The organism is Streptomyces milbemycinicus (genome assembly GCF_002154605.1).
Classification (GTDB): Bacteria; Actinomycetota; Actinomycetes; order Streptomycetales; family Streptomycetaceae; genus Streptomyces; species Streptomyces milbemycinicus.
Genome location: NZ_MUNE01000100.1, coordinates 1 through 54,595, shown reverse-complemented (window position 1 = coordinate 54,595; position 54,595 = coordinate 1). Strand labels below are relative to the sequence as shown.

Below are 54,595 nucleotides of genomic sequence, written 5' to 3'. Positions count from 1 at the left end.
CTCGCCGGCGAGGAAGAGGTGGCGCAGGCCGGTCAGGTCGTAGCCGGCGGTGAGCGTTCCCTGCGGGTCCTCCTTGCGGATGGCCCGGAATGCGGTAGGTGCCGTGAACATGGTCTTGACCCCGTACTCGGCGGCAACACGCCAGAACTGGCCCGCGTCCGGGGTACCCACCGGCTTGCCTTCGTACAGGACTGTCGTGGCGCCGACCAGCAACGGCGCGTAGACGATGTACGAGTGCCCCACGACCCAGCCGACATCGGAGCCGGTGAACATCGTCTCGCCCGGGCCCACGTCGTAGACGGCTCCCATCGACCAGTGGAGGGCGACCGCGTAGCCGCCGCAGTCACGCACAACTCCCTTGGGTTTTCCGGTCGTTCCGGAGGTGTAGAGGATGTAGAGGGGATCCGTGGCGGGGACGGGAACGCAGTCGGTCGGCGGTGCGGCGGCGACCAGGTCGCCCCAGTCGAGATCGTCCGGCCCCAACTCGGCCAGGTTCTGCGGGCGTTGCAGGATCACACTCTTTTCCGGCCTGTGAGCCGCGAGTTCGATCGCCCGGTCGAGCAGGGGCTTGTACGCGAGAACACGCTTGCCCTCGATGCCGCACGAGGCGGAGACGACCACCTTGGGAGCCGCGTCGTCGATGCGGAGGGCGAGTTCGCGCGGGGCGAACCCGCCGAAGACGACCGAGTGCACCGCGCCGATACGTGCGCACGCCAGCATCGCGATCACGGCCTCTGGGACCATCGGCATGTAGATGACCACACGATCGCCGTGCCCCACGCCGAGCTGCGCGAGTGCTCCGGCGAAGGCCGCCACCTCGTTCCTCAGCTGCGCGTAGGTGTAGGTGCGCCTGGTGCCGGTCACGGGTGAGTCATAGATGAGCGCGCGCTGTTCGCCGCGGCCGGCTTCGACATGCCGGTCGACCGCGTTGAAACAGACGTTGAGCCGCCCGTCGGGAAACCAGCGGTAGAAGGGTGCGCCCGAGGAGTCCAGGGCGCGTTGCGGGGTGACATCCCAGTCGATGCCCTCGGCCGCCTTCAGCCAGAAGCTCTCCGAGTCTTCGGTACTGGCGCGGAAGACATCCTCGTACGTTCCCATCGCGCACTCCTTTGTGGCATCGAGGGGCAGGCGTGTGGCGGGGTGCAGAACGGTGCCGGACACAAGTACCGCATGTAGGCCGACATGGTCGAGCAGGATGCCGGAGACCAGCGGCCTGGTCACCGGCATCGCGGTGGTGCAGCAGGCCCCGCCTTCAGATTTTGGTTCCGCTCACGCGCCGAGATGCCGACGGAGCCACTGGCCCATCTGCTGGATGGCCTGGTCGACCTCGGGTACGCGTCCCGCGCCCAGGACGAACGAATGCTGTCCTTCGGGCAGAGGGTGTACCTGGGAGGTGACGTTGAAGTCCGCGAGTCGGAGGCCGAGCTGGGCGCCGTCGTCGGCGAGGGTCTCGTACTCGCCGTAGTGGACGATCGTGGGCGGCAGGCCGGTCAGATCGGCGTTCACGAGGCTGATCTGCGGGTCGGCGAAGTCCACTCCGGGCTCCTGCAGCCAGGCTCCTCGGAACAGCTCGAGCGTGTTCCTGCTGAGCATCTTGTCGTTCTCTTCGTTCTTGTCGACCGCGGCGTTCTGCAGGGTGAGGTCGGTCCACGGGGAGACGCTGGCGATCGCGCCTGGGGTCGCCTCGCCCTTGGCGAGCAGGCGCAGCGGCAGCATCACGGCAAGGGTGCCGCCGATCGAGTGGCCCGTGCTGCCGATGTTCCGCGGCTCGTAGCCCTGGGAGAGCAGCCATCGGTAGGCGGTCTCGGCATCGTCGAGCTGTGCAGGGTGGGGGTGTTCGGGTGCCAGGCGGAAGTTGACGACGAGGGAGCGGGCGCCGGCCGCCTTGGCAATATGGCCGGCGGCCTTGCGGTCCGAGTGCATGGAGGCGGTGACCGACCCGCCGAAGTGGAAGTGGAGGAGTGCACGGTCGGGGTGGGCGTCTTCGGGGATGCACCAGAGGGCGGGGACGCCGTCTGTGTCGACTTCGGCGTAGGTGACACCTTCCGGTTCGGCCGAGGCCCGGTGGTTCGTCTCGACGATGTCGCGGATGACGGCCAGGTCGAGGCCTGGTGTCGACGACCTCGCGCTCACGCTCTCGAGGAACTGCGCGAACTGCTGTGCCTCTGGGCTTGCTCCCATGGTGGCGCTCCTTCACGGGTCGGTGCCGGTCCGCTTCTTGTGTACGGCCGGGTGGATGTGCTGGTCATGACGCTACTCGCTGAGTATATGAAAGTAAACTCAGGTTAGGTTGGAATCACTTCATGGATGCGTGGAGGCGGATTCTTCTTTGGCGGTTCGCTGTTCGACCACGTCAGCCCGGACATGCGGATCTACCGCGAGGAGATCTTCGGCCCGGTGCTCGCCATGGTTCGGGCGCAGTCGTTCACCGAGGCCTTGCAGTTGGTCAACGACCACGAGTTCGGCGGGATCGGGTTCCTTCCGGATGCCTGGGCCAGTTTCTTTCTGTCGAGGCTGCCCGGTGCGATCGGCATGCACCCGGGACTGGCCGGGCCCCGCTTGACGCGGCCGACGCCCTGTATGCGGGACTGGCCACGCACTTCGTCCCCGCGGACAGGCTCGACGCGGTCGGGGATGCCCTTGCCGACAACCCCGGCGACCCCGTGGACGTCGCCCTCAACCCCTGGAGGGCGTCCGTGCGGCTCTGGTCGACAAGGACCGCAGCCCCACCTGGCAACGTGCGTCGCGCGGCGGACGAACGCTGCTGGCCTGAGCATTTCCGCCATGCGCAGGACATCGCCGTCCCCCGGTACTCATGCCTGAGCGAAGACTCTCTTCAACGGATGGTCATCGCGGATCAGGTGCGAGAGGAAGCTGACCGGAGCGAGGCGGACCCTGCCGAACTCGGCGCGTTATTCGATCAACCATGACGTATAGGGCCGTTCGTGCAGGAGGGGCACACGACCACGAGATACGTGGGAGCGTCGAGCTCCGCAGACTGCCGCGGCAGACGTTGGGCGGGGACCGGGAGGACGCTGAGCGCCCTCATGCGTACCGCGGCGAATCCTCGGGAGCCATGCGGGCGGCGTTGCCGCCCATGACAGCCGGCACGCCGTCGGTGTAAGCCTGTCTGGTTGCGTCCGTGCAGCGTCCGATCTCGTCGAGCATGGCCGCGGAAGAGCGACCGTCGCTTGGTGCCGCTGGTCGGCGACCACGGAGGCGGCGAGATCGTCCTCGGACTCTAAGCGGGAGTAGCGGGCGCCGTTGGTCAGCGCCGTGTCACGTCATGAGCGTCGAGCCCTGCGAGCTGTCGATACTGTCTCGCCCGACGCGGCGAGGGTGGTCTCGCCACTGACCGTCTCGTCGCCGGCTTGCGCTCTCCCGGCCGGCCGCGCGGCGAAATCCCCGTCTGTCCACAGTCCGTCCGTCCGATTGTGTGCCCGTGTCGTCGTCGTGCCACGGGGGTAGCTTGCCTGCACGACCTGCGCGGGCAGGGGCGGTACCGGTGCATTGTGGCACGGGAGGACGGACACTGGGCTCACCTCAGGGGCAACTTCGATCTGGGCGGGCCCACGCAGGGGTGGTGGCTCGGCGGCTGTGATCAACCCCGACGCGCAACGGATGTAGGGCCTTGACCATGGCTCAGGTTGACGTTGAGCCGCGTGGCGCGCTGTGCCGCGAGCGTATGACGTCACGGATGGCACCGAGATGCCTACAGCAGCGACCCTCCGTGAAAGTGGTCGCCATAGGATCGCCGACGGCGTCGTCGCCTCCTTCGGTGACCGCGCCGGGCGGAAGGCCTGCGGCCGGCCTGATCTCAGTCGCTGTCGGGCACCATCGAGACCACGACCTTGCCGGCCTTGGTGCGCCCCTGCTCGACGTACGCCATCGCCTCGAGGGTCTGGTCGAACGGGAACGTCCTGTCGATGACCGGGCGGAGCTTCCCGCTGTCGTAGAGGGCGCTCAGCTTGCGCAGCTGGGAGCCGTTGGCCTGCATGAAGAAGAACTGGTAGCGCACGCTCAGCGTCTTGGCCTGCTTGCGGATCTTGCGGCTGAGCGTGTTCATGACGGTACCCATGAACGAGGGGGCGCCGATCTGCTTGGCGAACCCGGCGTCCGGCGGGCCGACGACACCGACGGCCAGGCCGCCGGGCTTCAGCACCGTCAGAGACTTCTCGAGGTTCGCCCCGCCCAGGGAGTCCAGCACCAGGTCGTAGCCGGACAACACCTTCGAGAAGTCTTCCTTGGTGTAGTCGACGACGACATCGGCGCCCAGGCTCCTGACCAACTTCTCGGTGTCGGTGTCCGTCGTCGTCGCTACCGTGGCGCCGAGGTGCTTGGCGAGCTGGATGACCGTCGACCCGAGGCCACCGGCACCGGCGTGGATGAGCACCTTCTGACCCGGCTTCACGCGGGCACGGTCGACGAGGATCTGCCAGGCGGCCAAGGCCACCAGCGGCACCGCGGCTGCCTCTTGGAGGTTGAGCGAGGCCGGCTTGGGCGCGACATCGTCCTGGTCGATCGAGATGAACTCCGCGAAGCCTCCGATCCGCAGGTCCCGCGGACGGGCGTAGACCTCGTCGCCGACTTTGAAGCCGTATACCGCGGAGCCGACCCGCGTCACGACGCCGGCCACGTCGTGGCCGAGTGCAAACGGAAGCTTGTACTTCAGGAGCTGCTTGAATTCCCCGTTGCGGACCATTTTGTCCAGCGGGTTGATGCTGGCCGCGCTCACTCTGACCAGGACGTCGCGGTCCCCGACGGTGGGCTCAGGTACCTCTGCGGCGCGCGCGCCGTCCTTGCCGTACTTCTCGACGACGAAGGCCTTCATGTCAGCCGCCCTTCTGTGTGATCTTCTCGGTGGTTTTCTTGGTGGTCGATGTGGTTGTTCAGGCAGTTCTTCTACTCAGGTGCCGAGGTGCTGGCGGAGCCACTGGCTCATTTGCTGGATGGCCGGGTCAGCCTCGGGTATGCGTCCCGCGCCCAGGGTGAAGGAATGCTCTCCTTCGAGCGGCGGGTGGACCTGGGGGCGACGTTGACGTCCGCGAGGCCCGCTTCGCGTGTGCGGCCGGGTCGATGTACGGTCATGACGTTACTGGCTGAGTATGGAAAAGTAAACTCAGATAAGGTTAGAATCACCCACATGGATGCGTGGACCGAAGCACTTCAGGACGCCGGCATGGACCCCCGTCTCGACCGGGACGTGTCGAACTGCTCGATCGCGCGGACCCTTGAGGTCGTGGGTGAGAAGTGGACGATCCTGATCCTCCGCGAGGTCTGGTACGGCTCGTCCCGCTTCAGTGACTTCGAACGCGTCCTCGGCTGTCCTCGCAACCTTCTCGCGACACGGCTCCGGATGCTCGTGGAGGAAGGGATCCTGGCCACCGAGACCTACAAGGAGCCTGGCTCGCGGAGTCGGCCGAAGTACGTGATCACCCCCAAGGGTATGGATCTGGTCCCAGCCGTGATGGGGCTCCTGCAGTGGGGCGACCGATACCGCGCCGACCCGGAGGGGCCCGCTGTACTGGCGCGACACCGCGCATGCGGCGCGCACGTCGACGTCCAGGTGCGCTGCGAACGAGGCCACTCCGTGCAGGCGGAAGACATCGAGAGTGTCCCCGGCCCTGCATTTCGTATGAAGCCCGCCGAGTGAGCTGAGCGCGGTTGCGTCAGGCGATCGGCGCGAAATCCTCACCGGCCGCACGCGAAGGCGGCGCCCCTCCCGGCCGGGAGGGGCGCCGCCTTCGCGGCAAGAAGTACTACGTGGTTTCAGCCTTCCGGGGGGCCTCACTCTGTCTGGCTCGGGCCTGGTGGAGGCGGACCCTGGCGCGCTTGCCGCAGCGGGACATGGAGCACCAGCGGCGGTTGTGGGCGGGGGAGCGGTCCAGGAAGCGCAGGGCGCGCGTGTCCGCGCCGCAGATGCGTGCGCGCCGGGTCTCGGCGGACAGGAGCAGATCGACGGCGTCCTGGGCGACGAGTGCCGACGCGGCCGTGGGGTCGGCGGCGAGGCTCGTGGTGCCGGCGGGCTCCGGGCGTCCGTCCGTGACGGCGATTTGCAGGGCCGTCCGGGGGCCTCCGCTGCCGATCGGTTGAGCAGCTTGACGTCGGCGGATGAGGCAGCCGACCGTCGGCGACCGCGAGCACGGCCCGGTCGACCGCCTCGCGCAGCCGTCGGCCCGACGCCAGGACGGCGGCATCGGCGGGGTCCGGGGCGCCCGGCGTGAGCAGACCGGCCTCCTGAAGCCAGAGGATCAGTTCGCCCGAATTCCGGAGCGTCTCCTCAGGCGTGGTCCGCCACCGGCTGCGGAGGGTGTTGATGAGGTCCAGGCAGGCCCGCCCGCCGTCCCACATCCACATATCGTCCGTTGCCACGCCTCCGTTCTGCACGCTAGCTTAACCCTCTAAGAGGGTTAGTCCGTGCCAAGGAGGCGCATCCATGGGACGGCCACCAGTAACCACCGGAGTGACGCAGGTGGACGGGGTCCGCCTGCACTACGTCCGAGCGGGATCCGGCCCTCTGCTCGTTCTGCTCCACGGCTGGCCGCAGACCTCCGACTGCTGGCGGCCGGTGCTGGCGGATCTCGCCGCCGACCACACCGTTGTGGCACCCGACCTGTGTGGCTACGGCCTGAGCGATAAGCCCGCGACCGGTTACGACAAGCGGCGGATGGCCGCCGACATGGCTGGCCTCGTCGAGGCACTCGGCTTCGAAAAGGCCGTGGTTGTGGGTCACGACCGCGGCGCCCGCGTGGCGCACCGCTGGGCGCTGGACCGCCCTGAGCAGGTGGAGCGGCTGGCTGTGCTCGACGTGGTGCCCACCCGGGAGATGTTCCGCCGCATGGACGCCTCACTCGCTTCCGGGTACTGGCGCTGGCTGTTCCAGATGCAACCCGATCTGCCCGAGCGTCTCGTGGGGCATGGCTTTGTTCACGAGTCGTGACGTCAGTTGTTCACGAGTTTGGGAGGCACCCCGATCCACCGTCGGGTGATGTTCGCGAGTTTTGACAGCACCGGGCTACTTGCCAGGGCAGCATCGAGATGCTCCTGGTGAAAGGCCCTGGTCATGCCGCAGATGTCGAAGGTCACCGCCAGCTGACCTTTCCAGTCGTTCCGCATGCCCCGCTTGGAGACGGGCTACCGCGATGACCAGGGAACACGCTTCTGCTGGCCGACCGGGCGGACATCGACAAGATCGAAGCCACCCTCGTGGCGCACGAGATGTCGGACCTGGCCCAGGCCGGAGTCACGGACGAACCCGACCCACCCTTGCGTCGTCGCGTGTCGAAGAAGCCACCCGACGACGTCCATCGTCACCCCGAAGTCGTCCTCGTGGACGCACGCCCGGACGGTCAGGGCCCACGGTTCGCTGCCGTCCAGGTTCGGCCTGTCCATGGCACGGACCAGCAGGGAGACATCGGCCCCGTCGAACGAGTGGCTCGCCGAGCCACCGTCGAAGGCCTGCCAGGGACCGCCCCATGACTCCCAGTCGGTCGACTTCAACTCTGTCGGCATGTCCGCCTGCCCCAGGAGCCACCTCAGTTCCAAAAGCACCGGCTCGGGCAGGTCCGGCGGCAGGTCCACCGCCAGGAACAGGTCGTAGTAGTCACTCACACCAGGGACCCTAGCCCCAGCCGCTGACAGCACTCTGCGGGCCTGTCAGACCTCGACGGAGCCCAGTGCTGTCAAAACTCGTGAACATCAGTCGGCGGCTTGACCACCAAGCGCTGCCCAAACTCATCGACAAACGCTGTCCTAAGAAGTGAACGAAGCCACGTGGGGCACGACATCCGTGGGTATCTTGAGTACTTCTTCGAGCGCTGGACCTACAACCGCCACGGGCTGACACCCGAAGCGGTCGACGGCTATGTCCGTGCGTTCTCCCGCCCGGGTGCCATGCGCGCAAGCTTCGACGACTACCGGGCCATGGAGCAGGACATCGCGCTCGACGACATCGACGCCGCCGAAGGCCGCCGCCTCACCATGCCGGTGCTGGCAGTGTGGGGTTCCGCAGGACTCCCGGCCCGCCTGCTCACGCTGGAGATCTGGCGTGCCTACGCGGACGATGTCACCGGTGCCGAGATCCCGGAATGCGGCCACTTCATCCCGGAGGAGCAGCCGGAGGCGCTGCTGGTGCATCTACGGGCCTTCTTGGCCGGCGGGACGAACCAATGGCCCCGACACGGTGACGGAATCGGCGCCCCTCCGGTCATGCGAGCGCTGGCGGACCAGTCGAGCCGTCCGACGGGCCTCGACCACGGTGTGATGTCACCGTATGGCTAATGAGCCTGGAAGGCAGGACAGGCCGAGGGGGCGGGCCCAACCACACCGGCCTGGGCCGCCCCTCGGAACGGGCCTCAGGTCGCGACCGGGACGCCGGCCGGAGCATCCCCCGCGGCAAGGCCGGCAGCCGGGCTATCGGCCTTGCGCTGCCGGGGCATCAGCAACGCCAGGGCCGCCGCCAGGGCGACCGCACCGGCCCCGACCCAGAGCGCCGGGACCAGCCCGTCCACGAACAGCGAGGCGGACCCGTAGCCGCCCTGGGCGGAGAAGACCGCTGCCAGCGACGCGACGCCGATGGCGCCGCCGACCTCGCGGATCGCGTTGTTGGCGCCGGAGGCGATGCCCTGCTCCTCCGGGCGGACCGTGCTCATGACGAGGTTCGCGCTGGGGGCGAAGAACATGCCCATGCCGGTTCCGCAGACGATCAGCGCCGGCAGCAGAGAGGTGTACGACACCTGCGGCTCGACGGCCAGCGCCCAGAGCGCGAGGCCCACCGCGTTCAGGGCCATGCCTGCCGTGACGACAGGACCGCCGCCGACGCGGTCGGACAGCGCCCCGGCCAGCGGTCCGGCGAACATGGGCATGGCGGTCCAGGGCAGCATCCGCACGCCGGCTTCCATTGGTGAGTAGCCGCCGACGGTCTGCAGGTACTGGCTGAGCAGGAAGATTGACCCGAACATCCCCAGGAACATCAGCAGGCTGGCGGCGTTGATGGCGCTGAAGGAGCGCTGGCGGAAGGTACGCATCGGCAGCATCGGGTGCTTGGCGCGCAGTTCGTAGAGGACGAAGCTGACGAGCAGGGCCGTACCCGCGAAGAAGCCGCCGAGCACCGGGGTGCTGGTCCAGCCGTTGGTATTGCCGCGCACCAGGGCGTAGACGATGCCGAACAGACCGCCGCTGACGAGGGCCGTGCCGACGAGGTCGAGGCTCGGGTTCGGGCCGTGGCTCTCGCCCAGCCGCAGCAGGGCCAGCGGAATCAGCGCCAGGCCGAGCGGGACGTTCACCCAGAAGATCCACTGCCAGGAGAGATGTTCGGTGAGCGTGCCGCCGATGAGCGGTCCGGTGGCGACGGCGATGCCGCTGGCCGCGCCCCAGATACCGAAGGCCACGCCGCGCCGTTCGGCGGGGACGGCCGCCGCCAGCAGGGTGAGGGTCAGCGGCGTCACGATCGCGGCCCCGACGCCCTGCGCCGCACGGGCGGCGATCAGTTCACCCATCCCGGGGGCGAGTGCGGCCGCGGCCGAGGCTGCGGGTGAAGATCGTGAGCCCAATAGCGAACAGTCTTCGGCGGCCGAAGCGGTCGCCGAGGGAAGCGCCGAACATGAGCAGGACCGCGAAGGTGAGGGTGTAGGCGCTCACCGTCCATTCGAGGTCTTCGAGGCCGCCGCCGAGGTCCTCGCGGATGGAGGGGAGGGCGGTGGTGACGATCAGGTTGTCGAGCGCGGTGATGAATCCGGCCATGCTGGTGATGACCACGGCCCAGACGGCGCTGCCGCGCCGAGCCGGTTGCTTGCGGTGCTGTGTCATGACGTTCCCTCGGCAGACGTGCCTGGCGATTGACCAATGGGTGTGGATGCCGGTGCTCGGCGTGCGGCACCGAGCACCGGTACGTACGGCTTGTGCGGATTCCTGGGCGGCTGCCCCTCAGGGGAGCTGCGGGTAGAGCACGGAGACGCCCCCGGACAGCGCGGCCTGCGCCTGGCGGGCGGCGTTGTCCGCGAGGATCTCGTAGGCGCCGGCGGCGATGCCGTCGACTGCGATCCGGGCGATGTCGGCGGGGTCGGACTTGGCTGCGTCGACTGCCCGGACCATGTCGGTGTCCATGTAGCCGACGTGCAGTCCGGCCACTTGGATGCCCTGGTCGGCGAGCTGCACGCGCAGGGCATTGGTGAGCGACCACTCCGCGGACTTGGCGGCGCAGTAGGCGCCGATCTCCGGGAAGCTGACCCAGGAGAGGCCGGACAGGACGTTCAGGATCGCCCCGCCGCCGTTGGCTGCGATCTGCGGCGCGAAGCTCCGGGCCATCGAGAGGGTCCCGAAGTAGTGGGTGTCCATCTCCAGTCGGATGTCGTCCAGGTTGGCTTCGAGCAGGTCGGAGCCGGTGGCCGACCCCGCGTTGTTGATCAGGACGGTCACATCGCCTGTGGCCTCGGCGGCGGCCGCGACGGAGGCTGGGTCGGTGATGTCGAGCGGGATCGGCTTGGCACCGGGCAGGTCGACCTGGCCGGGATTGCGGGCGCCGGCGTAGACGGTGGCGCCGCGGCCGAGCAGTTCGGCGGCGAGGGCCCGGCCGAAGCCCCGGTTGGCTCCGGTGACAAGGGCGGTGCTGGTGGAGAGGTTCATGGAGAGTTCCTGGTGAAGTAGGAAAAGCGTGCTCATCGGATCGACTGCGCCGGTGGTGTTCCCGGTCAGCCGCAGGTCAGGCGGTCGGGCCGGTTTGGTGACCGTCGGGTGCGGGTCGGGCGGTGGGGCAGGGGTGAACTCGAAGGGAGACCAGGCGCTGGTGGTGTGGCCTGACCAGGAGAGCTGTCGGCCGAGTCGTCGGCAGTGAGGACTCAAGGTCGTTAAATTACGACCGTAATGCTAAGTGGCGTGAGTCGGTGATCGCAAGCGCGCTGCGCGGAGAGGGGTGCTGTGCCTGCGAGGCTGGCGGTATGCCGGAGGTGCGCTGCCGGACCTGCTGTCGCGGGGCGCGGTCGTAGAGCGGTTACTCCGCCTCCGGGTGTCGTTGAGGCCGGGCCCCCGCGCCGCCCTGGTGCTTCTGGAGCGACCAACGCGCGGGGGCCCGCCGCTCGCGCGGCAGGCCCCCGCATAGTTGGCTGAGGCAGGCTCAGCTTGTGATTTAACGTCTGCTTCGATGCTCGGCCAGCTGGGTGGTGCGATGCGTCGGCGCGTCGTCACTCTTGGGCGGTCACCCCGAGATCATGGCGCATCGCGGCCCTCATGGCCCGGAGCATGTCCCAGATCTCTGCCTGGGCCTGGATAGCAGTGGCCACCGTCTCCCCAGGTTCGGGCTCTTGTCGCTCAAGGCGTTTTACCTGGCCATAGACCTTGTTCAGGGCCTGATTGACTTCACTCGCGCGTGCGAGCACCTCGTCGGGGGCGATCATCTGCGCTTCGGAGTATCTGTCGCGATGGGCTCCTTTTGCCTCATCGAGTGCCTCGCTGTCGGTCTGCTCGACACTGCGTGCTCGCATGACGTGCAGATGGCGGTTGAGCGCTGTGGTGAACTGGCGTGCATCCCGGTTGAGTTCCATGTAGCAAGTGCGTCGGAGGAGCAGGTTCTCGCGGACTTCCTCTTGGTCCCGAAGCAGCTCTATCTCGCGACGTTTTGCCCGTTCGGAGGCGCGTTGGGTGAGGAACGATCCCCCCAATGTTCCGGCCACACCTGCCACCGCGATGATCACAGAGCCAAGATCCACAGACCCCCCTCGAAGCCGCTTGCAGTCGTATCACCTACTGCTCGCTGCCTCACTGTCAAGCACCAGACCGCTGGTGCGTCGGGGTTTGGTGCCCTTCTTGTGGTGGGCGGGACGGCTGTAGACCTCGCCGGTGGCGAGGACGCGACCCACGTCGTGACGGGTGGCCGGGCGGTGGTTCTTCGAGCCCCGTGGCCTTCCAGGCCCGGGCCGAGAGGGTTTCGGCGCACCGGCCGGAGAGCCGGCCTTCGTCCACAGGTTCCGGAACCCCCGGCGGACCCGAGCGGGCGTGAGCTTGTTCGGCTCGGTCACCTTCTCTCAGGGCCGCCGTAGGTCGACGGCGAGCGGACGGGCGAGCCGGAGCTGGGTGTGCACGACGATCAACCAATGCCGCGAAGTTAGGGGCCTGGAGCCGGTGTCAAGGTGTCGGGGAGCGTGATCTTGTAGGTGTTCGGCGCGGTGCGGGTTAGCCGGCTGTGGCGGGTCCAGAGGCAGAGTTGAGAAGCGAGGTTCTTGCGGGATTGGGGTGCCGTAAGCCCCATGTGGTCGGCGAGGTCGTGGGCGTGCATGGGTTGGTTGGCGTGCGCGGCAAGGATCTGGCAGAGCCGGTCCCAGGGGCTGGATGCCTTGCGGTCCGGATCCTGTGCGGTCGGGAGGACGGGTGCCTGGACCGTGATGTCGATGGCAGCGATGGGGGTGCTGCCGCGGGGACGTTGATCGCGGTTCCAGGTGTGGTAACGCGAGATTCCGCGCTTCGCGACGCGGGCGGAGGTCCGCGGGCGGCGTTTGGGGAGTAAGGCGTGCAGGAGACGGGTGCCGATGTGTCCGACCAGGTCCGCCTGGGCGTCGTGTCCGGGGATCGCTGTCGGGTGGGCGGTGAGGGCGATGGTGTCGCGGGCGGCCTCCAGGGCGATGATGAAGGCGGCGCGGTCCGGGTCGGTGCCAGGCTGGGTCTCCACGGCCGTGACCATGACGGATCGCAATGCCTGGTAGAGGGTGAGCAGTCCCCATAATTCCTGGGTGAGTCCGGCAGGATCCTTCGAGCGCAGGACGCGGCCCTTGAGGAGTGTGTGACGCAGTGCCAGGTAGGCGCACTCGATCTCCCAGCGCTCGTGGTACAGGCGGACGAGCTGGTGGGCGGGGTCGGTGCGGTGGTCGGTGAGCGTGGTCAGCAGCCGGTAGGTCTCGCCGAAGGTGCTGCCGTCGACGGTGCGGGTGCGGATCTCGGCTTCGATGACGCGCAGGGTGAGGCCAGCGATGCGTGTGAGGTAGGAGCCGTCGGGCAGTAGCGTCAGGGTCGGCGGATGCCGACGACTGGTGCAACGCACCAGGAATTGTGCGCCGCGGCGGGCGGCCTGTGCGAGCAGGTCATTGGTGTGGAAGGCTCGGTCAGCCAGTAGCAGCATGTCCGGGGTCAAGTTCGAAGTCAGCTGCTGTGCGTAATACGTCTCGCCTCTGGCCACGGGGCCGAAGGCTGCCGCGATCAGGCCGCGGGTTCCGGTCTCGCACAGTGTCATCAGCATCAGTCTGGGATATCCCGCCTGGCCGAGCCGGCTGGCGGGGCGGCCGAGCCAGGACCAGTTCCGTTCGTGGTCGGGGACGATCAGGCTGCTGCACCCGTCAAAGGCGACCGTCCGCCAGCGTCGGTAACTCACCCCAGGAGTGGACGGCTGGGCCAGCGGCCCCGCCAACACCTCGAAGAGCCGCTTGACCGGAGCCGGGCCGATCCTGCGGCGCAGGTCACGAAGCGCCTTCTCGGAAGGCTCGGGGACGCGGGCGGTCAGCCCCGCGGCCAGCTTGGTCCACACGAGTCGGGCGCCGAGATGCTCGAACAATCCCAAAGCCAGAACGAAGTACACGCCGACCCGGGAGGGAAGACATCGCAGCCGTCGCTCCCGCGCTCCGGTCTCCTCCAGAACCGCGTCAATCAACTCCGGGGGCACGACCTGCGTTAACTCACCGAGATGGCCGGGGGCGAACACATCGCTGGTGCCGCCCATGACAGACTGGACCACAGGGCCTCTGCTTTCGGGAAGATCTTGGTCGATCCCCTGGATAGCAGAGGCCCCGCCGCATTTCACACCCTCTTGACACCGGCTCCAGGCCCCTAACTTCGCGGCATTGGACGATCAACAGCCAGGTCCAGCGATCGGCCGCCTGCGAGCTCCGCAACCGCGGCTTCGTCCAGCCCAGCGTCTGCTTGAACAGGCGAAATGTGTGCTCGACATCGAAACGCCGAAGGAAGGACTGCCAGCAGCGGTCGACATCGGCCATGGTGGCGTCCGTGCCTGACCACCACAGCCTCTCCCCGGCCACGGTCACCCGGCTGACCGCGCAGTGGCAGGCAGACCACGCCGCCTTCCAGGACCGCGACTTGTCCCGGACCGACTACGTCTACATTTGGGTTGATGGCATCCACCTACGGATACGCCTGGACCAGGCCAAGGCCGCCGTCCTGGTCGTGCTCGGCGTGCGCGCCGATGGCATCAAGGAACTGGTGGCCATGACAGACGGCTATCGGGAATCGTCCGAGGCGTGGGCTGGCCTGTTGCGAGACTGCGCACGCCGGGGCATGCGCGCCCCGGTCCTGGCCGTCGGCGACGGCGCGCTCGGGTTCTGGAAGGCCCTGCGCGAGGTCTTCCCCGCCACCCGCGAACAGCGGTGCTGGGTTCACAAGACCGTCAACGTGATCGACTCCATGCCCAAGTCCGCGCAGCCCGCAGCGAAGAAGGCCCTGCAAGACATCTACAACGCCGAGGACCGTGAACACGCCGAGCAGGCGATCCGGGCGTTCGCCAAGCTCTACCAAGCAAAGTTCCCCAAAGCTGTGGCGAAGGTCACCGACGACCAGGACGTGCTGCTGGAGTTCTACGACTATCCCGCCGAGCACTGGATCCATCTGCGGACCACCAACCCCATCGAGTCGACCTTCGCGACCGTGCGGCTCCGGACCAAGGTCACCAAGGGAGCCGGTTCCCGGGCCGCCGGTCTGGCCATGGTCTTCAAGCTGATCGAGTCCGCCCAGGCCCGCTGGCGCGCGGTCAACGGCGCCCACCTCGTTCCGCTCGTCCGCGCCGGGGCTCGCTTCGAACGCGGGCTCCTGGGCGAGCGGCGGGAGGACGCCGCAGCCTGATCACGCCTCACGCGATCCTTTCAGACCGTGATCGCAAGCTTGCCCTGCACGCCGCCAGCAGCCAGCACCTCGTGCGCCTCGGCCAACCTCTCCAGTGGGAAGACCTGCTGCAGGTGCACCCGCATCCTCCCCGCCTCGACCAGCTCGGTCAGTGCCTCCAGGCCGGCCGGGTCCGGCTCCACGCCGACCGCCGCGAAGCGCACGCCGGACTGCTCCGCCAGCTCCGGCAGGGTGGTGCTAAGCCGCTCCACCGCCGTCACCAGCACGCCGCCCTGCCGCAGCACGCCGAAGGAACGCTCGGCGTTCCCTCCCCCCAGGGTCTCCAACACCACGTCCACCGGCGCGTCCCGAAGCACCTCGGTGTAGTCCTGGGTCCGGTAGTCGATCAGCTGGTCCGCACCCAACCCGCGCAGGAAGTCGTGCTTGCCCGCGCTCGCCGTGCCCACCACCTCCGCGCCGAGGTGCTTGGCAAGCTGAACCGCGACGTGCCCGAGCCCGCCGCCCGCGCCGTGGATCAGTGCCCGTTGCCCTGACCGCAGTTGCGCGATCTCCACCAGTGCGTGCCAGGCGGTCAGGCCGACCAGCGGCAGCGCTGCGGCCTCCTCGTGGCCAATTCCTGCGGGCTTGCGCGCCAGCTGCCGCGCGGGGGCGACCAGGTACTCGGCGTTCGCCCCGGCCGCGGCCGGGAAGTACGGCATCCCGTAGACTTCGTCGCCGACCTTGAACCGGTGCACACCCGGGTCGACCTGCTCGACCACCCCGGACATGTCCCAGCCCAGGACGAAGGGCGGCTCGCCCAGCAACGGGAATGCGCCGGAGCGGACGAACAGTTCCACGGGGTTGACGCTGGTCGCCTTGACTCGGACCAGCACCTGCGTCGGTCCAGGTGCTGGCTTGGGGGCGTCGTCGACGAGCTCCAGCACCTCGGGGCCGCCGAAGGTCATCTGGGTGATCGCGCGCATCGTCATGCACTCCTGTTCGGAAAGTCGCTTGGGATGTCCCTATCCTCGGCGGGCCGGTAACCGTTGCACAGAAGGCACTTCAAAGGTATATAGGTACCTCATGGGTACCACTGACGACCTGCGCTTCTACGGCGGCGCGGATGCCTATCTGGCTGCCTGCCCCTCGCGCCAGATCCTGGATGTACTCGCCAACAAGTGGACCATGTTGGTCATGGGTGCACTATCCGGCGGCCCGATGCGCTTTGGCGAGCTGCGGCGCCGACTGGACGGCATCACCCAGAAGATGCTCACCCAGACCCTTCGCACCCTGGAGCGGGACGGCCTGGTCACCCGCACGGTCTTCCCGACCATTCCACCAAAGGTCGAATACGCGGCCACCGGGCTGGGCGAGAGCGTCACCGCGCTGATGCACGCGATCCGCGCCTGGTCGGAGGAGAACATCAATGCAGTCCTGAACGCCCGCGACACCTACGACGCGCGGGCCGCCCAGGAGGTACAGCCAGTCACGACCTGATCGCCTCCGGTTCGGCAGTGCCTGGTCGGCTTCGGACTGGTCATCGAGACCCAGCCCGGCTTGTTCACCCTGCGCCACCAGTAGCCCCACGTCGCAGCTCAGCTCAGAACGCCAAAGTCCAGCGATCCACAACTTTTGACAATTGCTCAACGTTCCCCAAGATCTAGCTCTGTCGCTGATTTGGGGGTTCGTCGGTTGCTCATGGCGAGAGGAGGATGCGTCGCCGCAAGAGGTCGAAGTTGGCCCGGCCGTACATCTGTCTTTTCAGCAGTTTGATTCTCGTGACGTTGCCCTCCACAGGCCCTGAACTGTGGGTGGTGTTGAGAGCTGAGAGGATGGCGGCCTGGTTACGGCGCATGCCACGGCCGAGGGCCTGCAGTTCGTGTGGTCCGTCGAGCCGGACATCGGCGAGCCAGACCTCGAAGGCCAGGTGCTCGTTGCGGTGGTCACGCAGGAGGGCGGCCAGGCGGCGGGCGTACTCGGTGGTCGAGGCCAGGGCGGGGCAGCGTTCGCACAGGTCGGTCAAGAGCTTGCGTTCGGTGTCCGTGAGGTGCTCGGGGCGACGCATGATCCAGTCGGTGACGCGGCGGACGGTCCGCAGGGGCAGCGGGGCTTGTGCCGGGATCGCCCCGGTGCGATAGGGCCGGAGATGACGGCGGACGGTGTTGACGTCACCGCGGTAACCCAGCTGCTGGATTTCACGCGCGAGGGCAGAGGCGTTGGTGCAGCTCTCCAGCCAGCGATGATGCAGGTAGAGACGGTAGTCATCCATCAGGCTGGGGCGGTGGGTGGCCGCAGCGAGGAGTTCTTCGACATCGGCGGTCCGCGCGAACCGGGCCACGGTGCCCCGGCTGAGACCGAGTTCACGGGCGACGGCACGCATGCTGTCGCCCGGTTCCATGCGTTCGTGAATCTGCTGATACCGCTCGCGGGTCCGTGACACCAGCGGACGGGGCCGCCCATGGATGTCGAGTTCACGTTGGGCAGCTGCTGCGGCGGGCGGTGTGCCGACGGGAACCGCGAGAGGCTCGCACGACTGCGCACGGTGCCGTCCGACGATGCGTTCGACTGCCTCGGCGAGATTGTGCATCAGATGCCAGATGTCGGCCACCTGTCTGGCCTGAGGTGCTCCTGCACAGGCTCCGTCGCGGAAGGGCCCGGCCCGATCGCGGCAGATGACCCGCACCTCGGGATGACCGCGCAGCCAGGCCGCGAAGGTTTCGGCCCTCCGGTCGGCAAGAACGTCAACGGGACGACGGGTGGTCATGTTGATCAAGATCGTCGCGTAGGTCCTGCGGCGGCGCAGGGCGAACTCGTCGACGCCGAGGACCGGGACGGGGCCCGGCTCCGGGTCGGGTAGAGCGCGGAGCTGCCGGAGCAGAGTGTCGTTGCAGGTCGTGATGGACATTCGCTTGGACAGTCGGGTTCCCGGGCGGGCACCCAGGAACAGCGCCACGTCGGTGAGCAGGGTGGTGAGGGACTGCGTCCGGCGGGCGTGGTGGCGCGTCGGGCCCGGTATCTGCTCGGTGAATGTCCGATGGGCGCAAGAGGCGTTCTCGCAGACGAGGCGCCGTGCCCGCAGCCCTATCCGCACGCGCCGGCCGACGACGGGACGGTCGGCCAGGCACCGCTCGTAGTAGCAGTGCACCCGTGATGATCTTTGCTCGCACTCGGGACAGGCGGCCGACACAGCCCGAGACCGTACGGCGACACACACTTCGAGATCCGTGAGCACCAGCCGGTCGACCTCCACATCCACACCCGGGAAGAGGAGATCAGCCACACGCACCGCTTCGTCCACACCCAGATGGTTCCCATCCGCCCAACGACGACAGTCACCCCCAAATCAGCGACAGAGCCCAAGATGGTGCTGTAGGGGGTGTCGGGCTTGTCGCTGTCGCCGGTGCCGCGGTAGTCGAGCGTGAGGGTGCTGCGAGCGGGATGGAAGTCGGCGCGAATCGAGTCCCACCAGTGGTGGTTGTTGGCCTGGCCCGCCAGCAGCACCAGCGGCGTCCTCTGGCCCTGGAGCTGGTAGGCGATGCGAGTTCCGTCCGGTGTCATCGCGTGCGTCATCGGCTTCCTCGCTCCCACGTGGGATCTATCCGGGCCTGAGTGGGCGGTGAAGCCGGGGCGACCGTCTTGGTGTGCTTCGTCGCCACCAGCCGTGCAGGGCAACCTCATGGCTGCCGGTACACAAGGGCGGCAGATGGCCCGCGCGGTCGGTTGCTGGAAGAAGTACCGGCCCGGCCCTCAGACACCCGCTGCCACCGCGGCGCCCAGCCCAAGCAGGACGACGCCGGTCGTCACACTGAGCCCCCGCAGGACCGTCGGCCGTGAGACCAAGGCGCGCCCTCGGCCGACGGCCCAGGTGAGCAACAGGTACCAAGAGGCACTGACGAGCGCCCACAGAGCTCCCAGGGCGACGGTCGACAGGAACACCGGGCCCTTCGCCGTCACGAATTGGGGCAGCACCGAGACGGCGAACACGCCGGCCTTCGGGTTGCCGAGGTTGGTGCTCAGGCCGGTGAGGTATCCGCCCGCGAAGCCGGTGCGGCGCCCGCCCTCGCGGGGCGGACGGGTGGAGACGGTGGTGAGCGCGGTCCGCAGCGTGTTCACCCCGAGGATCATCAGCACGATGCCGCCTGCGATCCGAAGTACCGCGTACGCGCGCGGGCTGGCCAGCAGGACAGCGGACAGCCCGGCCGCGGCGGCCGTGGACCACAGCAGGAAGCCGGTGGCGTTGCCCGCGAGCGTGCCTCGGACTGTGCGTTGCCCGCCTTCCAGAACCTGCCGGATCATCATGGCTGTACTCGCGCCTGGCAGCATCGCCAGCAGCAATGTGGTGGCGATGAAAACGGGCACATGCGTAGGCATGAGGTAAGAACCCTTCCAGGGATCGCGGCCGATGGGTGCACCACCAGGCTTCCTCTCCCGTACTCGTAAGAGAAGTTAAAAGAGAAGGGTGCAGCGTTAGGATTAGTGAATGGTGGTGGACCCGGGACAGCTCCGGCTTCTCGTGTTGATCGAGCGGCACGGCTCCTTGACGGCGGCGGCTCACGCCCTCCAGCTCACGCCCGCGGCGGTCACACAGCAGGTGGTCAAGGCCGAGCGCGACTGGCAGGTGCCCCTGGTCATCCGTGGTCCTCGCGGAGCAACACTCACTGCGGCCGGTGCGCTGCTCGCCTCCCACGGTCGAACCGTGGAGGAGGCGTCGGACAAGGCCGAGGCGCAACTGGCCGCACTGCTCGGTCACCTCTCCCTACGGCTGCGGATCGGAACGTTCCAGGCGGCTGCCCTGCACCTGCTGCCACCCGCCCTGACGGCCCTGCGGCACCGCCATCCGGACGCCGACGTCTCCGTCGTAGACGTGGTGTCCGGACGCGGAGCGGACGAGATCAGCGCAGGGCGCCTGGACCTCGCCATCGTCGCGTCCTGGGGCACACCGCTCGCGCCGCCCCCGCACCTACGCGCTCACCCGCTCCTGATGGACCCGATGGTCGTGGTTCTACCCGACGACCACCCACTGGCCACCGGGCAGCCCGCGGACAGCGAACTGCGCCTAAAACAACTGCGCGACGAATCGTGGGTTTCCATCCTGGCCGGCCACGCCGCCCGGGAACAGTTCCACGACGCTGCCCGCGAGGCCGGCTTCACTCCCACCGTGCGGTTCGAGACCGAGTCCTACGACGTTGTCCAGGCCCTCGTCGGCACAGGCAGCGCTGTGGCTTTGGTATCGCGCCTGGCCCTGACCCGTGCGCCCGGCACCACCCATCGCGAACTGGCCCGCCCCAGGCCCTACCGCCAGCTCTACGCCCTGACCAAAGCCGACGCCAGCCTCACACCACTCGCAGACATGCTCATCGACCTCCTACGTGATGTCGCCCGCGACATCACCGCCACCTGGGAGGCTCCCCTGCAAGAAGAACAACGCTCATCGGACTCACCGCACGGAGGCTGAAAAGCCCCCGGTTCTGAAACGACACCGCCTGGTCGATGGTCGGCCGGCCCCGCCAGCCGGCCATCGACGTCGGCAGCTGGCTCGGCGTCGGCCCCGCCGTAGCCGGAGCCCGGGGGTGGTCGAAGCCACGGCAGTCGGCTTCGACCACCCCGCCGCGTCGTCGGCGCTTCACCTGGAGGCTGCGGGCTGCGGTTCATCCGTCCCCTGGCCGGGGATGGGCGCGGCGGGGCCGAGATCGAGACGGCTGTTCATGCCGAGCTCGAACCGTCCGTACGGATTCACATGCGTCTAGAACAGCGGTGACAAGCCCCGGCGGTCCGCGTCGGTGAGCTTGTCCGCCCACCTCGGGTCCGTGCTGCATCAGGAGGGTGTTGACGTGGACCAGGGCGGACTGGAGAAGGTGCAGCGCGAGCATGCTGACCTCCTGGGACTCCTTGTCCGAACTGGCCAGGTCGCCGTCCTCGCCGTAGAAGAGGTCCTTGTTCGCGGAGTTCCAGTTCTCCACGACCTGGAGGCCCTCGTGGATCTCCTGGCGCATCTCGACGTCCGCGAGGTAGTCGCAGACGAACGAGGTGCGCACCGCGCGGCCCAGCTCCTCGATCGCCCGGTACGTCGGATGCTTGGGCCCGCTCCGGGTGAAGCGCCGCAGGACCTGCTCGGCCTCGGCGGTGCCCAGGTGCAGGGCGGTGGTGTACTTCACGATCTGGTCGTACTGCTGGGCGATCAGGTCCCAGTCGATCGTCTTGGTGGAGAGCACCGGGCCCAGGTTCGGCCACTGGTCGTCCTCACCGCCGGCCGGCCGGTACAGCTTCGCGGAGCCGATGTTCTTCGGCCGGGGCATCAGCTTGAAGTCGAGCATGTGGGCGAAGGCGAAGCCGACGATGGGGGCGCCGTGCGTGTCGGTGTACTGCCGGTCGATCTCCACGTCCGTGCAGTGCCGCAGCACGTGAAGGGTGTCAATATTCCAATTAGGCTGCTGAGCTGGGCGTTTCGTGTGGGTGGTGAGGCAGTTGGGGTGACATGGTGTGGTACTCGTTGATCAGTCCGCCAAGTACCTGTCGGCGCCTGACCGCGGCAGCGGGCAGGGGGATGACGTTCGGGTCGTCGTCGGGGGCGTGTAGGTCGAGGCTTCGGTGGGCCCGTCCCGTGTTGTAGTGCTCGGCGTACTGGTTGAGGACCGTGCGCAGGTGTCGTTCGCCGGTGATGAGGAGTCGGTCGGTGCATTCGGTGCGGGCTGTGCGTATCCATCGTTCGGCGAATGCGTTGGACCGTGGGCTTTGCGGCGGGGTCGGGATGACGGCTGTGCCGTTGCTGGCGAAGACGGCGTCGAACGCGGTGGTGAACTTGCTGTCCCGGTCCCGGATGAGGAACCGGAAGTACCCAGCGCTGTCGCCGAGGTCCATGAGCAGATTGCGCGCGAGCTGAGTGATCCATGCGCCGGTCGGGCGGGGGTGACACCCAAGACGTGGACGCGCCGGGTCTTGATCTCCATGACGAAGAAGACATAGAGACGTCTGAGGAGACGGTCTCTACGTGCATGAAATCGCAAGCCAGAAGCGTGTGGGCCTGCGAACGGAGGAAGGAGCGCCAGGTCTGCCGGGAGGCGCGCTGCGGTGCAGGTGGCAGGCCGGAGCGGCGAAGGAGGCGCCGGATCGTGGCGGCGGCGACCCGATGGCCAAGCCGTCGCAGTTCACCTTGGATCCTGACGTATCCCCAGGTCGGGTTCTCTCGCGCCAGGCGCTGGATGAGCGCGACTGTCTCTTCCGGCAATGGTGGACGACCGGATCTGACCGCCGTCTGGCGCCACTTCCAGCGCACCAGACGGCGGTGCCAGGTCAGCAGCGTGCCCGGGGTGACCAGCCGATGGCGGCGCAAGGCGGATGGCAGGTGCCGTGCGAGAGCGGAGAGCACGGCGCGATCAGCCCATGAGAGCTTTGGCCGCTTGATCTGCCGGCGCAGCACGGCGACCTCATGGCGAAGGGCAAGGATCTCGGCGTTGTTCGCGGCGGTCGAGCGGCCCAGCAACAGGAAGCAGCCCAGTAGTCGACAGAAGATCAGGTAGAGCAGTCGCAGACCCACGATCACTGATCATGCCCATACTTGAGCGATCGCAAAGCCCCAGGTCAACCACCGTAGGGCAATAAAGACACCCTTCAGGCTCGGCCTGCCCTCTCCGATTCCGTTGTGTGGGCTGCGACCACTTCTCCACCGACGTCTCCTACCTCCCCGACCTGCGTACCTACCTCGACGACCTCCTGCTGCAGCGGGAGAAACTGCGGTCGATGGCCGAGGCGGACGACTGGGCCCGAGCCGAGGCCATGCCCTCGGACGCGGAGATCACCCGCATCCGACGTCTGATCCAGCGCGTCACCGAGGACGTCGAGACGCTCACCGAAGCCGAACGCGCCGAGATCCAGCGGGCTGCCCAGGTCGTCCGCCGGATGCGGCAGAACTTCCTCGGCATGCCCCGCATCCGCCAGCCCCTGCCCGACCTTCGACCGGAGCGACCCGCATGACCGCACCCGACCCCACCGTCCAGGCGATGATCGAGGGACGCCGGGCCGACACGGGACGACGGCGCCGGCGTGTGCTCACCGCGCTGACCCAGGCCGCAAAGGACGGATCGGACATCAGCGTCGCAGCGATCGCCCGCCGCGCCGGCGTCGACCGCACCTTCCTCTACCGCCACCGCGACCTGCTCGGGCAAATCCACGCCCGGGCCGCCGAGCCGCCCACCACCCCCGGAGGCCGCGGCCCCGCCGTGAGCAGAGCCTCCCTGCAAGCCGATCTGCTGGCCGCCGACGCCCGGACCGCCCGGCTCGCCGCCCAGGTCCGCCGCCTCGAAGCCCGCCTCAGCGAAGCCTTGGGCGAGTAGGTCTGGCGCGAGTCCGGCATCGGCGGCCCCGAGGACACCGAGCAGTTCAAGGCCCGGATCACCACCCTCGAACAACAGGTGATCGACTTGGAGCTGAAACTCCCGGAGCGGGACGACGATCTTGCCGCCGCCCGCGCCGCGAACCGCGAGCTGATGGCCCGGCTCAACCGCCACACAGATTGATGAAGAAGGCCGTGAGCAGCTGATCCCAGGGGGCGCCCGAGGCGGTGACAGTGGCACTGCCTCGGGCGTTCACTGGAGGTATGGCCACTTACGACGCTAGCTCCGTAAAACGGCCTCGCCGCACAAAAGCGCAGGTGGAGGCCCTACGGGAGGCGATCTGCGAGCTGGTGGCGGCGGCACAGCCGTGCAGTGTCCGCCACGTCTACTACCTCGGCATCGGGCCTCTGTGGGACAAGGACACCGGCCACTCCCGCCGCGACTACTCCGTCGTCGTCCGCGAGGTCGGCCACCTGCGGGAGACAGGGCGACTGCCCTGGGGGTGGATCACCGACGGCACCCGCATGGTCCGCCAGGAGACCCAGTACGACTCGCTCGACGACGCCATGCAGCGCAACACGGAGACCTACCGGCGCAACCTGTGGGCCTCGCAGTCCCGCCGCGTCGAGGTCTGGTGCGAAAGCGACTCGGTCGGTGGCGTACTCCTGCCCGTCACCTCCGCCTGGGGCGTGGGCCTGTACTCCTGCCGCGGCCAGTCCTCCAAGACCTTCGTCTACGAAGCGGTTCGCTTCGGGCGAGGGTGAGTTTCGTCGACGAGGTCAGCGAGACAGTCCAGCTGGCCCGGACGTCGCGTCGCTTCTTCGATCCGCCCGACAGGGATCAGGCCGTCGAGGACGTCGACGACGAACTGGGACGCGGGGCATGGCTTCGAACTCGTCTCGTGAGTCGTCGTTCAGCACCGTGTGCGTATCAGGTGACGGATGCTCAGCGATGGCTGGGCCCGCCGGTCAGTCGATGCCTTCGATGATGCGGAAGTCGCGCTCGACGCCGTCGGGGAGGGCCGCCAGCGCCTTCTGGTATGCCTCGCTCTCGTATGCCGCGACGGCCTGTTCAAAGCTGTCGAACTCGATCAGAACGACGCGTTGCGTGATTCCGGCCTCGTGGGCGACGACTCGACCGCCACGGGACAGGAGGCGCCCGCCCCCAGCCTGGACAGCCGGACGGGCCAGCTTGTCGTAGGCAGTCAGCCTCTCAGGGTCGGAAATGGCGGGGTAGACACTGACCCAGTAGCCCTTAGCCATGGAAACCTCCTGTGTTCGGCCGGACACGTCCGACTTCGAATTGACACTCAGATCGATCGATCCCGGCGACGGGTACTGCGGTCAGTGGAATCGTCATATGCGCAGGTTAGGGCTTGATGTGCCGTCGAGGGAAAGACCGGTACGGGATAGACTCAGAACGGATCGTTATCAATCGGCAGGGAGGGCACGTGGCGCCGGATACGGTGAGCCTGCGGTACTTCCTGGTGCTGGCACAGGAGTTGAACTTCACCCGCGCGGCCGCACGGATCGGTATCGCACAGCCCGCACTCAGCGCCCGGATGCGCCGATTGGAGGCGGAACTCGGTACGGCCCTGCTGGTCCGCAACACGCGTAGCGTCGTATTGACCACGGCCGGTGCGGCTTTGGCGGAGTCCGCGCCGCCCGCGCTGGCGGCGCTGGACCGGGCATGGGACACCGCCCAAAGCGCGGCGGCCGGTGAACTGGGCACGCTGCGCATCGGATACAGCCTCAGCGCCGGGGCCGAGACGGCACCGGCCCTGGTGGACAGGCTGATTCGCGGCAACAGCGGACTCGAGGTCGGCGCGGTCCCGATGGCGACACCGGAGATCTCCCCCGCGGTCGCCGACGGCCGCATCGATGCCGGGATCACCCGCGGTGAACAGCCGGGCCGTGGCGTGCGCCGGTTCCTGCTGCGGCGTGAGCGCGTCGGGGTCCAGCTGGCGCAGCACCATCCGCTGGCCGAACACCCGGAGATCGAGATCGCCGACGCGGCCGCGTATCCGCTGCGACTCCCGGACCGTGCGGCCAACCCCGTGATCCACGATCAGCTGTCCGCACTGTTCCGAGACACCCGACCACACCCCCGATTCCACACGCCCGCAGTCTCTTTCGACATGTCTCAGCGCGACCTGCGCGACGGGGTCACCCTCGCCCCGGCCGGAGAAGCCGCGGTCACGGCACAACCGGCCGGTCTCACCTGGCGACCGCTGCGAGGCGCGCCCAGCCTGACGATCCACCTGGTCCTCCCACGCGAGCAGTCGCCGCTACACCGCCGCATCCGTGCCGTCGCCAAAACCCTGGCGCACGAGCTGCACTGGCTGCCGGACTGACGCGCAAGAGGTCAAGCGAGACGGACGCCTGCGGTGGCGAGGCCGAAGACCTTGCGCCCGGCGGACTTCGCGGTGATGACGACGGCGGTCTTGCTGAATGTCCGACACGACCTCGCTACGCCGGCGGATCAGCATCCGATGATGGCCCCGGGTCCGGTCCGAGTCGTACACCGCGGCGACGTCCTCGCCCAGCCCGAGATCTCGGCGGATACCGCGCCTTCGCCGACGCCGAACCGGACAAGCACGGGTAACCGGCGGGAACGCCCGCCGTCAACGGCGTCCATGACGTCGGTCAATGCTTAACGCCAACCACTGTTCCATTGCTCCCCGAGGCCGGAGAGCCCCGCGGGTTCACGGAAACTGAAGCCTGCTCAGTGGGAACTCGCGGGTCAGTCCGTGTGCATCAGCTGAAGGCATCCGTGGGTTCGGTGGGAACTTAGAGGTGGGCTGCGAGACGGCGAGCCTCTGCCGTGACCTCTGCATCGACCTGTGCCGCTGTCTTGTCTCCGTATTCGAGGGTGTCGTACTCGTCGTCGAGTTCGGCGAGCCGTTCGGTCAGGGCCAGCTCGTGTCCGTGGCGCTGGTGGATCCGGAAGGTGAACTCCCGAGGTGTCAGCTCGCCGGCGAGCATGCGACGTGCCAGGGCTCGCGCGGCGGCTTCCTGGCCGGCTTCACTGGCAACTGGATAGAAGGTGAGGCCGAGCTCTTCGAGTGCCTCGGGGAGCAATGCGTGCACGTCGTAGTCCGCCTCAGCACGCGTGCAGGCTGCCAGGATACGAAGCCCGGGGCTGTCGAGCCCGGCGACGAGCGCATCACAGGCGGCATTGACGATGTCGCTCGCCCGCGCGTCTCCCATGCTCCAGAGGGCGGCATGATCCTGGAGGGCACTTGCTGCTGCTTCAGTCGACGTCACCCATCCATCATTCCCTTCGCGGGATGTCCCGGTCGAGCTGATTTCGTCGAAGCTGCTGTTCAGCGGCCTGTTCCAGTAGAGATCGTGCGGAGTCCGCGTAGCGCATCGCGGTCTTCTCATCGAGACCGAACACCTCGGCGAGGTGGAGTGGATCGGGCCCGTGGGTCAGGGCCTCTTCAAGTTGCCGGTCAACGCGGAGTCGCTCCAGCGTCGCGTCCTGCCCGCGCATCGAAGCACTGATCCAGTGGTTGCTGGCGCGGCTGGTCTTGGTGGCGGTCTGGTTGTTGATCAGCAGGTGGAGGTTCGCGGTGTTCGGCCACCGGTTTCGCCGGTGCTCCAGCCACTCCAGCAGCAGTTTCAGAGTGAGGTCGTCGAGCGGGCGGACGCGTCCGGCGATGGTCAGCCGGCGGTTGCCGAGGTCGACGTCGTCGAGCATGAGCGTGCCGATCTGGGCGACCCGGGCGGCGTGCACCGCGGCGAGGGCGAGGATGAGCCGCGTCGCTGGGGTGGTGGCCGCCGCGACGGAGCGGTCGACCTCGGCGGGGGCGAGCGGTTGCAGTACGGCGTACTCGTACTGTCCGACCTTGATCCGGATGGTCGGGTTGCGGAAGATCAGCCCGTTCCGTTTGGCCCAGATGAACAGCGAACGCAGGGCGACGAGTTGGTCGTGCCGCTGGCGGCCGTGCAGTGTCTTGAGGTAGGCGAGGACGTCGTCGCGGGTGACTTCCCGCAGGTGGTCGTAACGGTTCGACCATTCCAGCAGGGCCGGACGGACTCGGTTGAGGTAGAGCCAGACCGTGCCTTCCCGTCGCGGGAGGCTGCGGGGGCCACCATCGCGCAGGACGCGGGTCCAGCGCTCGGTCTCCGAGCGGATGGCGGGTGCGAGTCCCTCCAGACGCTCGGCGAGCCAGCCCTCGAAGGAGGGTTCGCTGTCGTCCTCGAAGATCCCCATCTCCTCCAGGACCGTGACGACGTGGCCGAACCGCAGGTCCAGGGCCCGCAGCGGGGCGAAGATCTCCGTGTGCCGAATGACGTCGCCCTCGACGTAGCCGGTGAGGACGAGGGCCAGGCCGCGGTTGACAGCGAAGCGGATGCCGCGTCCCCAGCCACGGGCCTCGGCGAGCTGGTAGGCGAGGTACTTCGCCCAGGCCAGCCAGGGGCTGGCCAGGTCGGCGTCGGCCGGGTCGAGACGTCCGTAGTCACGCGGGACCTGCCCGAACAGCGGTAGCTGTCTCCAGTCGGCGCTCGGCCGCCAGGCCGGCGCGGGTGGAGGTTTCCGGACGGCTCCCCGCCCCCCTCCGCGTCGCGCGACGACGGGCGCGGATCCTCTGCGGTAGTGCAAGCCCATGAAGAACAGTTGGTGGTGCCGGACGGCGTTGAGCCGGGCTCTCACGTCGGCCTCGGCGGGCGGGCGACCGGCAGAGGCCTTGGCGTGGAGCCGGGCCTGGCACCAGCACAGACGGCAGTAGCCCCACTTCAGCGGCTGAATGCGACGGCAGTCCGCGCAGGCGGCCGTCTCGTGGCTGCGGCCGAACATGTAGCAGGCAGGACAGAGTCGTCCGCTGAAGTCACCCCAGGCCAGGCAGCCGTCGCAGGAGTCGGTGGGCTTGCGGTAGCCCTTCGGATACCGGCTCATGCAGGCGGCAGCGACCGGCCGTCGCGGCGCTTGGGTACCACCACCGGAACCGGTGCGGCGGCGCCGACAGCGGTTCGGGTGATGTTCTCCTCGCCGGGGCGGGTGACCTTCTGCGGTTCCGGGATCAGCAGGTCGCTGATCTCGCAGCCGAGCACGACGCAGATGACATCCAGGTCGTCCAGTTTGAGGGAGACCGGCTGGCCGGACCACAGTCCGGACATCTTCCCGGCCGAGATCACCAGGCCGTGCTCGGCCAGGCTCCGCTGGAGCTCGGACGCCTTCCAGATACCCTTGTTCGCGGCGGTCAGCCGCAGGTTCCACCTCATCGGGCCAGTCCTTCCAGCCGCTTCGCGGCCCGTTCCATCCCGGCAGCCCAGGCGTCCTCGACCCGGGTCTGCTGCACGTGGATATACCGCATCGTGGTGGCGATCCAGGAATGTCCCAAAACCTCCTGGATTGCGAGCAGGTCCAGCCCATTCCCATAGAGTTGGGACGCGCAGAAATGCCGTAGGACGTGCGGCGTCAACTTGTCCATCCAGCCCGGCAGATGAGCCTCGACGGCGTTGTCGAGACCGTTGCGCAGGGCGTCATCGCCGACCCGGCGGGCGGAACCGTCAGCGTTCTTCCGCTCGCTCGGGAACAGCGGGGCGCCGGGCCGGGTGTGATCGTCGTCGAACTGGCCCCACACGTCCTCGATGAACCACCGCAGCGTCCGGTCGGCACCGTTGATCAGCGGCACCATCCGCTCACGAGGCCCCGAGCCGCGGGCGCCCTTGCCGTGGCGGACGTGGAGCTTGCCGAAGCGGCCCAGGTCCCACTTGATGTCGTCCAGGTCGAGGCCGCATGTCTCGCTCACCCGTAGGCCGACCTGGGCGGGCGCCCAGTGCTCACGTCACACGAACCCGGGAACCCTTCACCGGGCCGCCGCCAGGCGCTCCGGGAGCCGCGTGATCGCGGCGGCCACGGCGAACCCGAGTGTGACGCCGACGGCGGCGGCGATGGTCTTTGCCCAAGCCGCGCCGAGGGAGCCGGGCAGGACGGCGCTGGTGAGCCAGCTCGCGCCCGACAGGATCGCCACTGCGGCCAGCGCGGCCGGCCAGCGGTGCCGTACCCCTTCGATGATGTCGTCGACGACATTCAAGAGGAGCATCATCGCCATGATGTAGGAGCCGCCGAACTCATCGTCCCAACCCACCGCGGTAACCCCGGCCCCGAAGGCAAGCACCGAAAGACAGAGCCCTATCACCCGCCAGCAGGGAGTCGGTTGCTTCCGACTCGCACCACGCGGGATCCAGAAGAACCGCGTGATGCGCTGGACGACCGTGTACTTCTGCATGGCCCGCGTCCTGTCTCCCCGTGGCCGGCTCCTGTCGGCGCTCAAGAGTGGGACGCACGAGATCGCGCAGCGGTTGTGGAGTCTCACTGCGAATCAGCGCGGGCACGGTCGCCCTCACGACCGCGGCAGGAGCGCGGCTATTGGTGGCGCCAGTGGTCGTGGACCTGCTGCATGTCTGCCTCGAGGACGTCACGCAGATCGTCGTCGTCATCGGGCAGGTCCAGGCCCAGCGTGCTGGCGACCTTGCGGTAGGACGTCAACTGGCGACCTCGTGTAATCAGGAGTCGCGTATTCCTCAGTTGCTGAAGGCTCGTGGTCACCGTGAGTGGTGGTCGCCGGGGGCCTTCGCAGACCCCGGGCCCTCGCTCCCCGCGACACCGACCGGCGCGGCAAGGAGGAGGGGGTGCGGCCAGTGCGCGCCGGACGGCACCGCGGCTCGTGCGCCATCGCCAGGAACGGCACGGGGGTGTCGCACGACGACGGAGAAGCCGTTACTTGGTCCTGCCGTGCTCGAAATCCGTCCCTGAATAATGGGACTTCGTGCTGTGCGGGGGCCTCGTTCGTGACATACTCGCTGCGCGCTCCGCATCCCCCGTCGGAGCGACGGATCGACACCGGGCAGCTCCTCCCGTGAAGATCTGGCGTCGCCACCAAGGGGCCTTTTTTTTTCCCAAAAACAAGCCGAGGAGATGATCCATGAGCAATGAACCCAAGCCCCGCAGGCGCTGGACCGCGCCGGAGAAATGGCAGGTCTGGCTGGGCCTGCTCGGTTTACTGACGGCGGTCACCGGGTGCGTGGAAGGGTTCGTCAGGTAGCGCATCCACCCCAGTGAGACGGTCGCGGCCGGCACTGCGCATGCAGAGAGCCCGGTCGATATGTGGGCGACCGGGCTCATGAACTGCAAATTGAGGGGCCTGGCTCTGGCAGGAGCTGGGCCCCTCGTCATGTGCGGCCACAGGGCCGCACTACCGTCCGAGACCCTACGCGTCGCCGTGACGGCGCATCAACCGTCGGTGCACGCCGAGGTCCTCGCAGAACGGGCGGTGCGGCGGGACGGACGCGAGCCGCTTGGGCTCGCCGCCGCGATCTCCCTGATGATGACCGAGCGCGGCATGGTCGCCCCGGCCGCCGGCGGCAACGTCCTCGCCCTTCTCTGCACCAAGTCGGCACTGCGGTTGCCCGACCGGCTACCGCTTGATGCGGCCGCGGACGGCGAGGGCCGCCAGGCCGAGTAGTACAGGTTCGAAAAGTCGGGATGCCATCTCAGTGAGTGGTGTGCATCGTGAAGTTGCTGGTCATGGGTCTGGTGTGAGGGTCGGGAGAGCTGCTCGCGCTGGTCGCCGGCCGGTGCCCATGGCGGAGATCGTCTGACTTGTCGTTCGGGGCCGTGCTCGGGTTCTGCTGACTTGCCGCTCGCTGCGGAGTTGGCCGAGCAGTTGCAGGAGGTCCAGGCCGAGAGGGAGGGGCTCGTGATCGCCGAGCGGGTCCTGAACCGGCTAGCCGAGCAGGATCGCGCCGCGGCAGAGGCCGCCGCGGCCGTGGCCCCGGCGCCCGCCCGGGAGGGGGCTGACCCAAAAAGAAGCCTGCCTGCGGCTGGGCGAAGAAGCCGAGTCCCGCCGGCCAAGCCGGCCTACGAGGAAGGCTCGGGGCCGTCGTCGCCGAACTGCCGGTGTCGGGTCATCGAGCGGTGAGGACGTGCGCCCACGGCTCATCGATGTCGGCCAGGCCCAGCACGGCGGCCACGTTGTCGAGCATGCCGGCGCCGAACCAGCGCCGTACGGCGTCGTCGTCGCCCAGCAGTTGCCGGACGGTGTCGACCTGCTTGGCGTAGCACCGGCGTACGGCCTGTGCCACCAGCGGCTCGCCGGCGGCACAGTTCGCGTGCATGAGGAAACGCAGGATGTTCCGGTCCGCGACGAGCGCGGAGTAGGCGCCGCGTGCGGCATCCAACGCCGCCTCGGGCGCCGGCTTGGCCCCACCCGAGGCCGGTGAGTGCGCGACCAGTGTTTCGGTCATGACGACGGACACGTGGTCGACCGCCGCCGCGAACAGTGCTTCCTTGTTCGGGTACAGGCGGTAGAGATACGGCTGTGAGATGCCGGCCCACTGGGCGATCTCGTGTGTCGTCGTACCGTAGAAACCTTTTTGCGCGAAGCAGTCGACCGCGGCGGCCATGATGGTCCGACGTCGTTCGTCGCTCTTCGTGCTGGTGCCGGGGGCGGGCATGGGCGTCAGTTAAACACGGCTCCTTTCAGCTTCCAAAAGTCACGCTGAGGTCAGGGTCGGACGGCACGTCGTCGGGTGTGAGCGCCTCGATCGCCACCAGCGGGTTCCAGTAGTCCAGGTAGTGGGTGATGCGCGCGTTGTCATCGGTCCGGACGACGGAGATGCACGTCTGCTCGTACGGCTTGCCGGTCGGCAGCGCAGTGCCCTTCGAGCGGAATTCGGCGATCACCAGACTCGGGTCGACGGTGTCGTGGAAGACCAGGTCGACGAACTCGACGTCGAAGGTCTCGGGAAAGTTGCTCATGTGCGCGCGCAGTGCGTCTCGCCCCGTTACCCGCTGGGGCACGCCGGCCGGCGCGTACGGGAACTCGAGCACCGCGTCCGGGGCGAACAGCTCCACCCATTCGTCGGTGCGTCCTGCGGCGGTAAGGCGCAGGTGCTCGGCCAGGGCGTGCTGGGCAGCGGCGCGGCGGTTGGCGTCGTCTTCCTTGACTGTCATCTTCACTCCTACGTTAGTGGTCGACCTATAACCTACCACGCTGCGAGCCGTTGCGAGTAGTCGAGCAGAGGTAGCGCCAGGGGATCCCGGTCCGGTTCACGTACAGGATGGCGTCAGGGAAACGCCCCTGCAGTGGCGGGCGGCGCCCCGGTACTACCAGCGCCCGTCACGCTTCGGTGAAGATCGTCGGTCACCGGGAGACTTCGCGGTTCGTAAGGACCAGCAGGGCCCTGACCAGGGCGGTCGCCCATTTGGGGTCAGTGCGGAGCCTGCCGAGCACGCGCCAGTTCTTGAGGTGGGCGAATCCGTGCTCGACCGGGGCCCGGACGGCCGCCAGTGCCTTGTTGGACAGCTTCTGTCCCCGTGTCAGGGGCCGGTTCCGGGTGGCCTTGTAGCCGGTGATCACTGCCGGGTCGATGTCCGGGCCGCTGTCGTCAAGTCCGACGAATCCCAGGTCGGCGATGGCGCCGAGCCCGGCCGCCCGGAGTCGGGCGGTGAGCTCGTCGTGACGGCAGGCGGTGATCTCCGAGGTCCGTCCGGGCCGGGTCGCCGAGACCCAGAGCAGCCGGCCCCTGTCGTCGGTAAGCGCGATCACGAGCAGACCATGGCACTTGTGCTTGCCCAGTAGTTCTTCCGGTTCGCCGTGCCGGTGCGCCGCCGGGTGTGGATCAGCGTGCCGGGACCGCTGTGGCGGTGGGGTGGGGACGGTTCCGCCGGGCGGCGAAGCAGGTGCTGGTGTCGGCGGTGCTGGAAGCGGGGTGTGCCGGGCTGGGGGAGGGGCGGTCGGCGGTGGCTGGGCGAGTGTGATGCCAGCGGGCAGGATGGCACCGGTGTCCCGCGCGAGACTGCCGCGTTCCTCGTTCTCCTCTTGCCGTTGCTGGTAGGAACAGGCGCGGCTCAGGGGAAGACGAGCTGGTTCGGCGTGGTCCTGGTCGTCGACGTTCCCAGGTGGTGGCGTAACCCGGAGGACGACCTGCCCGCCGACTTCGAGGACAACCGGGACGTCCACTACGCCGCCCTGGGCCAGCCGCAGGACGCCGGCGAGTTCATCACCGCCCTGCAAGGCAAGCTGCGGACCTCGGTACACCACCGCCCTGCGCCTGGGCACCGCCGAGGCCGAGCAGGTCCTGCGCCGCTTCACCCGAGGCGGTCCCAAGCACCCCACCTACCAGGCGATCGAGGAACTCGGGCGGGCGGTGCGTACATCGTTCATCTGCGACTACCTCGCCGATGTCGAGATGCGCCAGGAGATCCACGAGGGCTTGCAGGTCGTGGAGAACTGGAACTCAGCGAACAAGGACCTCTTCCACGGCAAGGATGGCGACCCGGTCGGACAGGATAAGGAGTCTCAGGAAGTTTCCATGCTGGCCTTGCATCTGCTCCAGTCCGCCCTGGTCCACGTCAACACGCTGCTGGTGCAGCAGGTCCTCGCTGATCCGAAGTGGGCAGAGAAGCTCACCGATGCGGACCGGCGGGCACTGTCCCCGCTGTTCTGGACCCACGTCAACCCATACGGACGGTTCGAGCTGGACATGAACAGTCGTCTGGACCTGGACCTGGCCGTCGCGGTAACGGTGCCCGGCCCTCGCCGTGCGCAGGACGTGGTCGCCTCTGCGCCGGTGTGACATCGGCGGACGTCGACAGCGGACCGCCCTTCACCTCACCGGCCTGACAGGGTGCTCGGACGGGTCCGTGACGTGCGGAGCCGTTCGACACCGGTCTTCAGAAGGCAACTCGCCGCTTCAGGCATCGACAGCGAGAGTCTCATGAGCGTGGGCACCCGCGCCTACGTCTCGGCTCTGGACCGTTGCGGCTGCATGGTGCAGTTCAGTGAGCACCGTCCGTACGGCTCGCCGTGCGGCACGTTCGGGGCGGTGGAGCACATCGATATGGCGTCGGGTGTGCACGCCGCTGAGCGGTCTGAGGATCAGTGCGGGGTGCGGACGTGTAGTCCAGCGTGGCATCAGGGCCAGGCCGCCTCCGGCGGCTACGGCTTCGGCGACCACCGCGAATTCGTTGATGCGATGGACGATGTTGAGCCGTCGGTTCGCGGCGGTCGCGATGGCGTCGATGGTGGCCATCAGCGGGAAGCCGTCGTGAACGGTGATCCAGGGTTGATCGGCGACGTCTCGCGGGGTGAGGCGTCGTTTGGCGGCCAAGGGGTGGTCGGCCGGCAGGGCGATGTCGAGCGGTTCACGCAGCAGCGTACTGGCGGTGACCGTAGTCGGCCACGGTGGCGCTTGGTCGAGACGGTGGGCGAGTACGAGGTCGTAGTCCCGGGTCAGTCGCGGGAAATGGTCCTGCGCGACGTCCTCGTCGGCGAGCGAGAGCTGCGGGCGTCCGGGGCCAGCCTGGGCAAGCAGCAGTAGTGGGAAGAATGCCGCGGCCGCGCTGTGGAAAGCCGCCACCGACACACCCGCGTCCGGCCGGTCGACGAACTCCTCGATGGTGTGCCGTGCCCTGGCCAGCGCGGTCTCCACCTCGATCGCCGCACTGGCCAGGGCTTGCCCGGCATCGGTGAGCACCAACCGCCGTCCGTCACGCTCGGTGAGTGGGACCGGGATCGAGCGTTGCAGCAGCCGTAGCTGTTGGGAGATTGCCGAGGGAGTCATCAACAACGCCTCGGCGGTCGCGGTGACGCTTCCCAGCTCGCCGAGCTCCCGCAAGATCTGCAACTGCCGTTCATTCACCCTCTCAGTGTAGTGATGCTTCAGGATTTTTGAAGAACCTCGCCCTTGGCTTCAGGGTGGAAGCAATGCAGCGTAAGGGGGTGTTCCACGCCCGCCGCACTGACGCAGTGCTTCTCCTTGTCGCCATCGTCTGGGGCTCCAGCTACCTGGCCGCGAAGACGGCCACCTACGCCCTGCCCGTCCTGATGGTGCTGTTCGCACGGTATGCGATCTCCGCGATCGCTTGCCTCGCCCTCGTCGCCGCCCGCCGCCGGAATGGGCGCTACACGCGAGACGAGGTGCGTGTTGGGTCCCTCTTGGGGGTCACCCAGGCTGCTGTCCTGGTTCTCGAGACGTACGGCGTCGCGCACACCAGCGCGGCCAATGCCGGCCTGATCATCAGCCTCACCATCGTGCTCACCCCCCTGCTGGACCGCACGGCAAGCAACGGCCGGCTGCCCCCGCGCTTCTTCGCCGCCACAGGCGTGTGCCTGCTGGCCGTCACACTGCTCATGTCCGGCAGCGGCTTCCAGACTCCCCGGATCGGCGACCTGCTGATGGTCGCCGCCGCGGTGGTGCGCGCAGTGCACGTTGCGCTCGTGGGGCGACTGACGAAGGGCCGCGTTGTCCGGCCCTTGCACCTCACGGCCGTCCAGACGGTTGTCGGCTCGGCGCTATTCGCCGTGCCGGCCTCAAGTGGCCTGCCGAGGCTGACTCAGGTCGATGCCGCGGTCTGGAGCCAGCTCGTCTATCTCGCCCTGTTCTGCAGCGTGTTCGCCTTCCTCGCCCAGACCTGGGCGGTACAGAACAGCTCCGCAAGCCGGGCAAGTCTGCTACTAGGCACCGAACCGGTCTGGGCCGTCGCGGTCGGCATCGGCCTCGGCGGCGAAAAGTTCTCCACCCTCGCCGCCCTCGGGGCGGCGCTCATGGTCACCGGAACGTACTGGGGACAGAGCATCGAACGCACCCACCGCACGACCAACAAAGAGGAGCCCCCATGCCGGACAACGACACCTACCAGCGTCTGATCAACCTGCTCGACAGCACCGCAACCGTGTACAAGCTCATTGACCACGAACCGGAAGGCACAACCGCAACGGTCAGCGCACTGCGCGGACACCCGGTGTCGGAAGCCGCGAAATGCCTCATCCTGATCGTCAAGATCGACCGGCGAGTCACTCGCTACGTGCTCGCGGTCGTCCCCGGCGACCGGCGTGTGGACCTCAACGCCATCCGCACGCTGTTCGCAGCCCGCTACGTCGGTTTCTGCGACGCAGCCACGGCCGAGCGACTGGCCCACGCCGTCCCCGGCACTGTCCTGCCCTTCAGCTTCGACCCCGAACTTGAACTCGTCGCAGACCCGGACGTCATTGCCCAGCCCTGCCTCTACTTCAACGCTGCCCGCCTTGACCGCTCGCTGGCCATCTCCGGCGCGGACTACACCAGGCTCGCCAAGCCGCGCGTCGAGCGCATTACCAGTCCGGGCTCGAACTGACGCACTTCACGGCCCGCTGATCCGGTCCCCATCCCGACGGGGGGGGCTGTCCCTCTCATAAACGACCCTTTCCCGGAGCAAGATCAAGAGCGGTCCGCGATGACGGTCTGCAACCCGGATCCGCTGTCACAACTCGTTCTCACTCAAAAGCGGGTTGAGGTCCATTCTGGGAAATGTTTGTGACGGTATCCGAGGTCATGACGGTCCCTCAAACCGCACTCGCGTCCGATGCCGACGATGTCGAGCGCCATCCCTGCTCCCGCTGTCACGCATCGCCAGGTTCGCCCTGTCGCTCGCGGTCCGGCGCGGTCGCCGGCACCTACCACACCGGCCGCTTCACGAAGGTACCCCGGCTCGCCAAGCTCCTGCGCGTACCGACCCCCGCGGACCGCGGTCCCGGACAGCCGTGGCGGCCCGGCACCCTCCTCCCGGCACCGATCGACCCCGACACCCCGACCGCGGACATCCGCATCGGATACGCCAGGTGCTCCAGCCTCACCCAGGAACTCCAGTCGCAGTTGGACGCGCTCGCAGCGAAGAACATCCCCCGGGACAAGATCTTCGCGGAGAAGATCAGCACCCGGGTACGGGTCCGTCCACAGTTCGAGGCCGCGCTTGCCGCCGCTCGCGAGATCAAGGCCCACGCCCCGCACTGCCGCGTGATCTTCACAGTGAACGAGATGAAACGGCTCGGGCGCGACGCAGCAGAGCTGACCGCGCTCGCTGACCGTCTCACCGCGCACGGACTGGTGTTGGAGATGCTCGCTGGACCTCTGACCGGGATCTACGACCCCACCGGACCCGGCCGCCTGCTGTTCGGCTTCTTCGCCGCGATGGCCGAGACCGAGCGCGAGAACATCCGCGAGGCCACCCTCGAAGGACTCGATGCAGCCTCCCGCAAGGGGAAGCACGGCGGCCGGCCGCCCGTCATCACCGACGACATGCTGCACACCGTGCTCCGCCGCCGCGCGAACGGCGAGACTGTCGAGCAGATCCAGCCCGACCTGCTGATCCCCACCGGCCGCCGCAAAGGTCAGAACCCCAGCCTTTCAAGCATCTACCGGGCACTCGCCGAACACGAGAAGGCCCAGGCATACCCCGAGGCCATCGAGCAGGCCCACACCGACTTCGCCGCGTTGACGGCTACGGACGACATCGCCCGGCCCCGCCCGGCCCGCACTGTTACCTCCGGCATCGAGTGACCAGATCCGAAGACCGTGCCCAATGTAAACAGCAACTACTGAGCGTTACGTGACGGGTGGCGGCAGCTATACGAGAACACGGCCTACCTGCGTGCGGTGGTGGCCGCGCTTGGCCCGGATGCCGGATCCACGAGCGGGTTCACCTGGCCGGACCGGTACCTGACCGACCCGGAAGTGGCGCTCTGCATCGGCCTGAGCGGCACGCACGTGCTCTTCTGGAACCCGTTCGCCAGCGGGTGGTTCTGCGACCGGGTCGACTCGGAGGACCACATGCTCGACCAGGCCCACCAGCTCATCGAGGGGGCGGTAGTTCCCCGACCCGACGGTGTGGTGGCCGCGGCTCGGCTCCAGTATCTGGTGCGGCTCGACGAGCTGCCGCTGCGCGCGGCGGAGACCGTGGTACCGGCTGGGACCCGGCTCACCCCCGCCCAGCAGGTTGCAGTGGACCGCGGGGCCCTTACTGAGGACGTCGCGCGACGCCTGGCCGTCTACGCGGCGGAGGAAGCGACGCTCGCCCGTACGTGACCGGCACGGGCTGGGACTGGTGAGCTCGCATGTTGAGGTGTCGCGTATTCCGGACGGATGCGGGCCGCCGTCACTCTGCGTCAACCGCGGATGCGAGCTCACCAGTCCCGAGGCCGTAGTAGAAGGGCGAGGGCCCGTCGATCCCTGCCGGCTCCAGGAACAGCCCCTCGTAGTGCTGCAGCGGCTCCATGCCGAAGTCGACCTCCGGGGCCGTCCCCTCCTCCTTAAAACTGCCGAGAAGAAGCTGCGTCCAGCGCTGCTCGACAGCCGACCACACCACCAGGTGCGAGGGCGCGAAGAACACCCACATGGCGTCGATCTCGTCTGGCAGCGTCGGGGCAGTCAAGGCGTGCGCGATCACCAGGTCGAGACATTCCACGTAGGGCCGGTCGAGAAAGTGGGACACGATGAATACCACCCGCGCCCTGTCGGGCGAGGACTTGTCCCGCAACTGCTTCGCGGCATTGGCGATCATCGACTGGGCCGCCTCGACGACATGCAGGGCGTTGGCACGTTCGGCGACAGCGTGGACGCCCCGGATCAAGGCGTTGAACGCCTGGTCGGGCTCGGCGAGTTCACCGCCCAGCCGGGTGGCGAAGACCCCGCAGGCGGGGCCGTTTGACCTGATCGCGGATGGCGAGTGTCCCGATATGCGGCGAGCACGGCGCCTGTGGATCATGGAGTTTTCCACGCTTCAAGATCCGCAAGGTTGCCGTGCTCGTTGCTCTATCTTCCTTCATGCCCGGGGTGCCGTGTCAGTTCGTCGCGAGTCGGCCGGGGACAGCGGAGCGAGGAGGCGTCATGGACGGCGGTGAGTGGCTGGCGGCGGTGATGGTCCACCCATCAGCACTGGCCTCGGGCTTTCGTGCGCCCAGCAGAGCAGGAGGTGAGGTTGTAGAAATCCGGTGTCCCGAGACTCCGCCAGGGCCGACAATGATCGTATGACTGATGTCGCGATCGCTGACCACAAACCTCGGCTCGCGGTCCTCACCGGGGCTGGTATCTCCGCCCCATCGGGGCTGCCCGTCTACCGGGGCGGCAACGGCATGTGGGACCGCAACCCGGACACCGCGAAGTTCACCACCGCGTCCCGCTGGCACGGCAAAGCCCAACAGTCGTGGGACCACTGGAACGAACTACGTCGCGCCTCATACACCGCCCAACCCAACCCGGCGCACCAGGCGTTGGTCGCTGCCGAAGCCCACTTCGACGTGCACATCGCCACCCAGAACATCGACGGGCTCCACACCCGGGCGGGATCCACGAACGTCACCGAACTCCACGGCAGCGTGTTCCGCACCCGCTGCTCCGGGAAGGCATGCCACGCCCGCCACGGTGCCTGGTTTGATGAGAACCTCCACGAAACCGTGCCCACCTGCCCGCGCTGCGGGCGCGTTGCCCGCCTTGACGTCGTCCTGTTCGGAGAGCAACTCCCCGCCAGGAAGATGCGCGCCTCGATCGACGCTGCCCGCCACGCTGACGTGTGGATCGCCGTCGGCACTTCCGGGACGGTGTTTCCCGCCGCCGGGCTCATCGACTTCTGCCGTCCCGGCACGGTCCGGGTACTCGTCAACGCCCAACCATGGACCGACAACGCTTCGACGTTCGAGCGGGAAGTGCTCGGCGACGCCTCCACCGTTCTGGGTGATGTGCTCCGCGAACTGCACGCTGCTGCCCTCCGGTAGCTGAAGTCTTCTCGGCAACGTAACGGTTGCGGTGTGTGATCATGCCGGACGGCGGGATGGTGACTCGGCGTCAGACATGAGTGAAGCCCCTGGTAGGAACGTTCTGCGAAGATCACGTTCCGTACAACCAGAGGCTCCACGTGGCATCCAGTGTCACCTACACCGCCGTGCTCGATGTCCGCAGGGCAACCGCCGAGCACCTCGCGAAGCTGCTGTGCGGCCACCGCGAGCAGCCCGGGACCCGCAAGGGCACTCGCGTGCTGGGCGTCTTCAAACAGGCGGTGCTCGTGCTGCGCTGGTTCGTCGACGGTACCCGGCTGGTTCAACTCGCCAGGGACAACGGCATCTCGGTACCGACCTGTCGGGCTCGAAAAGTCATCGCTGCTGGTCAAGCGGCATAGCGGTATTCGTTAATGACGCCGCCGAGGACATGTGTACGTAGGAGTTTGTGCGCGTCGGGGTTGTGCACGGTGGTGGGCTGCTGGTGAGCGTCAGGAGGTAGCTGGCCTCGGCTTCGATGAGGGCGGTGTGTGTTGTAGTGCCGTTGGTAGGCGGCCAGGACTCGTCGGACGTGTGCCTCGTTCGTGATCAGGATGTGGTCGAGGGTTTCGCGCCGGATGCTGCCGATCACCCGTTCATAGTGGGCGTTCATTCTCGGTGTTCGTGGCGCGCTCTTGATCACCTCCATGCCATCGGCTTCGAAGACGGCGTCGAAGGACTGTCCGTACTTGCCGTCGCGGTCACGTAGCAGGAACCGCAGGGACTCCGTCCGCATGCCGAGGTCGGCGGCTGTGTTCCGGGCCTGCTGTACGGCCCATTCCTGGGTGGGATGGGCCGTGACGCCTGAGATGTGGAGGCGCCGGGTGCCGTGTTCGAGGAAGGCCAGCGCGTACAGTCGGCGTCCGCGCACGGTGTCGAGATGGAAGAAGTCTGCAGCGATGATGCCCTCGGCCTGGTTCGTGAGGAACTCGCGCCAGGTTGGGCCGGCGCGGCGTGGGGCCGGATCAATGCCCGCAGCGTTCAGGATCTCCCACACCGTGGATGCGGCGATCGGATGCCCGAGGCGAGCCAGCTCGCCCTGGATCCGCCTGTGGCCCCACCCTGTGTTCTCCCGGGCCAGTCGCAGTATCAGCTTCCTGAGCGCCGCCCTGGTCGGTGGTCGCCCGGTCCGAGCGCGCTGCGCGCTGTAGTCCCATTTCGCCGCGATGAACCTGCGATGCCAGGCCAGCAGGGTGCCGGGCGTGACCGGGAAGACCTCACGCCACCGGTAGCGGGGTATCAGGCCCGACAGCGCAGCCAGCCAGAACCGATCAAAGGGCTCATAGCGCACCCGGCCGTTGATCTGACGGCGCAGCACCGCGTTCTCGTGCCGCAACACGAGCAACTCCGCGTCCTTCGTGGCCTGGCTGCGCAGCAGTACCCGGGGGGATGGACAGCAGCTTGCGGGCGATCTTGTACACCAGTGAGACGGTCACGCGGACATGCTGCCAGCCGAGACCGAATACCTGACGTTACCTGCGGCGACGACTTTCCGAGCCCCACAGGATCGTGCAGCTCGGACGCAACCTCCTCATGGACCTCGAGGACGCGGGCAGCAAGGCGAAGTTCCTCATCCGCGATCGCGATTCCAAGTTCACAGTCGCCTTCGACGCCCTGATGACCGATGCCGGTCTCAAGGTCGTCACCACCGGCATTCGGATGCCGAGGATGAACTCGCTCATGGAGCGATGGATACAGACCTGCCGCACCGAACTCCTGGACCGGACCTTGATCTGGAACCAGCGACACCTTCTCCACGCCCTGCGCGAGTACGAATCCTTCTACAACGATCAACGCCCGCACAGGGCCCTGAAGCAAGCCGCCCCATGCCGCCCGCTACCCACACCCATCACCCAACAAGCCCAACTCGCCCACCTGGAAGTCAGCCGACGAGACCGACTCAGCGGAACCCTCCACGAATACCAGCACGCGGCGTGACCTGCACGGATGATTTATCGGCACCCGCAGTGCCGCAGTACGTGGCTCTCTACCTGCAACGAGACCACGAGAGGCGGACGTTCCGCTTCGAGCAGGCGCCGCTGCCTCTGCCTTCGATCGCGCAGTCCTGGCTGATCCATCGCGGCTGTCCGCCCGAGTCCATCGCACTCGACCCCGAATGGGGCACCGCGCCGGCCGACGAGGTGACGCGGGCCCTGGAGCAACGCCTCATGAGTGACGGGAACCACTATGCCCTCGGCTGGTCCTACACCCGGGACGACCCGGACGACTGGGTCACCCTCGCGACACTACGCGCCCTGGATGAGCGTGCCCCGTCCCCGTTCCGTGTCGTGGTCGAGGAAGCCGATATCGAGGCGGGAACGCACACACTGCGCGAGGGCGGCTTCGAAACGGTCCATGAAGCCCTGACGGGGTGCGACGACCGCCTCAGCGGCACGGGTAAGGTTCTCCCGCCGGTCCGCCCGACACCATCCCTTTCCCGCCCAGCTTCCGTGCCGAAACCGGTCGCTCCCCGCTCACCGGGACGTTCCCGCTAAAGCATTTACCACGCCCCCGGCGCGCACCAAAGGTGCGCTGGACTGCTGACCAGCCGTTCCCGGAAACCAGGAGCCGCCTTGCGCGGCCACGATTTGGATCGAGGCCTACGCCACGCGGCGCAACACACTCCTGAAACTGTCACTGTATGTAAGAATTGATGCATTGATGGACAAGGGGACGGCAGATTGACTCAACCATGACCGAATCCTGCCCGGAACAGCCGCCAGGTCCGGGCCCGAATGAACCCCTGCGGCTCAGTGCCGCCGGCGCGGCCGCATCAGCCTGGATCACTGTGTTGACCACCGAGCACTACAACATGCAGACGCAACGCGCCGCCACGATCAGCGAAGCCAACGGACGGGCCAGCATTTTCCTCGGCGCCTTGTCGGCCGGCCTCATTGCTCTCGGGTTCTACGGTCGCGCCGGGCACAGTGCAGGGACCACCACCTTTTACACGCTGGTACTGTCGTCGCTGGCGTTCTTGGGTGTGGTCACCTTCGTTCGCTGCCTGGAGATCTCCATTGACGACTGGCAGTTCAATATCCGTATCGCCAGACTGCGCGCCATGTACGCGGAACTGGTTCCCGAGCTGGCCGACCTGCTCCTCGCTGTGGCCGGTGCCGAGCAGGCCGTGGTCATGTTGACGCCGCACCGACAGCCATTTCAGCGGATGCTCAGCGTTGCGGGCAGTATTGGTGTGATCACGAGTGTCGTCATCGGTGCCGACGTCGGCGTCGTGGCCTACGGACTGCACGCCCCGCTCACCACAGCTCTTCCTGCGGGAGTAGCGGCCGGACTCGTTATGCTCGTCGCGAGCGTCCGCTTTCAAAGCTCGCGCTGGAAAGGGGTTTCTGCCGCCGACCCTTCTCGCGGCAGCATCTAGAGCACACCCGATGCAAAAAGATGAGCCTGAGTTGAGTTTTACCATCCTTTGACAGTGGCGTGCATTTCCCAGACGAGGATTTCGGCGGGTTCGTCGGCGGTGATCCGCTGGCCTCCGGTTGCAGTGAAGCGCACGGAATCCCCGGCTTCGAGTTTTCCGGATGCCTCCAGCGTGACGGTGCCGCGGGGAACGAAGAGGTGAAGGAACGGCGCCTCGGGAAGGAGCACCGAGTCGCCCGGGTTCAGTCGTGCCGCGTGCAGTCCGGCGTACTTGTTCTTGATGCGGATCGCCGATGCGTCGGCATGCCGGTCCATTCCCGAGGCCACGGTGACCAGGCCGCCGTGCAACAGTGCATCGTCGATCTCCAACTGTTCGTAGCCGGGAGTGATGCGCTCCTCGTCGGGCACGACCCACATCTGTACGAAGTGCACGGGGTCGGTGTGGGGGCTGACGCCCTCAACTCGCCAGGAGTCGTTCTTCTCCGAATGCAGGATGCCCGTCCCGGCGCTCATGCGCTGGGCGAGTCCGGGGTAGATCAGCCCGGTGTGGCCGGTGGAGTCCTGGTGGACCAGTGACCCCTGCAGCACCCACGTGACGATCTCCATGTCCTGGTGTGGATGCGTTTCGAAGCCGGTGCCGGCGGTGACGATGTCGTCGTTGTTAACCAGCAGCAGTCCATGGTGGGTGTTCTGAGGGTCGTAGTGGTGCGAGAAAGAGAAGGAGTGCTTGGAATCAAGCCAGGACAGCTCTGTTTTGTACCGTTCCCGGCTGCGGCGGATGTCCACCGTCGGTTGCAGAGCAGCGGTCATCGCATGCGTCCTCTCCACACCCGGCGTACCGCCGCGTTCACAGCCGTCCCCGGGCGCCGGGCGGAACCGTCACCGCCGGCACAGCGTCGGGGGCTCCCCGGTCGGCGACGTGCAGTTGCGTGCAGTGCTGGTCGGCGATCTCGGCGCAGATGTCGGCCGCCTGCTCGCAGAGGGGGTTGCCGAAGTCCGCGGCGGTCAACGCCATGATCATCTTGTAGCGGAGGTCATACATGTCCGCCTCCGGAAGTTCGGGGGGTCAGCAGCCTCCAGGCTAGGCGCACCCGCGTGCCGCCGCCATCCGGAAGTATGGGCGTGATCGTTGATCGTGGGTCTGAGACTGGTCTACCTGATCTTCTGTCGACTACTGGGCTGCCCCTCTTGCTGGGCCGATCGACCGCCGCGAACAACGTCGAGATCCTCGCTCCCCGCCATGAGGTCGCTGCGCTGCGTCGGCAGGTCGAGCGCCCGCGGATCTCGTGGGCCGATCGTGCCGTGCTCTCCGCTCTCGCACGGCAGCTGCCGCCCGTCTTGCGTCATCATCGGCTGGTCACCCCGGGGACGCTGCTTGCCTGGCACCGCCGTCTGGTGCGCTGGAAGTGGCGTCAAGCACCGGTCAGAGCCGGTCGTCCGCCGTTGTCGGAAGAGACGGTCGCGCTCATCCAGCGCTTGGCGAGGGAGAATCCGACCTGGGGCTACGTCAGGATCCAGGGTGAGCTGCGACGGCTCGGTCATCGGGTCGCCGCCGCCACCGTCCGTCGCGTCCTGCGCCGTTCTGGTCTACCGCCCGCATTGCAGCGTGCATCCCAGCAGACCTGGCGCTCGTTCCTCCGCACCCAGGCCCGCACGCTGCTTGCCTGTGGCTTCATGCACGTGGAGACCGTCTTCCTCAAGCGTCTCTATGTCTTCTTCGTCATGGAGATCGCCACCCGGCGTGTCCATATCCTGGGCGTCACCGCCAGGGGCGGAACCGGTGGCAGGCGCGGGGATGCCGGGGGTGCAACGGCTGCAGTTCTTCCTGTCCGAGTCCCCCTGGGAGGTCGAGCAGGTCAACGACCGGCGGCTTGAACTGCTGCGTGAGGAGTCGGCGACGGCTCCGCGCGACGGCGGGGTCATCGTGATCGACGACTCCGGAGACCGCAAGGACGGCACGGCGACCGCGCACGTGGGCCGGCAGTGGCTGGGCCGGTTGGGAAAGACGGACAACGGCATCGTCACGGTGACCACGGTATGGACCGACGGCCGCGTGTACTACCCACTGCACGCGACTCCCTACACCCCCGCCCATCACTTCACCCGCGGCCGGTCCGATCCGGCCTTCCGCACGAAACCGCAGCCGGCCGCCCACCTCGCAGCCCGCGGGAAGGAAGCGGGCTTCAGCTGCCGGGCGGTGGTCGCCGACTGTGCCTACTCCGTCAGCGACGACTGGTACCTCGCGCTGCGCGAGGCCGGCCTGGCCTACGTGGTCGCCCTCAAGCCGCACCGCGGCACCTGGGCTCCGGTCGACCAGCCGCACACCCCCATCGAAGCCGCCCACGCCCTGACCTGGTGCGATGCCAAGTGTCCAGGCGACTGGACACCCGTGGAGCGTCACTTCCGCGACGGGCACACCGACACCTGGTGGGCCGCCGATGCCCGCCTGGGCGGCTACGGACCCGACTCACCCTGCCGCCTGATCGTGGCCACCACCGACCCAGCCGGACTCCCGGAGAAGGCCACCTGGTACCTGGCCACCAACCTGCCCCACCCCGACGCACCCCATGCCACCACCAGCCCGCACCCGCCGGCCGACCTCGCCGAGATCATTCGCCTCTACGGCCTGCGTCCGTGGATCGAGCAGAGCTACAAGCAGATCAAGGACGAACTCGGCTGGGCCGACTTCCAAGTCCGCTCCGACCGCGCCATCCGCCGCCACCAGACCCTGGTCAACTGCGCCTTCTCCTTCTGCTGGGACCAATGGTTCGCCCCACCCGGACCCCTGGATGCCACCGCGCCGGACCCGTGCCCCGACGAGAGGCCAGAGAGGGGGACCGGCCCCGTCCCACCAGCTCCAACCGCGTTGCTGGCCCCGGGCCTTACGAGCCATCCGTTCCTGGCTCACCCCCGCCATCACCCTCAACCGATGGTGGCGAGCCTGGACGGACACGGACCCACCCTCCGAGCTCCAGGCCCTGATCGACGCGGTCACCACCGGACACGGCATCGACCTCCACCTCCGGATTTAACGAACTACCGGTAAGGCGCACGGCCGGCGTGGCGGGGAGCGGCCGCCTTCTCGACCCGGCTGATATTCCCCGACACTCGGGAGAATGCGGCGAACGTGGTGTCTGACCAGTCAGGTTGCGAGCGTCCCGGGTCACGGCTGTGGGCCCTCAGGAACGGGTGACCGAGACAATCCACGAGCGCAGGCGTGTGATGTCCGCGAATGACGCGACAGTCTCCCGGTCGGATCCGGAGAGAACCCCTACCAGCACCTCATGACCGGTCCGGTTCCGGACCGTCGCCGGGCCGCCCGAATCGCCTCCCACGGGGAGGCCGTTCCCCCGCGCGGCGCAGAAGTCGTCCGCTCCTACCATGAGTTCGCACCGCCGGTCCGAGTGTGCCGCGACCTTCAACTGCGCCTGCTTGAGCACATTGGACTGGCATGAGGACTCAGGCTTCGGGGGAGCGCACGTGGCCCCCCAACCGTATGCGCGAACACTCCGGCCCACCTTCACGTCTCCGCTGCGCCCCAGCTCGATCGGCTTGACCTTGAGTCGGGGAACCTTCACGAGTGCCACGTCGGCTTTGGGAGTGAACAGGGTGGCGTTCTCGATCCGGCGCACGATGGTGCCGTGCCGCTGGTCGAGGCTGCCGACCCGCAAGGTGATGCGCCAATTGTCGTATCGGACGCAGTGGCCGGCAGTGAGCACCCACTCGGGGTCGACCACCGTACCTGTGCACGAGGGGTCGCCGTCGGCGTAGACACGGACGGCCCACGGGCCGTGCTTGCTGACGGACCCGCCCTGGATTGCCCAGGCCGATTCGGGCAATGCCAGGACGGCGAGGAGCATGGTGAGTATTGCGCCCACTCCACATAGTTTGATCAAGATGCATACCCCTTGGCCGGTGTGCCCGCTGGTCGGTGAGTCTCACCCACCCCGTGAAGAGTCGTGGTTGGGCCTCGGGGTTCCCTGAGAACACGCCGTCTCAGGTGGCGTTCCACAGGCATCGGTAGAAGTCGATCCGTTGCGGTCGGGACCGATGCCGTAGGCGTCAAGGAGGGCGTCCGCCCAACCCGGCCCGTAGCTCAAGTCGGCACTCCAGGCGGCGCGGCCAGATCCGCCCACCGGTCGGCGACGCCGAGGGCTCCCAGGTCCACGTGAGCGGACCACGAACCTTCCTCGGGCAGGAGCGTGTTGGGGGCGCAGGGGTCGCCGTGGCACACGACGAGGTGGTCGACCGGCGGCGCCTCGGGTAGGTCTGCGGGCACCTCGATGCCCGCGCGCCGGGCGATGCCCAAACGGTGGTCGACCGACCAGCTGAAGGGGCAGTCGGCCACGGGCAGCTGCTCGTGCAGGGCCCGGAGCGCGGTGTGCCGATCGAGTCGTGGGGGCCGTTCGCCGAAGGCCGGAACAACCTCTTCACGCACCCGGTCCTGAGCGACATCGCTGGCGAGCACGGGAAGTCCGTGGCACAGGTGGTGCTCCGCTGGCTCGTCCAGCTGGAGGTCGTCGTGATCCCGAAGTCGGTCCGCGCCGACCAGGGTGGAGAACATCGACATCTTCGACTTCGTGTGGGGTTCCAGAACTCGGCCCGGCGCGATGACCAGCGGTAATGAGTGGAGTAGCACTCGCTGGGAAGGACTCGGATTGTGCCGCTACGTCTGCTCTACTTGATCTTCACCCGGCTGCTCGGCTGGTGCGTGCTCCTCTGCAGTTCCTCCACCTCCAAGGACATCGAGCTGCTCGTTCTGCGGCACGAGGTGGCGGTGCTGCGCCGCACGAACCCCAAGCCGCGCTTTACCTGGGCCGACCGCGCGTACCTCGCCGCGCTGGTCCGGCAGCTGCCGCGGCGACTGCGACGGCACCGTCTGGTCACACCCGACACGATTCTGCGGTGGCACCGCCGACTGGTGACGAAGAAGTGGACGTACCCGAACCGAACCGGCCGCCCGCCGATCGACCAGGCGATCGCCACGCTCATCGAACAACTCGCCCGGGAGAACACCTCGTGGGGATACAAGCGCATCCAGGGCGAGCTGCTCAAGCTCGGCCACCGCGTGGGCGCCTCCGCCATCCGCAGAGTCCTCAAACGCCGGAAGACACCCCCGGCACCTGAACGGCAGACCGACACAACGTGGCGGCACTTCCTCCGCACCCAGGCCCAGGCCACACTCGCCGTCGACTTCTTCCACGTGGACTGCGCCGTCACCCTGCGGCGGCTGTATGTGCTCTTTGTGATGGAAGTCGGCACCCGGTACGTGCACGTCCTCGGAGTGACCGGCCATCCGGACGGCCCCTGGACCACGCAACAGGCCCGCCATCTCCTGATGGACCTCGGCCACCGCGCATCCGAGTTCGACTTCCTCATACGCGACCGGGCCAGCCAGTTCAGCAGGTCGTTCGACATGGTCCTCGCCAGCGAGGGCATCAAAGCCGTAAAGATCCCTCCGCGGTGCCCCCAAGCGAATGCATACGCGGAGAGATTCGTACGCACCGTCCGTTCAGAGGTCACCGACCGGATCCTCATCTTCGGCCGACGCCACCTACGCGCCGTGCTGAACGAGTACATCCAGCACTACAACGAACGAAGACCCCACCGCGGACAACAACTCCACCCGCCACGGCCCGACCACCCCATCGCCGATCCTTCCCACGAGCGGATCAAGCGCCGACAGCGCCTCGGCGGCCTCATCAACGAATACGAACGAGCGGCGTAGAAACGCAGGTCATCACAGGTGGCCGTGTTGTGGAACCCCGCACGCGGCGCTGGCCCCGGTCATCAGCCCCGAGATCATCGAGCTGCGCCACGACAAGCACCACGCGGCGTACGTGAAGGGCGCCAACGACACGCTGGAGCAGCTCGCCGAGGCGCGGGACAAGGCGTCGTGGGGGTCGATCAACGGGCTGGAGAAGAGCCTGGCCTTCCACCAGGTCGACTTCATCGAGGCCATGTGGGCTGTCGTCAACTGGCAGGACATGGCCAAGGGTTACGCCGCCGCCAAGGAGCGCGGAGACGGCCTGCTGCTCGCGCCGTGATGTCGTAGCGCGTGAGGATGTCCTGCTCGTGATCGTCGTCTCAGCCTTCACCGGCAGGCGGCACAACGAAGGGCTCCTGCAAGGGCGTGACTCGCAGGAGCCCTTCCACTTTCAAGTCGGCGCAGGGCGGCACCGGCCACCGCCACCGGCGACGGCGAGTCCGGGAGTGACGCGGGTGATCGAAGCAACGCCTCATGACACGTCGGACCGCTGGACCCAGATGACGACACGTCGCCCTGGATGCGATGATGCCCGGCGACAAGGCGACGGCGGAACGAGGAAGCCGGTGTGAATCCGGCGCGGTCCCGCCACTGTGATCGGCGAGCGGATCCCGAACAGGCCACTGCCCGGCAGCGGGTGGGAAGGCCGGGATGAGCATGACCCGAGAGCCAGGAGACTCACGCGGTCGCCCCTCGACGGAACCGGGGCGGATCTCCCCGGAGAAGGGGACGGTTCTGCCATGCCCATGAGGCCAGCCGACCGGACGGCCGCAGGAGCGGTAGCCGAGGAACCGGTGACCGAGGCAGCGGTGGACAGGCCGGCCGGCCCGGCACCGTGCCGGGTCGTCGTGTGCCGGGACTGTTGCTGCGGCAGCCCCAAAGTGGCCGGCGTCGATCACGCGGCGCAGACATCGCGCCTCGCCCAGGAGGCGCCCGTACGCGTCTCCACCTGCCTGGACGTATGCGACCAGGCCAATGTGATCGTCGTGCAGCCCTCCGCTGCCGGACGCGCCGCCGGTGGCAGGCCGGTCTGGCTCGGCCTGGTCAACGACCCCGACGCGACCGAGGACATCTCCGCCTGGGTGCGGGCGGGCGGCCCCGGCATCGCACCCCGGCCCGCCATCCTCGACCTGTACGCCTTCACCCCGCCACGCCGACGCACCATGTCCTTGCCAACGTCCGGCCGCCGGGCGCGGTGACGGTGGGGAGGCCAGGGCTCCGACCTCGCGCCGTCGTACTCACCGGCTGGGCACGCCCGGGAACGGGCGTGCCTCGGCCGCCGTCACCGCGGCCCCGGTCCGCACGCCGTGCAGTACGTGGGCCAGCACCTCCGCCCCGCGTACCACGCGGGGGCCGGGGCGGTTGAAGTGGGACGGACCGTCCAGTACCCAGACGCGCCCGGCCCGCACCGCAGGCAGGTCTGACCAGCCCGGCAGGCGGGTGAGCAGGTGTGCCTCGCGCAGGGTGCGCTCGGGCGGGAAGCCGCACGGCAGGACCAGCACCACGTCCGGCCGTGCGGCCCGCACCGCGTCCCAGACCATCGGCTTGGTGTGCTCACCCGGTGCGGCGAGTAGCGGCTCGCCGCCGGCGGCGGTGATCTGCTCGGGTACCCAGTGCCCGGCGGGCCACAACGGGTCGAGCCATTCGATCGCCACGACCCGGGGCCGGGCGCGGTCCGCGGCCGACGCGCGGACCTGTGTCAGGCGGGCCCGCAGCGTGGCCCGGCGTTGCTCGGCGCGCTCGCGCACGCCGAGCAGTTCGCCCACCGTGACCAGGCAGTCCAGTACGTCGTCGAGGGTGCGCGGCTCCAGGCTGAGGACGCGGGTGTCGGCGTCGAGGAGCCGGACGGCGCTGCTTACCTTCTCGTACGAGACGGCGCACACGTCGCACAGGTCCTGGGTGAGCACCACGTCGGGGCGCAGGGCCGCCAGCGCCTCGGTGTCGAGGCTGTAGAGCGACGATCCGGAGTGTGCGGATCCGCCGACGGCGTCGGAGATCTCCCGGCTGGTGAGGGCGTCCTGGTCGAGGTCGGCGCCGGTCACCACGGGCACGGAGGCCACTTCCTGCGGAGGCCAGTCGCATTCGTGGGTGCGGCCGACCAACTGTGCGGACAGCCCGAGTTCGGCGACGATGTCGGTGGCGGCCGGCAGCAGGGAGACGATGCGCATGCCGCGACTCTAGGGCCTGCCCCAGGGCAGGCCCCGGACCCTGCCAAAGGTCAGGCGCCCCAGCGCACAGCGATCGTGTCGCCGCCAGCCACGGCGTACTCCCGCGTGGCAGAGGTGAAGGACGAGCCGTCGAGGCTGACCTTCCAGGTGTTCGAGCCGCTGTTGGCCTTGCCGTTGAGGGAGGTGATGGTGCCCGTGCCGGTGGACGGGGTCACGGCGGTCACGCAGCCCGACGGGGTGGCCGCGCCCGTGGCCGCGTCGAGGACGGCGCCCAGCGTGGTCGTCGAGCCGGTCGGGGTGAGGGTGACGGAGCACGTCTTGAGGTTGCCGGCGCCGTCGTCCACGGTCAGTGCCAGTTTCGTGGCCGTACCGGACGTGAAGGTGCCCTGGCTGACCCACTGCGGGGCGCCCGAGGTGGTCGGGACGGGTGGGGCGGAGGTGAAGCCGCCCCCGGCCACGGCCCGCAGCCCGTCGATCGACGCGTATGCCGACGGGCTCGTGTCGCCGGGCAGGTACTTGAAACCGCCGCCCGGGTTGAACTGCTGGGCGATCAGGAAGTCGACCGGCGTCTTGCCCTGGGAGGTGAGGAAGTCGCCGGTCTGGGGGTTGATGCCGCAGGCGTTCAGGCCGGAGACGGCCCAGCCGTTGGAGTCGGTGTTGACGCCGAACAGGGCGTTGAAAGCACCGCTGCCCGCCACCAGCTTGCTCCTGAGGAACGCCTTGGCCTGCACGATGTCGGTGTCCGTGTTGGGCACGCCGGATACGCACAGGGCGGCCATCGCCGCGCCGGTCATGTCGATGTCGCTGGCTTCGGAGAGTTTGCTCGGGTCGCCTTCGGCCTTGGCGTAGTTCCAGCCGCCGTCGTTGTGCTGGTTGGCCCGCAGACGGGTGATGATCGCGTCGCGCAGCGCCTGCGGGATGCGGGTCTGGCCGGATTGGGTCTTCGCGCCACCCAGGGCGAGTGCGGCGAAGACGGTGCCGTTGAAGTTGGCCGACGGGCCGAAGTAGCCGGGCTCGGAGTTCTGCCAGTAGCCGTAGATGTCGGCGATCAGGTTGCGGGAGGCGGAGACGCGGGCCGGGTCGATGCCGGCGGCGTAGGCGTTGAGCGTGGCGCGTTCGTAGTCGGTGACGACAGGGGAGGAGGACGGCCAGCCGCTGGTGGACAGCAGGTTGCGGTAGACCGTTCTCGCGTTCTTGTTCGTGTCGCCGTCGGGTGTGACGTCCACGGCGGCGGTGCCTGCGGCGGCGAACGCGCTGAACGCCCACTCGTTCGACAGCCCCGCCCCGGCGTACGAACCGTCCGCCGTCTGGAGGGATTTGAGGTAGGCGACGCCGTTCGTTCTCGAGGTGGCGATCTGCGCCGGAGTGGCGGTCGCCGCCGCGGGCAGGGTGGTCAGGGCGAAGGCGCCGAGCGCGGCGGCCACGGTGAGCACGGGGCGGCGGAAGGACGGGGGCACGGTACGGGACATGGCCTGCTCCTGGGATGAGGGACGCCGACCGGTACTCGTGCCGGGCCCTCGCGGTGCGGTGGGAGCGGCGGGCATGGTCGCCGCCCGAGACGCGTGGACCGGCTTCCAAAGGTGTTTCGCCGCTTGGGCATTCGGGCTCGGGTCGGCCTCCAGCCGTCCCACACCGCTGCGCGTCAGCCCCGGACTCTCACCGGGTTCCCCCACTCGGCAGTGCGGGACGGTACCCGACCGGCGCCCCCGTCGCCAGGGGTGCTCTGAACACCCCTGAGCCGACCAGTGCCGCACCTTGACGCTGTCTGTGAACCGTGCTCAAATCCGGTTGATACGCAATGAGTTCCAGGGGAAGCCGGTCGAAATCCGGCGCTGACCCGCAACCGTAGGCCCGGCACCGCCGGGCAAGCCGGAATGCCTGGAGCGTGTTCCAAGCAACAGACGCCGTCGCGGACTACGGCGTGGTGCGACCAGCCTCCATGCGTCTCTACGCGCATAGGGGGCATTCAGCCACGTTCCCGCCCGCGCCGGTCAGGCGACGAGGGGGCCGCGGTGGGGACCGGGAAGCGAAGAGACGGGCGGACGGGGACGAGACCCGGACGTCTGATGGCACTCGTGTCGGCGCTGTTCGCCCTGCTGGCGGCGTGCATGACGTTCCTCACGACGACGTCCGCAGTCGCCGACCCGGTCGCCGACTGCACCGCCACCAAGGGCGCCGTCGTCGCCGTCGACTTCGGGCCGTTCGGCGGGAAGGTCGAACGCGGCTGCGACACCACGCCGACCACCGGCTACGACCTGCTCCACGAGGCCGGTTTCAGCACCACCGGCACCGAGCACGACGGCCCCGCTTTCATCTGCCGCATTGGCTACGATCCCTTCAACTCCGGTACGCAGTACCCGACTCCGGACAAGGACGCCTGCGTCCTCACCCCGCCGGCCACCGCCTACTGGTCCTACTGGACCGCCTCTCCCGGCCAGGACGAGTGGACCTACAGCCCGTACGGCGCCATGGACCGCAAGCTCAAGGACGGCGACGTCGACGCATGGGTCTACGGCGGCACGGACGTCGGCGGCAGCACCGGCAAGCCCACCTTCAGCCCCGACGACGTCCGCGCGGGCGGCACCAGCACTCCCGACCCGGGCGACCCGCCCACCGGCGAGCCCGGCGAGGTCGACGTGACCGCCGCCGCGAAGTGGCTCAAGGGCCGCCTGACCGACGGCGAACGCATCGTCGACGACGGCGCCGACACCCCCAACTACCTCCTGACCACCGAGACGGCCTACGCCCTCGCCGCAGCCGATGGCAAAAGCGCCTCCCTCGACAAGGTCACCGCCTTCCTTGCTGCACGCAGCGCCGACTACGCCTACCCGAACGGCGCAGACCAGGCCCCCGACGCCACCGCCGCAGCCCGCCTCGCCCTCCTTGCCGAGATCACCGATGCCGACCCGCACGCCGTCGGAGGCCACGACCTCGTCGGCGACCTGACGAAGAACGTATGCGCGGCAGGCCCCGAGTCCGGCGAATCGCCCCCCGGCTGCACCGCCAAGGGCGACTTCCGGAACGCCGCCTACACCGACGGGCAGGCGCTGTCGGTCCTGGCCTTGCTGCGGGCGAAGACGACGCCCCCAGCCGCCGCGGTGGACCGGCTCGCTCAGGTGCAGTGCGCGGACGGCGGCGTCACCAGCATCCTCATCCGCCCCGGCGAGTACTGCGACGGCGACCCCGCCACCACCGGCCTGGTCACGCTGGTGCTGCAGAAGGCGGGCGGTCATGACGACGCGGTGGCGAAGGCCCGTACGTACCTGACCAAGGCCCAGCACGAGGACGGCTCCTTCCCCGGCTACACCGGCGCCACCACCGGCAGCGTGTACGCCACCGCGTACGCCGCGCAGGCCCTGCGCGCCCTCGGTGACACCGGCCGCGCCGACGCGGCCGTCGCATGGCTGTCGCGGCAGCAACTCGACGGCGGCGGCTTCGGCTTCGAGGAAGGCGCCACCGACCCCGCGGTCTACCCGACACCGTCCGCCGTCCTCGCCGGCGCGCACACCAGCCTCGCCACCCTGACCACGAAGAAGACGGAGCCGACCGACCCGCCCACCTC

At 68.1% G+C, this 54,595-nt stretch carries 56 protein-coding genes, 12 pseudogenes and 3 riboswitches; of the genes and pseudogenes, 29 read left to right on the top strand and 39 right to left on the bottom strand.

From position 1 onward, the window contains the following. Both CCN51_RS09170 and CCN51_RS09165 read right to left on the bottom strand, forming a co-directional pair. On the bottom strand, positions 1–1,098 hold a 1,098-nt coding region (locus tag CCN51_RS09170), incomplete at its 3' end, for an AMP-binding protein (RefSeq protein WP_143675754.1). Positions 1,099–1,269: 171 nt separating this feature from the next. Next, positions 1,270–2,181 carry an alpha/beta hydrolase gene (locus tag CCN51_RS09165; protein WP_014173799.1) on the bottom strand — a complete coding sequence of 304 codons (912 nt, stop codon included), beginning with the start codon at positions 2,179–2,181 and terminating at the stop codon, positions 1,270–1,272. A gap of 138 nt (positions 2,182–2,319) precedes the next feature. Here CCN51_RS09165 and CCN51_RS57120 point away from each other — a divergent pair. Continuing rightward, positions 2,320–2,466, top strand: a pseudogene (locus CCN51_RS57120) (aldehyde dehydrogenase family protein); the annotation flags it as partial. Between the two features lie 1,351 nt (positions 2,467–3,817). Here the strand turns inward: CCN51_RS57120 and CCN51_RS09155 are convergent. Then, positions 3,818–4,831 (bottom strand): NADP-dependent oxidoreductase, encoded by a 1,014-nt coding sequence (locus CCN51_RS09155; protein ID WP_014173801.1) that lies wholly within the window; start codon positions 4,829–4,831, stop codon positions 3,818–3,820. A 348-nt stretch (positions 4,832–5,179) separates the two neighbouring features. Between CCN51_RS09155 and CCN51_RS09150 the strand changes: the two genes are divergently transcribed. After that, positions 5,180–5,653 (top strand): winged helix-turn-helix transcriptional regulator, encoded by a 474-nt coding sequence (locus CCN51_RS09150; protein ID WP_014173802.1) that lies wholly within the window; start codon positions 5,180–5,182, stop codon positions 5,651–5,653. Between the two features lie 106 nt (positions 5,654–5,759). Here CCN51_RS09150 and CCN51_RS59880 read toward each other — a convergent pair whose 3' ends face one another. Together CCN51_RS59880 and CCN51_RS59875 are read right to left on the bottom strand one after the other, a co-directional pair. Beyond that, positions 5,760–5,888: a CGNR zinc finger domain-containing protein gene (locus tag CCN51_RS59880; RefSeq protein ID WP_425444752.1), complete on the bottom strand. Its 129-nt coding sequence runs from the start codon at positions 5,886–5,888 to the stop codon at positions 5,760–5,762. A 172-nt stretch (positions 5,889–6,060) separates the two neighbouring features. Beyond that, positions 6,061–6,351 (bottom strand): annotated as a pseudogene (locus CCN51_RS59875) (ABATE domain-containing protein); the annotation flags it as partial. Positions 6,352–6,436: 85 nt separating this feature from the next. On the opposite strand from CCN51_RS59875, the gene CCN51_RS09140 reads away from it, so the two are divergent. Further along, on the top strand, positions 6,437–6,940 hold the full coding sequence (locus tag CCN51_RS09140) for an alpha/beta fold hydrolase (protein ID WP_238545287.1): 504 nt from the start codon (positions 6,437–6,439) through the stop codon (positions 6,938–6,940). A gap of 2 nt (positions 6,941–6,942) precedes the next feature. Here the strand turns inward: CCN51_RS09140 and CCN51_RS54835 are convergent, their stop codons facing one another. Both CCN51_RS54835 and CCN51_RS09135 read right to left on the bottom strand, forming a co-directional pair. Continuing rightward, positions 6,943–7,086 carry a hypothetical protein gene (locus tag CCN51_RS54835; protein WP_158104654.1) on the bottom strand — a complete coding sequence of 48 codons (144 nt, stop codon included), beginning with the start codon at positions 7,084–7,086 and terminating at the stop codon, positions 6,943–6,945. 48 nt (positions 7,087–7,134) lie between these two features. Continuing rightward, a complete protein-coding gene (locus CCN51_RS09135; protein WP_014173805.1) occupies positions 7,135–7,611 on the bottom strand; it encodes a hypothetical protein in 477 nt (158 codons plus the stop codon). A gap of 162 nt (positions 7,612–7,773) precedes the next feature. Here CCN51_RS09135 and CCN51_RS09130 point away from each other — a divergent pair, with 162 nt between their 5' ends. Then, the gene (locus CCN51_RS09130; RefSeq protein ID WP_014173806.1) at positions 7,774–8,280 is read left to right on the top strand and encodes an alpha/beta fold hydrolase; all 507 of its coding nucleotides are present in this window, start codon (positions 7,774–7,776) and stop codon (positions 8,278–8,280) included. Positions 8,281–8,354: 74 nt separating this feature from the next. Here CCN51_RS09130 and CCN51_RS09125 read toward each other — a convergent pair. The 6 genes and pseudogenes from CCN51_RS09125 to CCN51_RS59590 form a co-directional block, all read right to left on the bottom strand. Beyond that, positions 8,355–9,807, bottom strand: a pseudogene (locus CCN51_RS09125) (DHA2 family efflux MFS transporter permease subunit). A gap of 117 nt (positions 9,808–9,924) precedes the next feature. Continuing rightward, positions 9,925–10,623 carry an SDR family oxidoreductase gene (locus CCN51_RS09120; RefSeq protein WP_014173808.1) on the bottom strand — a complete coding sequence of 233 codons (699 nt, stop codon included), beginning with the start codon at positions 10,621–10,623 and terminating at the stop codon, positions 9,925–9,927. A 554-nt stretch (positions 10,624–11,177) separates the two neighbouring features. After that, entirely contained in the window at positions 11,178–11,687 is a 510-nt protein-coding gene (locus CCN51_RS09115; protein ID WP_106436306.1) for a hypothetical protein, read from the bottom strand. Between the two features lie 45 nt (positions 11,688–11,732). Continuing rightward, positions 11,733–12,086, bottom strand: a pseudogene (locus tag CCN51_RS57115) (hypothetical protein); the annotation flags it as partial. A gap of 11 nt (positions 12,087–12,097) precedes the next feature. Then, the gene (locus CCN51_RS09105; protein WP_043486179.1) at positions 12,098–13,714 is read right to left on the bottom strand and encodes an IS4 family transposase; all 1,617 of its coding nucleotides are present in this window, start codon (positions 13,712–13,714) and stop codon (positions 12,098–12,100) included. 108 nt (positions 13,715–13,822) lie between these two features. Next, positions 13,823–14,000, bottom strand: a pseudogene (locus CCN51_RS59590) (NF041680 family putative transposase); the annotation flags it as partial. 1 nt (position 14,001) lies between these two features. Between CCN51_RS59590 and CCN51_RS09095 the strand changes: the two are divergent. Then, a pseudogene (locus CCN51_RS09095) lies at positions 14,002–14,832 on the top strand (IS256 family transposase); the annotation flags it as partial. A gap of 20 nt (positions 14,833–14,852) precedes the next feature. On the opposite strand, the gene CCN51_RS09090 reads toward CCN51_RS09095, so the two are convergent. Continuing rightward, positions 14,853–15,794, bottom strand: a complete 942-nt coding sequence (locus tag CCN51_RS09090) for an NADP-dependent oxidoreductase (protein ID WP_014173812.1) — start codon at positions 15,792–15,794, stop codon at positions 14,853–14,855. A 100-nt stretch (positions 15,795–15,894) separates the two neighbouring features. Here CCN51_RS09090 and CCN51_RS09085 point away from each other — a divergent pair, with 100 nt between their 5' ends. Continuing rightward, on the top strand, positions 15,895–16,308 hold the full coding sequence (locus CCN51_RS09085) for a winged helix-turn-helix transcriptional regulator (RefSeq protein ID WP_014173813.1): 414 nt from the start codon (positions 15,895–15,897) through the stop codon (positions 16,306–16,308). Positions 16,309–16,507: 199 nt separating this feature from the next. Here the strand turns inward: CCN51_RS09085 and CCN51_RS09080 are convergent, their stop codons facing one another. From CCN51_RS09080 to CCN51_RS09070, 3 genes and pseudogenes are all read right to left on the bottom strand, one after another. Next, a complete protein-coding gene (locus CCN51_RS09080) occupies positions 16,508–18,025 on the bottom strand; it encodes an ISL3 family transposase (RefSeq protein WP_264349593.1) in 1,518 nt (505 codons plus the stop codon). A gap of 149 nt (positions 18,026–18,174) precedes the next feature. Then, positions 18,175–18,381, bottom strand: a pseudogene (locus CCN51_RS57110) (alpha/beta fold hydrolase); the annotation flags it as partial. A gap of 177 nt (positions 18,382–18,558) precedes the next feature. After that, positions 18,559–19,182: a LysE family translocator gene (locus CCN51_RS09070; RefSeq protein WP_043486183.1), complete on the bottom strand. Its 624-nt coding sequence runs from the start codon at positions 19,180–19,182 to the stop codon at positions 18,559–18,561. Positions 19,183–19,291: 109 nt separating this feature from the next. Here CCN51_RS09070 and CCN51_RS09065 point away from each other — a divergent pair, with 109 nt between their 5' ends. Then, positions 19,292–20,266, top strand: a complete 975-nt coding sequence (locus CCN51_RS09065) for a LysR family transcriptional regulator (protein ID WP_014173817.1) — start codon at positions 19,292–19,294, stop codon at positions 20,264–20,266. 193 nt (positions 20,267–20,459) lie between these two features. Here CCN51_RS09065 and CCN51_RS09060 read toward each other — a convergent pair whose 3' ends face one another. The 3 genes and pseudogenes from CCN51_RS09060 to CCN51_RS57105 form a co-directional block, all read right to left on the bottom strand. After that, complete coding sequence (locus CCN51_RS09060; protein ID WP_014173818.1) at positions 20,460–21,212, bottom strand: Tn3 family transposase; 753 nt, start codon at positions 21,210–21,212, stop codon at positions 20,460–20,462. 22 nt (positions 21,213–21,234) lie between these two features. Then, positions 21,235–21,669 carry an integrase core domain-containing protein gene (locus CCN51_RS56350; protein ID WP_211303212.1) on the bottom strand — a complete coding sequence of 145 codons (435 nt, stop codon included), beginning with the start codon at positions 21,667–21,669 and terminating at the stop codon, positions 21,235–21,237. Between the two features lie 280 nt (positions 21,670–21,949). Continuing rightward, a pseudogene (locus CCN51_RS57105) lies at positions 21,950–22,084 on the bottom strand (integrase); the annotation flags it as partial. 368 nt (positions 22,085–22,452) lie between these two features. Between CCN51_RS57105 and CCN51_RS09050 the strand changes: the two are divergent. The 3 genes from CCN51_RS09050 to CCN51_RS09040 all read left to right on the top strand — a co-directional run bounded on the left by CCN51_RS09050 (position 22,453) and on the right by CCN51_RS09040 (position 23,905). Next, on the top strand, positions 22,453–22,782 hold the full coding sequence (locus CCN51_RS09050) for a hypothetical protein (protein ID WP_014173820.1): 330 nt from the start codon (positions 22,453–22,455) through the stop codon (positions 22,780–22,782). Further along, positions 22,779–23,141, top strand: a complete 363-nt coding sequence (locus CCN51_RS57100; RefSeq protein WP_014173821.1) for a DUF6262 family protein — start codon at positions 22,779–22,781, stop codon at positions 23,139–23,141. Before CCN51_RS09050 ends, CCN51_RS57100 begins: the two co-directional genes overlap by 4 nt. A 317-nt stretch (positions 23,142–23,458) precedes the next feature. Continuing rightward, a complete protein-coding gene (locus CCN51_RS09040) occupies positions 23,459–23,905 on the top strand; it encodes a hypothetical protein (RefSeq protein ID WP_014173823.1) in 447 nt (148 codons plus the stop codon). Between the two features lie 204 nt (positions 23,906–24,109). Here CCN51_RS09040 and CCN51_RS09035 read toward each other — a convergent pair whose 3' ends face one another. Continuing rightward, positions 24,110–24,403: a DUF1330 domain-containing protein gene (locus CCN51_RS09035; RefSeq protein ID WP_014173824.1), complete on the bottom strand. Its 294-nt coding sequence runs from the start codon at positions 24,401–24,403 to the stop codon at positions 24,110–24,112. 188 nt (positions 24,404–24,591) lie between these two features. On the opposite strand from CCN51_RS09035, the gene CCN51_RS09030 reads away from it, so the two are divergent. After that, complete coding sequence (locus CCN51_RS09030) at positions 24,592–25,494, top strand: LysR family transcriptional regulator (protein WP_014173825.1); 903 nt, start codon at positions 24,592–24,594, stop codon at positions 25,492–25,494. 436 nt (positions 25,495–25,930) lie between these two features. Here the strand turns inward: CCN51_RS09030 and CCN51_RS09020 are convergent, their stop codons facing one another. The 6 genes from CCN51_RS09020 to CCN51_RS59165 form a co-directional block, all read right to left on the bottom strand. Then, on the bottom strand, positions 25,931–26,407 hold the full coding sequence (locus CCN51_RS09020) for a hypothetical protein (protein ID WP_106436309.1): 477 nt from the start codon (positions 26,405–26,407) through the stop codon (positions 25,931–25,933). 7 nt (positions 26,408–26,414) lie between these two features. Further along, the gene (locus tag CCN51_RS09015; protein ID WP_014173827.1) at positions 26,415–28,043 is read right to left on the bottom strand and encodes a hypothetical protein; all 1,629 of its coding nucleotides are present in this window, start codon (positions 28,041–28,043) and stop codon (positions 26,415–26,417) included. After that, on the bottom strand, positions 28,040–28,369 hold the full coding sequence (locus tag CCN51_RS09010; RefSeq protein WP_014173828.1) for a helix-turn-helix domain-containing protein: 330 nt from the start codon (positions 28,367–28,369) through the stop codon (positions 28,040–28,042). The genes CCN51_RS09015 and CCN51_RS09010 overlap by 4 nt, the downstream gene beginning before the upstream one ends. Next, entirely contained in the window at positions 28,366–28,899 is a 534-nt protein-coding gene (locus CCN51_RS09005; RefSeq protein WP_014173829.1) for a tyrosine-type recombinase/integrase, read from the bottom strand. The genes CCN51_RS09010 and CCN51_RS09005 overlap by 4 nt, the downstream gene beginning before the upstream one ends. A 57-nt stretch (positions 28,900–28,956) precedes the next feature. After that, entirely contained in the window at positions 28,957–29,379 is a 423-nt protein-coding gene (locus CCN51_RS09000; RefSeq protein ID WP_014173830.1) for a hypothetical protein, read from the bottom strand. A gap of 137 nt (positions 29,380–29,516) precedes the next feature. Beyond that, complete coding sequence (locus tag CCN51_RS59165; protein WP_014173831.1) at positions 29,517–29,639, bottom strand: hypothetical protein; 123 nt, start codon at positions 29,637–29,639, stop codon at positions 29,517–29,519. A 733-nt stretch (positions 29,640–30,372) separates the two neighbouring features. Here CCN51_RS59165 and CCN51_RS56340 point away from each other — a divergent pair. Beyond that, entirely contained in the window at positions 30,373–30,615 is a 243-nt protein-coding gene (locus tag CCN51_RS56340; RefSeq protein ID WP_193383691.1) for a hypothetical protein, read from the top strand. Positions 30,616–31,057: 442 nt separating this feature from the next. Here the strand turns inward: CCN51_RS56340 and CCN51_RS08985 are convergent, their stop codons facing one another. The 3 genes from CCN51_RS08985 to CCN51_RS59870 all read right to left on the bottom strand — a co-directional run bounded on the left by CCN51_RS08985 (position 31,058) and on the right by CCN51_RS59870 (position 33,195). After that, the gene (locus tag CCN51_RS08985; RefSeq protein ID WP_014173834.1) at positions 31,058–31,606 is read right to left on the bottom strand and encodes a TetR/AcrR family transcriptional regulator; all 549 of its coding nucleotides are present in this window, start codon (positions 31,604–31,606) and stop codon (positions 31,058–31,060) included. Between the two features lie 25 nt (positions 31,607–31,631). Then, the gene (locus CCN51_RS08980; RefSeq protein ID WP_014173835.1) at positions 31,632–32,105 is read right to left on the bottom strand and encodes a nuclear transport factor 2 family protein; all 474 of its coding nucleotides are present in this window, start codon (positions 32,103–32,105) and stop codon (positions 31,632–31,634) included. A gap of 190 nt (positions 32,106–32,295) precedes the next feature. Continuing rightward, complete coding sequence (locus CCN51_RS59870; protein WP_238545288.1) at positions 32,296–33,195, bottom strand: transposase family protein; 900 nt, start codon at positions 33,193–33,195, stop codon at positions 32,296–32,298. Positions 33,196–33,199: 4 nt separating this feature from the next. Between CCN51_RS59870 and CCN51_RS08970 the strand changes: the two genes are divergently transcribed. After that, complete coding sequence (locus CCN51_RS08970; protein ID WP_342749363.1) at positions 33,200–33,730, top strand: Tn3 family transposase; 531 nt, start codon at positions 33,200–33,202, stop codon at positions 33,728–33,730. Positions 33,731–33,847: 117 nt separating this feature from the next. Here the strand turns inward: CCN51_RS08970 and CCN51_RS08965 are convergent, their stop codons facing one another. Beyond that, on the bottom strand, positions 33,848–34,795 hold the full coding sequence (locus CCN51_RS08965; RefSeq protein ID WP_055413852.1) for a LysR family transcriptional regulator: 948 nt from the start codon (positions 34,793–34,795) through the stop codon (positions 33,848–33,850). Between the two features lie 65 nt (positions 34,796–34,860). On the opposite strand from CCN51_RS08965, the gene CCN51_RS08960 reads away from it, so the two are divergent. The 4 genes from CCN51_RS08960 (at position 34,861) to CCN51_RS08945 (ending at position 37,996) form a co-directional block, all read left to right on the top strand. Beyond that, the gene (locus CCN51_RS08960; protein WP_014173839.1) at positions 34,861–35,802 is read left to right on the top strand and encodes a DMT family transporter; all 942 of its coding nucleotides are present in this window, start codon (positions 34,861–34,863) and stop codon (positions 35,800–35,802) included. Continuing rightward, the gene (locus CCN51_RS08955; protein ID WP_014173840.1) at positions 35,772–36,269 is read left to right on the top strand and encodes a YbaK/EbsC family protein; all 498 of its coding nucleotides are present in this window, start codon (positions 35,772–35,774) and stop codon (positions 36,267–36,269) included. Before CCN51_RS08960 ends, CCN51_RS08955 begins: the two co-directional genes overlap by 31 nt. A 197-nt stretch (positions 36,270–36,466) precedes the next feature. Further along, positions 36,467–37,471: a recombinase family protein gene (locus CCN51_RS08950; protein WP_043488997.1), complete on the top strand. Its 1,005-nt coding sequence runs from the start codon at positions 36,467–36,469 to the stop codon at positions 37,469–37,471. Positions 37,472–37,567: 96 nt separating this feature from the next. After that, the gene (locus CCN51_RS08945) at positions 37,568–37,996 is read left to right on the top strand and encodes a hypothetical protein (RefSeq protein WP_014173842.1); all 429 of its coding nucleotides are present in this window, start codon (positions 37,568–37,570) and stop codon (positions 37,994–37,996) included. 70 nt (positions 37,997–38,066) lie between these two features. Here the strand turns inward: CCN51_RS08945 and CCN51_RS08940 are convergent, their stop codons facing one another. Continuing rightward, positions 38,067–38,675 carry a hypothetical protein gene (locus CCN51_RS08940; protein WP_014173843.1) on the bottom strand — a complete coding sequence of 203 codons (609 nt, stop codon included), beginning with the start codon at positions 38,673–38,675 and terminating at the stop codon, positions 38,067–38,069. 262 nt (positions 38,676–38,937) lie between these two features. Here CCN51_RS08940 and CCN51_RS08935 point away from each other — a divergent pair, with 262 nt between their 5' ends. After that, positions 38,938–39,681, top strand: coding sequence for a Sir2 family NAD-dependent protein deacetylase (locus CCN51_RS08935; RefSeq protein ID WP_014173844.1), 744 nt, complete (start codon positions 38,938–38,940; stop codon positions 39,679–39,681). 140 nt (positions 39,682–39,821) lie between these two features. Beyond that, positions 39,822–40,040, top strand: a pseudogene (locus CCN51_RS08930) (IS5/IS1182 family transposase); the annotation flags it as partial. A 29-nt stretch (positions 40,041–40,069) separates the two neighbouring features. Here CCN51_RS08930 and CCN51_RS08925 read toward each other — a convergent pair. Next, a complete protein-coding gene (locus tag CCN51_RS08925; protein ID WP_319637693.1) occupies positions 40,070–41,059 on the bottom strand; it encodes an integrase core domain-containing protein in 990 nt (329 codons plus the stop codon). A 167-nt stretch (positions 41,060–41,226) separates the two neighbouring features. On the opposite strand from CCN51_RS08925, the pseudogene CCN51_RS08920 reads away from it, so the two are divergent. The 3 genes and pseudogenes from CCN51_RS08920 to CCN51_RS08910 form a co-directional block, all read left to right on the top strand. Further along, a pseudogene (locus CCN51_RS08920) lies at positions 41,227–41,658 on the top strand (integrase core domain-containing protein); the annotation flags it as partial. 41 nt (positions 41,659–41,699) lie between these two features. Further along, positions 41,700–42,215, top strand: a complete 516-nt coding sequence (locus tag CCN51_RS08915) for a hypothetical protein (protein WP_143675753.1) — start codon at positions 41,700–41,702, stop codon at positions 42,213–42,215. 197 nt (positions 42,216–42,412) lie between these two features. Continuing rightward, the gene (locus CCN51_RS08910; RefSeq protein ID WP_143675752.1) at positions 42,413–43,099 is read left to right on the top strand and encodes a hypothetical protein; all 687 of its coding nucleotides are present in this window, start codon (positions 42,413–42,415) and stop codon (positions 43,097–43,099) included. A 38-nt stretch (positions 43,100–43,137) separates the two neighbouring features. Here CCN51_RS08910 and CCN51_RS08905 read toward each other — a convergent pair whose 3' ends face one another. Next, positions 43,138–43,908, bottom strand: a complete 771-nt coding sequence (locus CCN51_RS08905) for a pirin family protein (protein ID WP_014173850.1) — start codon at positions 43,906–43,908, stop codon at positions 43,138–43,140. Between the two features lie 37 nt (positions 43,909–43,945). Next, positions 43,946–44,140: a hypothetical protein gene (locus CCN51_RS56335; RefSeq protein WP_014173851.1), complete on the bottom strand. Its 195-nt coding sequence runs from the start codon at positions 44,138–44,140 to the stop codon at positions 43,946–43,948. A 74-nt stretch (positions 44,141–44,214) separates the two neighbouring features. Between CCN51_RS56335 and CCN51_RS08895 the strand changes: the two genes are divergently transcribed. Both CCN51_RS08895 and CCN51_RS08890 read left to right on the top strand, forming a co-directional pair. After that, positions 44,215–44,973, top strand: a complete 759-nt coding sequence (locus CCN51_RS08895) for an IS3 family transposase (protein ID WP_425444751.1) — start codon at positions 44,215–44,217, stop codon at positions 44,971–44,973. Further along, positions 44,867–46,144 (top strand): annotated as a pseudogene (locus CCN51_RS08890) (IS701 family transposase); the annotation flags it as partial. The gene CCN51_RS08895 and the pseudogene CCN51_RS08890, both read left to right, overlap by 107 nt. 133 nt (positions 46,145–46,277) lie before the next feature. Here the strand turns inward: CCN51_RS08890 and CCN51_RS08885 are convergent. Both CCN51_RS08885 and CCN51_RS59865 read right to left on the bottom strand, forming a co-directional pair. Next, the gene (locus CCN51_RS08885) at positions 46,278–46,958 is read right to left on the bottom strand and encodes a S1 family peptidase (protein ID WP_014173853.1); all 681 of its coding nucleotides are present in this window, start codon (positions 46,956–46,958) and stop codon (positions 46,278–46,280) included. Between the two features lie 236 nt (positions 46,959–47,194). Continuing rightward, on the bottom strand, positions 47,195–47,446 hold the full coding sequence (locus CCN51_RS59865; protein ID WP_238545290.1) for a phosphotransferase: 252 nt from the start codon (positions 47,444–47,446) through the stop codon (positions 47,195–47,197). A 24-nt stretch (positions 47,447–47,470) separates the two neighbouring features. Between CCN51_RS59865 and CCN51_RS59860 the strand changes: the two are divergent. The 4 genes and pseudogenes from CCN51_RS59860 to CCN51_RS08860 all read left to right on the top strand — a co-directional run. Further along, positions 47,471–47,678: pseudogene (locus tag CCN51_RS59860) on the top strand (aldo/keto reductase); the annotation flags it as partial. A gap of 80 nt (positions 47,679–47,758) precedes the next feature. Continuing rightward, entirely contained in the window at positions 47,759–48,826 is a 1,068-nt protein-coding gene (locus CCN51_RS08870; protein WP_086859426.1) for an integrase core domain-containing protein, read from the top strand. Between the two features lie 49 nt (positions 48,827–48,875). Next, positions 48,876–49,145 carry a hypothetical protein gene (locus CCN51_RS08865; RefSeq protein ID WP_063647513.1) on the top strand — a complete coding sequence of 90 codons (270 nt, stop codon included), beginning with the start codon at positions 48,876–48,878 and terminating at the stop codon, positions 49,143–49,145. A 276-nt stretch (positions 49,146–49,421) separates the two neighbouring features. Continuing rightward, positions 49,422–49,545, top strand: a riboswitch (cobalamin riboswitch). A gap of 60 nt (positions 49,546–49,605) precedes the next feature. Continuing rightward, a complete protein-coding gene (locus tag CCN51_RS08860; RefSeq protein WP_405384713.1) occupies positions 49,606–50,064 on the top strand; it encodes a (2Fe-2S) ferredoxin domain-containing protein in 459 nt (152 codons plus the stop codon). Between the two features lie 39 nt (positions 50,065–50,103). Here CCN51_RS08860 and CCN51_RS08855 read toward each other — a convergent pair whose 3' ends face one another. Together CCN51_RS08855 and CCN51_RS08850 are read right to left on the bottom strand one after the other, a co-directional pair. Beyond that, complete coding sequence (locus tag CCN51_RS08855; protein WP_014173859.1) at positions 50,104–51,033, bottom strand: cobalamin-binding protein; 930 nt, start codon at positions 51,031–51,033, stop codon at positions 50,104–50,106. Between the two features lie 50 nt (positions 51,034–51,083). After that, entirely contained in the window at positions 51,084–52,502 is a 1,419-nt protein-coding gene (locus tag CCN51_RS08850) for a prenyltransferase/squalene oxidase repeat-containing protein (protein WP_014173860.1), read from the bottom strand. A gap of 125 nt (positions 52,503–52,627) precedes the next feature. Then, positions 52,628–52,703: riboswitch (cobalamin riboswitch) on the bottom strand. A gap of 93 nt (positions 52,704–52,796) precedes the next feature. Beyond that, a riboswitch (cobalamin riboswitch) is annotated at positions 52,797–52,930 on the top strand. Between the two features lie 169 nt (positions 52,931–53,099). Here CCN51_RS08850 and CCN51_RS08845 point away from each other — a divergent pair. Continuing rightward, positions 53,100–54,595, top strand: a 1,496-nt coding sequence (locus CCN51_RS08845; RefSeq protein ID WP_143675751.1) for a prenyltransferase/squalene oxidase repeat-containing protein, incomplete at its 3' end; no start/stop codon positions are given.

Bases quoted from the DNA above. Each gene is read 5' to 3' on its own strand.
- CCN51_RS08850 (WP_014173860.1), bottom strand. From the start codon at position 52,502: ATGTCCCGTACCGTGCCCCCGTCCTTCCGCCGCCCCGTGCTCACCGTG.
- CCN51_RS08985 (WP_014173834.1), bottom strand. From the start codon at position 31,606: ATGCCCGCCCCCGGCACCAGCACGAAGAGCGACGAACGACGTCGGACC.
- CCN51_RS08960 (WP_014173839.1), top strand. From the start codon at position 34,861: ATGCAGCGTAAGGGGGTGTTCCACGCCCGCCGCACTGACGCAGTGCTT.
- CCN51_RS09010 (WP_014173828.1), bottom strand. From the start codon at position 28,369: ATGAGGTGGAACCTGCGGCTGACCGCCGCGAACAAGGGTATCTGGAAG.
- CCN51_RS09090 (WP_014173812.1), bottom strand. From the start codon at position 15,794: ATGCGCGCGATCACCCAGATGACCTTCGGCGGCCCCGAGGTGCTGGAG.
- CCN51_RS08905 (WP_014173850.1), bottom strand. From the start codon at position 43,908: ATGACCGCTGCTCTGCAACCGACGGTGGACATCCGCCGCAGCCGGGAA.
- CCN51_RS08860 (WP_405384713.1), top strand. From the start codon at position 49,606: ATGCCCATGAGGCCAGCCGACCGGACGGCCGCAGGAGCGGTAGCCGAG.
- CCN51_RS09155 (WP_014173801.1), bottom strand. From the start codon at position 4,831: ATGAAGGCCTTCGTCGTCGAGAAGTACGGCAAGGACGGCGCGCGCGCC.
- CCN51_RS56350 (WP_211303212.1), bottom strand. From the start codon at position 21,669: ATGGACCTCGGCGACAGCGCTGGGTACTTCCGGTTCCTCATCCGGGAC.
- CCN51_RS09000 (WP_014173830.1), bottom strand. From the start codon at position 29,379: ATGCAGAAGTACACGGTCGTCCAGCGCATCACGCGGTTCTTCTGGATC.
- CCN51_RS08895 (WP_425444751.1), top strand. From the start codon at position 44,215: ATGGGCGTGATCGTTGATCGTGGGTCTGAGACTGGTCTACCTGATCTT.
- CCN51_RS09165 (WP_014173799.1), bottom strand. From the start codon at position 2,181: ATGGGAGCAAGCCCAGAGGCACAGCAGTTCGCGCAGTTCCTCGAGAGC.
- CCN51_RS09085 (WP_014173813.1), top strand. From the start codon at position 15,895: ATGGGTACCACTGACGACCTGCGCTTCTACGGCGGCGCGGATGCCTAT.
- CCN51_RS08950 (WP_043488997.1), top strand. From the start codon at position 36,467: ATGACGGTCCCTCAAACCGCACTCGCGTCCGATGCCGACGATGTCGAG.
- CCN51_RS09065 (WP_014173817.1), top strand. From the start codon at position 19,292: ATGGTGGTGGACCCGGGACAGCTCCGGCTTCTCGTGTTGATCGAGCGG.
- CCN51_RS08855 (WP_014173859.1), bottom strand. From the start codon at position 51,033: ATGCGCATCGTCTCCCTGCTGCCGGCCGCCACCGACATCGTCGCCGAA.
- CCN51_RS09120 (WP_014173808.1), bottom strand. From the start codon at position 10,623: ATGAACCTCTCCACCAGCACCGCCCTTGTCACCGGAGCCAACCGGGGC.
- CCN51_RS09070 (WP_043486183.1), bottom strand. From the start codon at position 19,182: ATGCCTACGCATGTGCCCGTTTTCATCGCCACCACATTGCTGCTGGCG.
- CCN51_RS08885 (WP_014173853.1), bottom strand. From the start codon at position 46,958: ATGCTCCTCGCCGTCCTGGCATTGCCCGAATCGGCCTGGGCAATCCAG.
- CCN51_RS08940 (WP_014173843.1), bottom strand. From the start codon at position 38,675: ATGATCCACAGGCGCCGTGCTCGCCGCATATCGGGACACTCGCCATCC.
- CCN51_RS08910 (WP_143675752.1), top strand. From the start codon at position 42,413: ATGACCGAATCCTGCCCGGAACAGCCGCCAGGTCCGGGCCCGAATGAA.
- CCN51_RS09150 (WP_014173802.1), top strand. From the start codon at position 5,180: ATGGACCCCCGTCTCGACCGGGACGTGTCGAACTGCTCGATCGCGCGG.
- CCN51_RS08935 (WP_014173844.1), top strand. From the start codon at position 38,938: ATGACTGATGTCGCGATCGCTGACCACAAACCTCGGCTCGCGGTCCTC.
- CCN51_RS08980 (WP_014173835.1), bottom strand. From the start codon at position 32,105: ATGACAGTCAAGGAAGACGACGCCAACCGCCGCGCCGCTGCCCAGCAC.
- CCN51_RS57100 (WP_014173821.1), top strand. From the start codon at position 22,779: ATGACCGCACCCGACCCCACCGTCCAGGCGATGATCGAGGGACGCCGG.
- CCN51_RS08955 (WP_014173840.1), top strand. From the start codon at position 35,772: ATGCCGGACAACGACACCTACCAGCGTCTGATCAACCTGCTCGACAGC.
- CCN51_RS56335 (WP_014173851.1), bottom strand. From the start codon at position 44,140: ATGTATGACCTCCGCTACAAGATGATCATGGCGTTGACCGCCGCGGAC.
- CCN51_RS09015 (WP_014173827.1), bottom strand. From the start codon at position 28,043: ATGAGCCGGTATCCGAAGGGCTACCGCAAGCCCACCGACTCCTGCGAC.
- CCN51_RS09140 (WP_238545287.1), top strand. From the start codon at position 6,437: ATGGGACGGCCACCAGTAACCACCGGAGTGACGCAGGTGGACGGGGTC.
- CCN51_RS09035 (WP_014173824.1), bottom strand. From the start codon at position 24,403: ATGGCTAAGGGCTACTGGGTCAGTGTCTACCCCGCCATTTCCGACCCT.